The 56,981-nt window shown below is 67.7% G+C and carries 49 protein-coding genes and 1 tRNA gene (1 of these 50 running past the window's edge); 22 read left to right on the top strand and 28 right to left on the bottom strand.

From position 1 onward, the window contains the following. Together ACE5C1_RS03385 and ACE5C1_RS03380 are read left to right on the top strand one after the other, a co-directional pair. Nucleotides 1–2,584 carry the 3' portion of a M1 family metallopeptidase gene (locus ACE5C1_RS03385; protein WP_374942654.1) on the top strand. Its footprint begins 53 nt before the window's first position, so the window shows 2,584 of its 2,637 coding nt (coding positions 54–2,637); its start codon lies beyond the left edge, outside the window; the stop codon is at nt 2,582–2,584. A 149-nt stretch (nt 2,585–2,733) separates the two neighbouring features. Next, the gene (locus ACE5C1_RS03380; RefSeq protein WP_374942653.1) at nt 2,734–5,076 is read left to right on the top strand and encodes a TonB-dependent receptor; all 2,343 of its coding nucleotides are present in this window, start codon (nt 2,734–2,736) and stop codon (nt 5,074–5,076) included. 34 nt (nt 5,077–5,110) lie between these two features. On the opposite strand, the gene ACE5C1_RS03375 is transcribed toward ACE5C1_RS03380, so the two are convergent. The 5 genes from ACE5C1_RS03375 to ligA all read right to left on the bottom strand — a co-directional run bounded on the left by ACE5C1_RS03375 (nt 5,111) and on the right by ligA (nt 13,096). Next, entirely contained in the window at nt 5,111–5,386 is a 276-nt protein-coding gene (locus ACE5C1_RS03375) for a hypothetical protein (RefSeq protein ID WP_374942652.1), read from the bottom strand. 59 nt (nt 5,387–5,445) lie between these two features. Beyond that, on the bottom strand, nt 5,446–6,249 hold the full coding sequence (locus ACE5C1_RS03370; protein ID WP_374942651.1) for a LytR/AlgR family response regulator transcription factor: 804 nt from the start codon (nt 6,247–6,249) through the stop codon (nt 5,446–5,448). Beyond that, a complete protein-coding gene (locus tag ACE5C1_RS03365) occupies nt 6,246–7,388 on the bottom strand; it encodes a sensor histidine kinase (protein WP_374942650.1) in 1,143 nt (380 codons plus the stop codon). The genes ACE5C1_RS03370 and ACE5C1_RS03365 overlap by 4 nt, the downstream gene beginning before the upstream one ends. Nucleotides 7,389–7,482: 94 nt before the next feature. Further along, entirely contained in the window at nt 7,483–10,845 is a 3,363-nt protein-coding gene (locus ACE5C1_RS03360) for a carboxypeptidase regulatory-like domain-containing protein (protein ID WP_374942649.1), read from the bottom strand. A gap of 178 nt (nt 10,846–11,023) precedes the next feature. Further along, nucleotides 11,024–13,096, bottom strand: a complete 2,073-nt coding sequence (gene ligA, locus ACE5C1_RS03355; protein ID WP_374942648.1) for an NAD-dependent DNA ligase LigA — start codon at nt 13,094–13,096, stop codon at nt 11,024–11,026. Between the two features lie 124 nt (nt 13,097–13,220). Here ligA and ACE5C1_RS03350 point away from each other — a divergent pair, with 124 nt between their 5' ends. Together ACE5C1_RS03350 and ACE5C1_RS03345 are read left to right on the top strand one after the other, a co-directional pair. Then, nucleotides 13,221–14,249, top strand: a complete 1,029-nt coding sequence (locus ACE5C1_RS03350) for an SDR family oxidoreductase (protein WP_374942647.1) — start codon at nt 13,221–13,223, stop codon at nt 14,247–14,249. A gap of 156 nt (nt 14,250–14,405) precedes the next feature. Further along, nucleotides 14,406–14,822 carry a hypothetical protein gene (locus tag ACE5C1_RS03345; protein WP_374942646.1) on the top strand — a complete coding sequence of 139 codons (417 nt, stop codon included), beginning with the start codon at nt 14,406–14,408 and terminating at the stop codon, nt 14,820–14,822. A gap of 11 nt (nt 14,823–14,833) precedes the next feature. On the opposite strand, the gene recN is transcribed toward ACE5C1_RS03345, so the two are convergent. After that, nucleotides 14,834–16,489 carry a DNA repair protein RecN gene (gene recN, locus ACE5C1_RS03340; RefSeq protein ID WP_374942645.1) on the bottom strand — a complete coding sequence of 552 codons (1,656 nt, stop codon included), beginning with the start codon at nt 16,487–16,489 and terminating at the stop codon, nt 14,834–14,836. A 130-nt stretch (nt 16,490–16,619) separates the two neighbouring features. On the opposite strand from recN, the gene ACE5C1_RS03335 reads away from it, so the two are divergent. Next, on the top strand, nt 16,620–17,063 hold the full coding sequence (locus ACE5C1_RS03335) for a hypothetical protein (RefSeq protein ID WP_374942644.1): 444 nt from the start codon (nt 16,620–16,622) through the stop codon (nt 17,061–17,063). Between the two features lie 52 nt (nt 17,064–17,115). Here ACE5C1_RS03335 and ACE5C1_RS03330 read toward each other — a convergent pair whose 3' ends face one another. After that, nucleotides 17,116–18,081 carry an outer membrane protein assembly factor BamD gene (locus ACE5C1_RS03330; protein WP_374942643.1) on the bottom strand — a complete coding sequence of 322 codons (966 nt, stop codon included), beginning with the start codon at nt 18,079–18,081 and terminating at the stop codon, nt 17,116–17,118. Nucleotides 18,082–18,174: 93 nt separating this feature from the next. Here ACE5C1_RS03330 and ACE5C1_RS03325 point away from each other — a divergent pair, with 93 nt between their 5' ends. Beyond that, on the top strand, nt 18,175–18,999 hold the full coding sequence (locus tag ACE5C1_RS03325) for a phosphoheptose isomerase (protein WP_374942642.1): 825 nt from the start codon (nt 18,175–18,177) through the stop codon (nt 18,997–18,999). A gap of 128 nt (nt 19,000–19,127) precedes the next feature. Here the strand turns inward: ACE5C1_RS03325 and ACE5C1_RS03320 are convergent, their stop codons facing one another. From ACE5C1_RS03320 to yajC, 5 genes are all read right to left on the bottom strand, one after another. Beyond that, on the bottom strand, nt 19,128–19,982 hold the full coding sequence (locus tag ACE5C1_RS03320; protein ID WP_374942641.1) for an MBL fold metallo-hydrolase: 855 nt from the start codon (nt 19,980–19,982) through the stop codon (nt 19,128–19,130). 116 nt (nt 19,983–20,098) lie between these two features. Continuing rightward, nucleotides 20,099–20,464 carry an MTH938/NDUFAF3 family protein gene (locus tag ACE5C1_RS03315; RefSeq protein WP_374942640.1) on the bottom strand — a complete coding sequence of 122 codons (366 nt, stop codon included), beginning with the start codon at nt 20,462–20,464 and terminating at the stop codon, nt 20,099–20,101. A 2-nt stretch (nt 20,465–20,466) separates the two neighbouring features. Beyond that, on the bottom strand, nt 20,467–21,435 hold the full coding sequence (gene secF / locus ACE5C1_RS03310) for a protein translocase subunit SecF (RefSeq protein ID WP_374942639.1): 969 nt from the start codon (nt 21,433–21,435) through the stop codon (nt 20,467–20,469). Nucleotides 21,436–21,574: 139 nt separating this feature from the next. Next, on the bottom strand, nt 21,575–23,173 hold the full coding sequence (secD, locus tag ACE5C1_RS03305; RefSeq protein WP_374942638.1) for a protein translocase subunit SecD: 1,599 nt from the start codon (nt 23,171–23,173) through the stop codon (nt 21,575–21,577). Between the two features lie 4 nt (nt 23,174–23,177). Next, a complete protein-coding gene (yajC, locus tag ACE5C1_RS03300) occupies nt 23,178–23,519 on the bottom strand; it encodes a preprotein translocase subunit YajC (RefSeq protein ID WP_374942637.1) in 342 nt (113 codons plus the stop codon). Nucleotides 23,520–23,635: 116 nt separating this feature from the next. Here yajC and ACE5C1_RS03295 point away from each other — a divergent pair, with 116 nt between their 5' ends. Together ACE5C1_RS03295 and ACE5C1_RS03290 are read left to right on the top strand one after the other, a co-directional pair. Next, nucleotides 23,636–23,944 carry a putative quinol monooxygenase gene (locus ACE5C1_RS03295; protein ID WP_374942636.1) on the top strand — a complete coding sequence of 103 codons (309 nt, stop codon included), beginning with the start codon at nt 23,636–23,638 and terminating at the stop codon, nt 23,942–23,944. A 46-nt stretch (nt 23,945–23,990) separates the two neighbouring features. Further along, nucleotides 23,991–24,067: transfer RNA gene (locus tag ACE5C1_RS03290), tRNA-Pro, on the top strand. Nucleotides 24,068–24,127: 60 nt separating this feature from the next. Here the strand turns inward: ACE5C1_RS03290 and ACE5C1_RS03285 are convergent. Further along, nucleotides 24,128–25,114: a response regulator gene (locus tag ACE5C1_RS03285; RefSeq protein ID WP_374942635.1), complete on the bottom strand. Its 987-nt coding sequence runs from the start codon at nt 25,112–25,114 to the stop codon at nt 24,128–24,130. Nucleotides 25,115–25,370: 256 nt separating this feature from the next. Here ACE5C1_RS03285 and ACE5C1_RS03280 point away from each other — a divergent pair, with 256 nt between their 5' ends. The 5 genes from ACE5C1_RS03280 (at nt 25,371) to hslU (ending at nt 29,158) form a co-directional block, all read left to right on the top strand. Beyond that, nucleotides 25,371–25,913: a glycoside hydrolase family 108 protein gene (locus ACE5C1_RS03280; RefSeq protein ID WP_374942634.1), complete on the top strand. Its 543-nt coding sequence runs from the start codon at nt 25,371–25,373 to the stop codon at nt 25,911–25,913. Further along, nucleotides 25,910–26,203 (top strand): 3TM-type holin, encoded by a 294-nt coding sequence (locus ACE5C1_RS03275; protein WP_374942633.1) that lies wholly within the window; start codon nt 25,910–25,912, stop codon nt 26,201–26,203. Before ACE5C1_RS03280 ends, ACE5C1_RS03275 begins: the two co-directional genes overlap by 4 nt. 33 nt (nt 26,204–26,236) lie before the next feature. After that, the gene (locus ACE5C1_RS03270) at nt 26,237–27,100 is read left to right on the top strand and encodes an alpha/beta hydrolase (protein WP_374942632.1); all 864 of its coding nucleotides are present in this window, start codon (nt 26,237–26,239) and stop codon (nt 27,098–27,100) included. Nucleotides 27,101–27,155: 55 nt separating this feature from the next. Then, entirely contained in the window at nt 27,156–27,698 is a 543-nt protein-coding gene (gene hslV, locus ACE5C1_RS03265) for an ATP-dependent protease subunit HslV (RefSeq protein ID WP_374942725.1), read from the top strand. 161 nt (nt 27,699–27,859) lie between these two features. Next, the gene (gene hslU / locus ACE5C1_RS03260) at nt 27,860–29,158 is read left to right on the top strand and encodes an ATP-dependent protease ATPase subunit HslU (protein WP_374942631.1); all 1,299 of its coding nucleotides are present in this window, start codon (nt 27,860–27,862) and stop codon (nt 29,156–29,158) included. Here the strand turns inward: hslU and ACE5C1_RS03255 are convergent. The 8 genes from ACE5C1_RS03255 to ACE5C1_RS03220 form a co-directional block, all read right to left on the bottom strand. Continuing rightward, entirely contained in the window at nt 29,155–29,526 is a 372-nt protein-coding gene (locus ACE5C1_RS03255; RefSeq protein WP_374942630.1) for a hypothetical protein, read from the bottom strand. The genes hslU and ACE5C1_RS03255 overlap by 4 nt on opposite strands. Beyond that, a complete protein-coding gene (locus ACE5C1_RS03250) occupies nt 29,523–29,948 on the bottom strand; it encodes a hypothetical protein (RefSeq protein ID WP_374942629.1) in 426 nt (141 codons plus the stop codon). Before ACE5C1_RS03250 ends, ACE5C1_RS03255 begins: the two co-directional genes overlap by 4 nt. A gap of 44 nt (nt 29,949–29,992) precedes the next feature. After that, complete coding sequence (gloB, locus tag ACE5C1_RS03245; protein WP_374942628.1) at nt 29,993–30,751, bottom strand: hydroxyacylglutathione hydrolase; 759 nt, start codon at nt 30,749–30,751, stop codon at nt 29,993–29,995. Beyond that, a complete protein-coding gene (locus ACE5C1_RS03240; protein ID WP_374942627.1) occupies nt 30,718–31,152 on the bottom strand; it encodes a VOC family protein in 435 nt (144 codons plus the stop codon). Before ACE5C1_RS03240 ends, gloB begins: the two co-directional genes overlap by 34 nt. An 80-nt stretch (nt 31,153–31,232) precedes the next feature. Then, on the bottom strand, nt 31,233–31,955 hold the full coding sequence (locus ACE5C1_RS03235; protein WP_374942626.1) for a hypothetical protein: 723 nt from the start codon (nt 31,953–31,955) through the stop codon (nt 31,233–31,235). After that, nucleotides 31,952–32,671, bottom strand: a complete 720-nt coding sequence (locus ACE5C1_RS03230; RefSeq protein WP_374942625.1) for an alpha/beta hydrolase — start codon at nt 32,669–32,671, stop codon at nt 31,952–31,954. The genes ACE5C1_RS03235 and ACE5C1_RS03230 overlap by 4 nt, the downstream gene beginning before the upstream one ends. A 45-nt stretch (nt 32,672–32,716) precedes the next feature. Further along, on the bottom strand, nt 32,717–32,971 hold the full coding sequence (locus tag ACE5C1_RS03225) for a DUF6356 family protein (protein WP_374942624.1): 255 nt from the start codon (nt 32,969–32,971) through the stop codon (nt 32,717–32,719). 32 nt (nt 32,972–33,003) lie between these two features. Beyond that, nucleotides 33,004–34,413 (bottom strand): glutamate ligase domain-containing protein, encoded by a 1,410-nt coding sequence (locus ACE5C1_RS03220; RefSeq protein ID WP_374942623.1) that lies wholly within the window; start codon nt 34,411–34,413, stop codon nt 33,004–33,006. A gap of 49 nt (nt 34,414–34,462) precedes the next feature. On the opposite strand from ACE5C1_RS03220, the gene ACE5C1_RS03215 reads away from it, so the two are divergent. From ACE5C1_RS03215 to ACE5C1_RS03205, 3 genes are read left to right on the top strand one after another with little or no spacing between them, the layout of a single operon-like run. Further along, nucleotides 34,463–35,278, top strand: a complete 816-nt coding sequence (locus ACE5C1_RS03215) for an LD-carboxypeptidase (protein ID WP_374942724.1) — start codon at nt 34,463–34,465, stop codon at nt 35,276–35,278. Next, nucleotides 35,275–38,802, top strand: a complete 3,528-nt coding sequence (locus tag ACE5C1_RS03210) for a hydantoinase B/oxoprolinase family protein (RefSeq protein WP_374942622.1) — start codon at nt 35,275–35,277, stop codon at nt 38,800–38,802. The genes ACE5C1_RS03215 and ACE5C1_RS03210 overlap by 4 nt, the downstream gene beginning before the upstream one ends. Continuing rightward, nucleotides 38,799–39,770 carry a DUF2891 domain-containing protein gene (locus tag ACE5C1_RS03205; RefSeq protein ID WP_374942621.1) on the top strand — a complete coding sequence of 324 codons (972 nt, stop codon included), beginning with the start codon at nt 38,799–38,801 and terminating at the stop codon, nt 39,768–39,770. Before ACE5C1_RS03210 ends, ACE5C1_RS03205 begins: the two co-directional genes overlap by 4 nt. On the opposite strand, the gene kynU is transcribed toward ACE5C1_RS03205, so the two are convergent. After that, on the bottom strand, nt 39,763–40,986 hold the full coding sequence (gene kynU, locus ACE5C1_RS03200) for a kynureninase (RefSeq protein WP_374942620.1): 1,224 nt from the start codon (nt 40,984–40,986) through the stop codon (nt 39,763–39,765). The genes ACE5C1_RS03205 and kynU overlap by 8 nt on opposite strands. Continuing rightward, the gene (locus ACE5C1_RS03195) at nt 40,983–41,603 is read right to left on the bottom strand and encodes a TIGR02281 family clan AA aspartic protease (protein ID WP_374942619.1); all 621 of its coding nucleotides are present in this window, start codon (nt 41,601–41,603) and stop codon (nt 40,983–40,985) included. The genes kynU and ACE5C1_RS03195 overlap by 4 nt, the downstream gene beginning before the upstream one ends. A gap of 61 nt (nt 41,604–41,664) precedes the next feature. Here ACE5C1_RS03195 and ACE5C1_RS03190 point away from each other — a divergent pair, with 61 nt between their 5' ends. Continuing rightward, nucleotides 41,665–43,044: an L-serine ammonia-lyase gene (locus ACE5C1_RS03190; protein WP_374942618.1), complete on the top strand. Its 1,380-nt coding sequence runs from the start codon at nt 41,665–41,667 to the stop codon at nt 43,042–43,044. A 6-nt stretch (nt 43,045–43,050) separates the two neighbouring features. Here ACE5C1_RS03190 and ACE5C1_RS03185 read toward each other — a convergent pair whose 3' ends face one another. Then, nucleotides 43,051–43,770, bottom strand: a complete 720-nt coding sequence (locus ACE5C1_RS03185) for a ZIP family metal transporter (RefSeq protein ID WP_374942617.1) — start codon at nt 43,768–43,770, stop codon at nt 43,051–43,053. A 90-nt stretch (nt 43,771–43,860) separates the two neighbouring features. Between ACE5C1_RS03185 and ACE5C1_RS03180 the strand changes: the two genes are divergently transcribed. Continuing rightward, the gene (locus tag ACE5C1_RS03180; RefSeq protein WP_374942616.1) at nt 43,861–44,787 is read left to right on the top strand and encodes a cell wall hydrolase; all 927 of its coding nucleotides are present in this window, start codon (nt 43,861–43,863) and stop codon (nt 44,785–44,787) included. Nucleotides 44,788–44,828: 41 nt separating this feature from the next. Here the strand turns inward: ACE5C1_RS03180 and ACE5C1_RS03175 are convergent, their stop codons facing one another. From ACE5C1_RS03175 to ACE5C1_RS03165, 3 genes are all read right to left on the bottom strand, one after another. Continuing rightward, the gene (locus tag ACE5C1_RS03175) at nt 44,829–46,955 is read right to left on the bottom strand and encodes a TonB-dependent receptor (RefSeq protein WP_374942615.1); all 2,127 of its coding nucleotides are present in this window, start codon (nt 46,953–46,955) and stop codon (nt 44,829–44,831) included. A gap of 83 nt (nt 46,956–47,038) precedes the next feature. Then, entirely contained in the window at nt 47,039–47,512 is a 474-nt protein-coding gene (locus tag ACE5C1_RS03170; RefSeq protein ID WP_374942614.1) for a Fur family transcriptional regulator, read from the bottom strand. A 71-nt stretch (nt 47,513–47,583) separates the two neighbouring features. Further along, nucleotides 47,584–48,471 carry an alpha/beta fold hydrolase gene (locus tag ACE5C1_RS03165; protein WP_374942613.1) on the bottom strand — a complete coding sequence of 296 codons (888 nt, stop codon included), beginning with the start codon at nt 48,469–48,471 and terminating at the stop codon, nt 47,584–47,586. A 165-nt stretch (nt 48,472–48,636) separates the two neighbouring features. On the opposite strand from ACE5C1_RS03165, the gene ACE5C1_RS03160 reads away from it, so the two are divergent. Together ACE5C1_RS03160 and ACE5C1_RS03155 are read left to right on the top strand one after the other, a co-directional pair. After that, complete coding sequence (locus ACE5C1_RS03160; protein WP_374942612.1) at nt 48,637–51,072, top strand: TonB-dependent receptor; 2,436 nt, start codon at nt 48,637–48,639, stop codon at nt 51,070–51,072. A gap of 46 nt (nt 51,073–51,118) precedes the next feature. Next, the gene (locus ACE5C1_RS03155; protein WP_374942611.1) at nt 51,119–52,273 is read left to right on the top strand and encodes a CaiB/BaiF CoA transferase family protein; all 1,155 of its coding nucleotides are present in this window, start codon (nt 51,119–51,121) and stop codon (nt 52,271–52,273) included. 409 nt (nt 52,274–52,682) lie between these two features. On the opposite strand, the gene ACE5C1_RS03150 is transcribed toward ACE5C1_RS03155, so the two are convergent. Next, nucleotides 52,683–54,116 (bottom strand): NAD-dependent succinate-semialdehyde dehydrogenase, encoded by a 1,434-nt coding sequence (locus ACE5C1_RS03150; RefSeq protein ID WP_374942610.1) that lies wholly within the window; start codon nt 54,114–54,116, stop codon nt 52,683–52,685. A 148-nt stretch (nt 54,117–54,264) separates the two neighbouring features. Between ACE5C1_RS03150 and thrS the strand changes: the two genes are divergently transcribed. Together thrS and infC are read left to right on the top strand one after the other, a co-directional pair. Further along, nucleotides 54,265–56,256, top strand: a complete 1,992-nt coding sequence (gene thrS / locus ACE5C1_RS03145; protein WP_374942609.1) for a threonine--tRNA ligase — start codon at nt 54,265–54,267, stop codon at nt 56,254–56,256. A gap of 94 nt (nt 56,257–56,350) precedes the next feature. Further along, nucleotides 56,351–56,881 carry a translation initiation factor IF-3 gene (infC, locus tag ACE5C1_RS03140; protein WP_374942608.1) on the top strand — a complete coding sequence of 177 codons (531 nt, stop codon included), beginning with the start codon at nt 56,351–56,353 and terminating at the stop codon, nt 56,879–56,881. The last annotated feature ends 100 nt before the right edge of the window (nt 56,882–56,981 follow it).

Genomic DNA, 56,981 nt, shown 5'->3' with positions numbered 1-56,981 from the left:
GGCGCAAGCCGCTCCCGCCACCGATCCGCGCGCGCCGCTCGGCAAGCTGTCGGATGCGGCACGGCCGACCGCATACCGGATCGACATGACGATCGACCCCGATCAACCGCGCTTCAGTGGGCATGACGAGATCGATGCGGTGATGAAGGGGCCGACCCGCAGCCTGTATATCCACGGCCGCGACCTGACCGTCACCCGCGCGACCGCCACCGTCGCAGGCAAGCCGGTCAAGGCGACATGGACGCAAGTCGACCCGACCGGCGTCGTCCGGCTCGACTTTGCCTCGATCGTGCCAGCGGGCGCGGTGACGCTGACCTTCGATTACTCGGGCGCGTTCGGCGACAGTCCGGCGGGGCTCTACCGGATCAAGGTCGGCGACGCCTGGTACAGCTGGACACAATTCGAATCGATCGATGCGCGTGCCGCCTTCCCGTCGTTCGACGAGCCCGGGTTCAAGACGCCGTTCACGGTCTCCATCACCACCAAACTCGGCTTCAAGGCGGTCAGCAACGCGCGTGAAACCGGCGTGACCAAGGCGGGCTCGATGGAGCGGCACACGTTCGAGGCGACCAAGCCGTTGCCGACCTATCTGGTCGCGATGATGACCGGCCCGTTCGTCGCCGCGACCGCCCAGGTGCCACCGACGCCGCAGCGCACCACGCCGCTGCCGCTCGGCGTTTTTGCGACCCGCGAGCAGGCGGACAAGCTGGTGTACGTCAACAAGGAAACGCCGCGCATCGTTTCGCTGCTCGAATCCTATTTCGGCCAGCCGTTCCCGTTTCCCAAGCTCGACCAGATCGCCTCGCCCGTCATGCCCGGCGCGATGGAGAATGCGGGCGCGGACACCTATGCCGACGACATCATCCTGCTCGACGATGGCGCCACGACGGGCCAGCGCCAGAATTTCGGCATGATCGTCGCGCACGAGCTGTCGCACCAGTGGTTCGGCGATCTGGTGACTCCGGCGTGGTGGGACGACATCTGGCTGAACGAGAGCTTCGCCAACTGGATGGGCTACCGCATCGGCAACGAATGGCGGCCTGAGCTCAACATCGGCGTCGGCGCGCTCGCCGAAGGGTTCCGCGCGATGGACACCGACGCGCTGGAGGTCGGCCGCGCCATCCACCAACCGATCGCCACCAATGGCGAGATCGACAGCGCCTTCGACGGGATCACTTACGGCAAGGGTGGCCAGGTGGTGGCGATGATCGCGGCCTATCTGGGCGACGACAAGTTCAGGTCAGGCGTGCGGCTCCACATGCAGCGGCACGCTTACGGCAACGCGACGTCGGAGCAGTTCTTCGCCAGCCTGGCCGATGCCGCCAAGGACCCGCGCGTGCTGGCGGCGTTGAAAAGCTTCGTCGACCAGCAGGGGGTGCCGGTGGTCGACGTTGCACGACGCGGCAATCAGCTGGTGCTCACCCAGTCGCGCTACGCGTTTCTCGGCAGCAACCCCAAGCCTGAGAGTTGGACCATTCCGGTCTGCATCGGCGGGAACGGGGGCAAGCGGACCTGCACGCTGATGGACGGCGCGACCGCGACCGTCGCGGCGCCGGGTGCGGGCGCGTTCATGCCCAACGCCGGTGGCACCGGTTACTACCGCTTCAACCTGGCGCCAGCCGATTGGCAGGCGCTGATCGCGACGGGTGCGACGATGCCTGCGGGCGAGGCGATCGCGACGACCGACAGCCTTTGGGCGGCGTTCCGCGCGGGCAAGGCGCAGGCGAGCTGGCTTGTCGATGCCGCCAAGGCGATGGCGGCCAATCCGGATTCGACCGCGGGGGTGACCAATGGCCAGCGGCTGGCGGGCTTGCGCGGGCGCGGGTTGATCGACGATGCCACCTTGCCCGCCTACCGTGCGCTGATGGACCGGATCTACGCGCCCCGGCTCGCCGCGCTGGGCTTCGATCCCGCGCTTGGCGCGCATGCCGCAGACACGCCCGACCGGCAGGCGCTGCGCCAGGAGCTGGTCGGGCTGGTCGGCGAGGAGGCGCGCGATGCGGGCGTTCGCGCCAAGCTGATCGCGGCGGGCAAGGCGTATCTGGCGGGCAACACCCGCGCGCTCGACCAGGCGTTTCTCGGCGATGCGCTGGTGATGGTGGTCGAGGACGGCGGCCTGCCAGCTGCCAGGATGCTGGTCGAAAGGGCGCTGTCGAGCCAGGACGCGGTGTTCCGCCGTTCGGCGCTGGGGGCTGCGGCGGCGAGCGGCCGGCCCGAGGTTGCGCGCTGGCTGCTCGATTTCCAGGACCAGCGGCTGCGCTCGATCGAGCGGTTCGGCGGTATCGGGATCCTTGCCCGAACCGGCGGCACAGCGGACCTCGCGGGCGACTGGATCCTCGCCAATTACGCGACGTTGGCAGCCGGCGCGAACGGCATCTTCGCCACCAGCCGCCTGCCGCAGGCGCTCAACGGCCAGTGCAGCGTCGCCAAGGCGCAGCGCATCGAGGCCTTGCTGGGGCCGAAGGTGCGTGCGGCGAACGCGGGCGTACTCGACTTCGAACGCGCCGTTGAGACGATCCGGCATTGCGGCGACCTTAAGGACGCAAAATCGGCGGAGGTCGCGGCGGCGATCCGGGCGGGGTGAATGGGGCGGAAGGCGGTCCGGCAGCCGCCTTCCCGCCGTCACAATCCCCGGCTAACGGCCTCTAAATCGACCCTGCAGAATCCGACCGTGCCACCAAGGCCGCGGCGGATGGGAGCGGCGGGGCCGTCGATCCAGATGGGGGACTATTCGTGACCAAGACCGCCGCCTTTCGGGCGATGCTGCTGCTGACCGGCGCTTGTGCCGCAGCGCCCGCCTTCGCGCAGGACGTACCCGCGAGCCCGACGACCACCGCCGATGCAGGCCAGAACGGGGGCCAGAACGGGGGCGACACGCTGGGCGACATCGTCGTCACTGCGGAACGCCGATCGGAGAACACGCTGAAGGTGCCGGTGTCGGTCGGCGTCGTTTCGGGCGAGAGCTTGCGCGATTTCACCGCGGGTGGCGACGACACGTTGCTGTCGCTGTCGGGCCGGGTGCCCGGGCTGTACGTCGAGTCGACGACCGGCCGCATCTTCCCGCGCTTCTACATCCGCGGCCTCGGCAACATCGACTTCTATCTCGGCGCGTCGCAGCCGGTGTCGATCATCCAGGACGACGTGGTGCTGGAGCATGTCGTGCTGAAATCGAATCCGGTGTTCGATGTCGCGCAGGTCGAGGTGCTGCGGGGGGCGCAGGGTTCGCTGTTCGGCCGCAACACGACCGCGGGCATCATCAAGTTCGACACGATCAAGCCCACGCAGACCTTCCAGAGCCGCGCCAGCGCCTCGGTCGGCAGCCTGTATTCGACCAATATCGACGCCGGTGTCGGCGGTCCGCTGATCAAGGACCTGCTGGCGTTCCGGCTGTCGACGCTGATCCAGCATCGCCAGAATTGGATCGACAACACCTTTGCGGGCACCAGCGCCGACAGCACGTCGACCCCGCGGAAGAATGCGCTAGGCGGCTTCGACGATCGCAACGTCCGCCTGCAACTGCTCATCACGCCGGGCGATCGCCTCTCGGTCGACGTGTCGGGGCATGCGCGTTGGTACGACGGCACCTCGACGATCTTCCACCGCGGTGCGCTCAAGAAGGGCTCGAACGACGTCTCCGCCGAACCGCGCGGGCGGATCGCGCTCGACGAAGGCAACGACAACCCGCAGTCGTACGACACCTATGGCACGTCGGTGCGCGCATCCTACGATTTCGGCGCGGCGACGCTGACCTCGATCACCGCCTACGAGAGCACGTCGGGCTATAGCCGCGGCGACACCGACGGGGGCGCAGCGGCGAACTTTCCGATGAACGGCGCGCCCAACGGCTTCGGCGAGAGCCAGGGCAACATCCGCGACCTCGATCAATGGACCGAGGAACTGCGCCTCGCCAGCCCCGGCGGCGGCCGGTTCAAGTGGCAGATCGGCGGCATGTATTTCGATAACCGCGATATCACCGAATTCTACCAGCGTGCGTTCTTCCTGACCACGCCGGCGCGCAACCCGAACAATTTCGTGCGCCTCCATGACGTCAACACATCCTACTCCGGCTTCGGCCAGATCAGCTACGCGCTGACGCCGAAGCTGACTGCGACGCTGGGCGGGCGGGTGACCGAGGACAAGAAGCGCACGCAGCTGCTCCAGACCGCCAACACTGTCACGGGTGCCTCGACCTATAATGGGCGGCGTAACGTGACGTTGAAGGACACCCAGCCGAGCTTCGACGCGGCGATCCTGTATCAGGCGTCGCCCGACTTCAGCCTGTATTCGCGGTTCGCGCGGGGTTTCCGCGGGCCGACGATCCAGGGCCGCTCGGCGGTGTTCAACTCGGACTTCACCACCGCCAATTCCGAGACGATCCTGTCTTGGGAGACCGGGTTCAAGAGCAACCTGCTCGGCAACACGCTGCGGCTGAACGCGACGGTGTTCGGCTACCGGGTCAAGGACATCCAGCTCAACGGCAACGATTCCAACGGCAACGGCGTGCTCTTCAACGCGAACAAGGCCGAGGCGTACGGGTTCGAAGGCGATGCGACGTGGCGGCCGGTGCCGAACCTGACGCTCGGCGCGGGGCTCAGCCTGCTGCACTCGGCGATCCGCGACAAGCGGGTGTATGCGCAGGTGTGTGCCCTCAACGGCGTCGTCGTCTGCACCGTGCAGGACCCGACGATCACCCGGCCGGTGTTCGGGAGCCCGGCGGTGTTCGCGCAGATCGACGGCGAGCCGCTGCCGAATGCGCCCGAATACAACGTCGACCTGACCGCGCGCTATGACCAGCCGCTGTCGAACGGCGGGCGGGCATTCATTGCGGGCGACTTTAACATCCAGGGCTATACCCAGTTCGTCCTGTACCGGGCGAAGGAGTTCACCGCGAACGGCAACTTCGAAGGCGGGTTGAAGCTGGGCTATGCCGCGCCCGACGATGCGTACGAAGTCTCGGTGTTCGCGCGCAACATCACGGGCGAGAAGAACCTGAAGGGCGTGATCGAGAACTACATGGCCGCGGTGTTCAACGAACCGCGGATCGTGGGCGTCCAGCTGAGCGGGCGGTTCCGGTAACGTCAATCCTCCCCGTGCCGGGAGAACCAGACGCTCACTCCATATCGCTCTCGCTGATAACGATCAGCTCCTGGTCGGGGTCGCGGGCCAGCGCGGCGGCAGCGAAGGTGGCGATGTCGTCGCCGTGGCGGACGACCAGTTGCACCGCCTCGTCGTCCTCGGGCACGTCGCCCGACAGCGCCTCCAGCACGTCGTATTGCACCGCGAAGCGATACGTCTCGCCACTCGCCTCGCCGTCGAACTCCACCACTTGCGCGTCGACGTCGTTCAGCAGCGTCGTCTCGTCGATCGTCACCCGGTCTTCGGCCATGAAATGCTCCTGTGCGTGTTCAGAGCGCCCAAGCGCCGGAGCGGCCCCGCGGTTCCGCCTCAATGGACGAAGCGCGCCACCACGTCGCGGTAGCTGCGCGAGACCTTCACGCTCGATCCCGAGTTCAGCACCAGGAAGCACTCGCCGTTGGTGTGCGGCTTCACCTGCTTGACCAGGTCGAGGTTGACGATCGTCGAGCGGTGGATGCGCTGGAAGCGGCGCGGATCGAGCCGTTTTTCCAGGTCCTTCATCGTCTCGCGCAGGATCAGCGTGTTGTCCGCGGTCTTGATGACCATGTAATCGCCCGCCGCCTCGATCAGCTCGATCGTGTCGACGTCGACGCGGAAGATCTGGCCCTGGTCCTTGATGTTGATCAGTTTCTCGAACCGGTTCGCCTGGACGTCGCCGCCGTCGCCCGCCGCCATGTCCGCGACCGCATCGGGTGCGACCTCGGCCAGCACCTCCTTCAGCCGATCGACTTCCTCCACTCCGCGTTTCTCGACCAGCCGCTGGCGCACCCGGTCGAGCGTGTCGGCCAGCCGCGATTCCTCGACCGGCTTCATCAGGTAATCGACGGCCTGCGCCTCGAACGCGCGCAGCGCGTGGTCGCCGTAGGCGGTGACGAACACGAACAGCGGCGGCTCGACCTCCATCAGCCCCTGCACCACCGAAAAGCCGTCGAAGCCGGGCATCTGGATGTCGAGGAAGACGAGGTCGGGCTTGTGGGTCTTGATGCTGCGGATCGCCTCGCGGCCGTTCTGGCATTTGTCGATGATCTCGACGTCCTCATGCGCGGCCAGGCGAAGCTCCAGTCCCTGGATCGCGAGCGGCTCGTCATCGACGAGGATGGTACGAATGGTCATGGGATCTCTCTGTTCACATCTTCGAGCTGGAACGGAATCTCGATCTCGACCGAAAAGCCGCCCGTTGGCGTGGTACGCGTGTCGAACCGGTGGTCGGGACCGTAGGCCTGCGCCAGCCGTTCCCTGATATTGGCGAGCCCTACGCTGGTTGAAAGACTTGGGGCCGAAAAGCTCGGGCGAATCTGCGCGTCGTGCAACCCCGGCCCGGTGTCGGATACGGCGATCTGCACCCGTTCGCCGCTGAGCCGCACCGCGACGTCGATATCGGCGCCTTCCTCCTGCGGGGTGACCGCGTATTTGATCGCATTCTCGACCAGTGGTTGGAGCAGCAGCGAGGGCAGGCGGGCGCGTTCGGCACGCGGATCGATGTCGAACGACGGGCGCAGGCGGTCCTCGAACCGCATCTTCTCGATCTCGAGATAGAGTTTCAGCGTCTCGACCTCCTGCTGGACCGTCACGTGCGCGGTCGGTTCGTTGGCCAGCGTGTAGCGCAGGAACGACGACAGGCGGCTGAGCATCGCGTTGGCGCGCTCGGTCTGTTTCAGCAGCACCAGCGTGGAGATGGAATTCAGCGTGTTGAACAGGAAATGCGGATTGAGCTGATAGCGCAGCATCGCCAGCTGCGCCGAGGACGCCTGCATCTCCAGCACCTGCATCTGATCGATCTGTTCCTCGACGATCAGGTAGAAATTGATGCCGAAATACAGCGCCGACCAGCCGAACAGCACGGTGAAGGTGACGTAGACCGATCCCAGCAGGCGGGTTAGCGTCACCCCCGGCGTCTGGGTGGTGATGAAACTGAAGGTGAAGGCGTCGATCACCGCATAGAGGAAGGTTGCCGCCGCCAGCGTCGCCAGCGTGAGGAACAGGCTGAGCGCGAGCGGCAGAATTCGGTAATAGCCGTAGAGCGCCGACAGCAGCAATGTCAGGCAATAGCCGACGATCGCCTCGATGATGACGGGGATCACCGCGTCGAGCGACAGCCCGTTGGAGACCGACGACACCCCGCGCAGCAGCAGATACCCGCCCCAGCCGACCGCCTGCAACGTCCAGAACGCACGCGCCTTGTTCTCGAAGAACGGCCGTGCGGACAGGCGGGGACGTGGCTTCTGATTGGGGGGGGGCGGGAGGGAGGCCATCGCCCGCGCGCTTACACGCTGCGGCGCACGCGCAAAAGGGCCGCCGGTCCCGGGTGGGAGCAACGGCCCTAAGCTACAAGGTTTAAGGGCGTCCTCAGAAGGTGAAGCGCGCGCCGATGCGGATCGCGTAGAGCGAGCCGGTCACGTTCGTCACCTTGTCGTTGGGCGTGGCAAACCCGGAGTAGCGATATTGCGCGCAGGGCTGCGTCGAAGTGGTTGCGGCTGCCGCGAATGTGCCGCCAGCCGGGTTCACCGCTCCCGCAGCGGTGCCCGTGGGAACCGCACCCTGTAGGCACTGCACCTGCACGACCGCCGCGTTGTAGGAGAAATTGTACTGCTTCAGCGCACCCCAGTCGCTGTCGATCAGGTTCAGCAAATTGTTGACGTCCGCAAATACCGACACCTTCGAGCCGCCGACGAAGGTCGGCAGCTCCTGCTCGACGTGCAAATCGATACGGGTGAACGACTTGCTCCGAGCGATGTTCTTGGGCGCGATCTGCCCACGGTACTTGTTCAGCGCCGTGCCATTTATGAACGTGTCGAACGCCGTTGCCGTCGCCGTGCTATCGTAGCTGACGATCGGATCGCTCGTGCTCGTTGGCACATAGGGCAGCAGGAACGCGCTGTTCAGGATCGTGCCGCTGACCGGCGAGCGATTGCTGCCCACGTTATTCTGCATGACGTAGCTGTACGGGCGGCCTGCACGTGTCTCGCCGAACAGTTGCAGCTTGGTACGGTAATCGCCGAAGAAGGCGTGATCGTAACCGAGGCTGTACTTGAACTGCCACTTGATCTGGTCGCTCGACGTGCCGAGCGCCGGACGGTTGGGGTCGGCGAAGAACTGGTTCTGATAGTTCGAGTTAATCGTCGACGACGTGGCCGGTGACACGTCGCGGACGTCCTGCAGCGAATAGCTGCCGCCCACCTGGAGGCCCCAGTCGAATTGTTTGTCGAAGCGGACCACCCCGATGTGGGTGCGGCCCTTCCCGGTATTGGTGGTAAGGATGTCGTAGTTAACGTCGGCAAAACCGGTCGGTGCCAGCGAATTGTAGCGGGGCCGCCCGTCGGGCAGCGTTCCGATCACGACCGACCGCGCATCGGTGAAAATGACCTGGTTCTTGGCCGCCGAGAAGTAATAATCGGCGCCAAAGGTGATCCCGAACAGGTCGTAGTCGGCGGACAACGTCCCCTTGTACGCCGACGGTAGCTTGAAGTTGGGATCGAGCGCGCCGGTGTTGGTCAGCGCGTTGGTCGAGCCGCCGCGGACGTAATCGCTGACCGCCTGCGGGATCTGGCCGGTGACGCCGTTGAGCGCCGCGTTGCAGACCGCGGCCGGCACGTTGCCGGTGCAGGTCGCACCGGCGATCTGTGCGGGCAACGCCGCCGAGGCAGCACGTGTGAACGTCACCGCATTGGTCGTGACGGTGTTGGAATAGCTGTTGGACAGATAAATGTCGGGCGAGCCGCCGCCGAAGATGCCGCCGCCGCCGCGAATGGTCAACTGCGACACCGGCTTCCAGTTGAAGCTGGCGCGCGGCTGGAAGATTTCCAGCCCCTTATACGTCTTGGTGTTGCGGAAACCCTCACGTGCCAGGAAGCTGGGATTGGCGACCGGCGCGCCGCGCATGCCATACAGGTCCCAGCGGAAGCCGTAGCTGAATTGCAGCGTGTCGGTGACCTGCCAATCGTCCTGCACGCCGAACGTCCACTGATCGTAGTGGAAGTCGGCGGCGGCGCCGTTGGGATCGCCGCTGATCGGCACAGCGACCGCCAACGTGTTGGCCCGGCCCGCCTGATAGTCCGCCAGCGAGTCGAAGTAATAATTGCCCAAGCTGTTCGGCACGAAGTTGTTGAAGGTGCTGTTCTCGTTGAATTCGGCCAGCATTTTCAGCTCGTGGTTGTTCAGTCGGAGCCGGCTGAGCACCGAACCGCCGTACGTTTTGGTGTTCAGCTCGTTGGTCTGGCGATTGTTGTCCGGGCCGAACGCGATCACCGGCGAGCCGGTCGTGACCGTTGGGCTCGTCGCGCCGGTGGTGCAGGCGGTCAGGCTGCCCAGGGTGGCTGCGTCGGTGCAAACGCGAAACTGCGCGAAGCCGCGGCCGAGCAGCGGTTCCTGTCCGCGCTTATAGGACTTGTACAGGCCGCGAACTTCGGTCGAGAAGTTGTCGGTCCAATCGGAATTCAACTGGACGATGCCGGCACGCAGCAATTCGGTCAGCGAATAGGCATTCGACTGAAGCCCGTAGGACGGACTGGTGCCGGTGCTGGTGTTGTTCTGACTGTCCAGCGCGTCATAGGCGTTGATGTACGACACCGACAGGCGCTGGCCGTCCGTGACGTTCCAGTCGATTCGCCCGACGATCTTTTCGTCCTTGCGGTTATTGATCGTCAGCACGCCTCCGGGGTTGTACTTGTAGGCGGTGTTGGCGGTGCCGACGACGCTGGCGATTGCGGCAGACGTCAGGCCCGGAACCTGGCTCGCCTGTGTTGCGAACGGCCGCGGATCGGTGTTGCGCTCGGCCGAGACCATGAAGAACAACGTGTCCTTGACCAGCGGCCCGCGCAGCGTCGCGCCATAGGTCTCCGATTTGAAGTTCGGGATGACGAAGTTGGTGCCGTCGCTCTTGTCGCCCTGCAGTTCATCGCGGTTCTGCGAATAGAAGCCGGTGCCGTGGAATTCGTTAGTGCCCGAAAGCAGCACGGTGTCGATCGCACCGCCCTGGTAATTGCCTTGGCGGAAATCGAAGTTCGCCGCGGCCACGGAGACCTGCGCCAGCGCGTCGAACGGCACCGGGCCGCGCCCCGTTGGGCTCGAATCCTGGTTCAGCCCGAAACTGTCGCCGACCTGGACGCCGTTGATGGTGAAGCGGTTGAAGCGTGGGTTGACGCCGGCGATCGAGACGGCACCGCCGCGCTCACCATTGTTCGACAGATCGAGCGTGGCGAAAGGATCGCGGCGGACGATATCGCGCACGTCGCGGTTGACCGAGGCGACCTTCTGGATATCGGCCTGGGTCAGGACGGTCTGCGGGCCATTCGAGCGCACCCCGGCCCCAACGATCGACGATGCGGTCACGACGATGTCTTCACCCGCGCCTGCGGCATCGGCCGCATTCGCAGCGTCGGTGGTTGCAGCCAGATCGATCGGGAGTGTGAACGGCTGCTGCACGACCGTAAAGATGTCGGTGACGGTCTTGTTGCCGACTGCGCTGGTGACTTCGACCGAGTACGGGCCACCGGGGCGGAGGCCCGCAACGGTAAAGCCGCCATCCGCGCCACTGGTGGTTTGCGAGCGAGTTCCCGAGGCAACGTCGGTCGTGACGACGGTAGCGCCCGCGACCGGCGCACCGGCATTGGTCACGGTGCCGCGAATCTGCGCGGTCGTTTCCTGCGCGAATGCGCCAGCGGGAACCATCAGCGCAACCGCAGCCACGCCCAGGAAGAGGTTGTTACGCATCGAATCTTGTCCCTTTTGTCGCCGTGCTGTTCGCCAGCACGCCCGGCGTTCTCGCCGTCGCTGCTGCCCATGTGCCTGGAGTATTGCGCTTCCATGACATTGGCGAGTCGCGCGTCGCAGCATTCACAAGTCGTTCATGGTGCGTTGCAAAAAAGCACCACTTGGACCCGGTGAGGATTTACTCGGCCGCCGCGACGATGGCCGCCCAGCCCGCCTCGTCGATGACGGGCACGCCCAGGTCGGCCGCTTTCTTCAGCTTCGATCCCGCCGCCGCGCCCGCCACGACCAGCCCGGTCTTCGCCGATACCGATCCTGCAACGCGTGCGCCGAGCGCCTCTGCCTGATGCTTGGCCTCATCGCGGCTCATCGTCTCCAGCGTGCCGGTGAAGACCACGGTCTTGCCCGACACTTGCGACCCGCGGGTCTCGTGGACGTAGACAGGCGGCGCGACTTCGGCGAGCAGGTCGTCCCACAGCGTCACATTGTGCGGCTCGTGGAAGAAGTCGCCGAGCGCGCGCACCACGATCGGCCCGACACCCTCGATCAGCGCGAAGTCGCCGAGCGAGTCGGCATCGCCCGTGCGTGCCGCCTCGGCGGCGGCGCGTAGGGCGGGGAGGGTGCCGAACCGCCGCATGAGGTCGCGCGCGGTGACCTGCCCGACGTGGCGGATGCCCAGCCCGAACAGCAGGCGGGCGGCGTCGGGCGTGCGCTTGACCTCGATGGCGGCGAGCAGGGCGTCGACCGATTTGGCCTGCCATCCCTCGCGCGCGACGAGCGCGTCGCGGTGCCGGGCCAGCCGGAAGATGTCGGCGGGCTCGGCGATCCAGCCGAGCGCGAGCAGCTCGACCAGCGTCTTCTCGCCCAGCCCGTCGATGTCGAGCGCGCCCCGCGAAACGAAATGGCGCAACCGTTCGAGCCGCTGCGCGGGGCACACCAGCCCGCCGGTGCACCGCACGTCGACCTCGCCCGCCTCCGCTACCGCCTCGCTTCCGCACTCGGGGCAATGGTCGGGAAAGGCATAGGCGGCGCGCTCCTCGTCCAAGGTCAGCACCTCGACGATCTGCGGGATGACGTCGCCCGCCCGCTGGACGACGACGCGGTCGCCCGGGCGGGCGCCCAGCCGTGCGATCTCGTCGCGGTTGTGGAGCGTCGCATTGGTGACGACGACGCCGCCGACCGTCACCGGCTCGAGCCGCGCGACGGGGGTCAGCTTGCCGGTGCGCCCGACCTGGATGTTGATCGCGGCGAGCGTAGTCTGCGCGCGCTCTGCCGGAAATTTGTGCGCGATCGCCCAACGGGGCGCGCGCCCGATTATGCCGAGCCGGGCCTGCCAGTCCAAACGGTTCACCTTGTAGACGACGCCGTCGATGTCGAACGGCAGGTCGGCGCGCACTGCTTCTATCGTGCGGTACACGGCCAGCGCCGCCTCGACCGTCTCGGTCAGCGCAAAGCCGACTGCCACGGGAAAGCCCCAGCCGCGCATCGCCTCGACGACCTGTGCCTGGGTGTCGCCGGGAACCGCGCTGGCCTCGCCCCAGCCATGGGTCAGGAAGCGCAGCGGACGAGTCGCGGTGACGCTCGCGTCCTTCTGGCGCAGCGATCCTGCGGCGGCGTTGCGCGGATTGGCGAATTGCCGCGCCCTGGCGGGGTCCGCTGCTTCGGCGAGCAGCCGGGCGTTGAGCGCGGCGAAATCGGCCTTGGCCATATACACTTCGCCGCGCACCTCGAATACCTGCGGAGCGCCCTCGGGCAGCGTTTGGGGGATGTCGCCGATGGTGCGGACGTTGGCGGTGACGTCCTCGCCGACCTGCCCGTCGCCGCGGGTCAGCGCCTGGACGAGGCGTTGGTCCTGGTAGCGCAGCGAGCACGACAGCCCGTCGATCTTGGGCTCCGCGGTCAGCGCCACCACCGCGTCTTCATCAAGCTTGAGGAAACGGCGAACGCGCGCCACGAACTCCGCCACCTCGGCGTCGCCGAAGGCATTGTCGAGGCTGGTCATCGGCCTGGCATGCGCGACCTTGGCGAGATGCGCGGCAGGCGCCGCGCCGACCTGCACGCTCGGCGAATCGGCACGGACGAGCTGCGGAAACGCCGTCTCCAGCGCGGCATTGCGTCGTAGCAGCGCATCATACTCGGCGTCGCTGATCTCGGGCGCGTCGTCGCTGTGGTACAGCCGGTTGTGCCGCGCGATCTCGGCAGCGAGCGATGCCAGCTCGGCGGCGGCTTTGGCGTCGGTCGTCGGCATGGTCATCCCGAAAGGGTAAGGGAGGGCGGCCGCCGCTCGCAAGCGAAAGTCTGCATGATCCAGGTAAGATGCGGAAACCAAGACCTTCTCTCACGCGCTTTGCGAAGCGAGCCGTTGAGAGGACCGCACGATGACCGACGACACGACCCGCCGAGACGTGATGAAGGCCGCCGCCGCCACTGGCGCGCTCGCCGCAGCGGCACCCGCCTTTGCGCAAGGCGCGATGCCCCCGGTCGATCCGCAGACCAAATACACCAGCACGCCATTCCCCGAACAGAAGCAGAAATGGCCCGCGCTCCAGCGCGAGATGAAGCCGGTCCCCGATTGCGGCGAGGCGAGCTACCGCGGCTCCGGGCGGCTGACCGGGCGCAAGGCGCTGGTCACCGGCGGCGATTCGGGCATCGGCCGCGCCGCGGTGATCGCGTTCGCGCGCGAGGGCGCCGACGTCGCGATCAACTATTTCCCGACCGAGGAGCCCGACGCGCAGGACGTCGCACGGCTGCTGCGGGGCGAGGGGCGCAAGGTCGTCCTGATTCCCGGCGACCTGACCGACGCCGCTTTCTGCCGCGATCTGATCGCGCGCGCGAACCGCGAATTGGGCGGGCTCGACATCCTCGTCAACAACGCCGCTTATCAGCAATCCAAGGAGTCGATCGCCGAGATCACCGACGAGCAGTTCGACCGGACGATGAAGACCAATCTCTATGCCATGTTCCGCCTCACCAAGGCGGCGCTGCCGCTGATGAAGCCCGGCGCGGCGATCATCAACACCGCCTCGGTCAATTCGGTAAACCCCGGCGAGGAACTGCTCGACTATGCCACGACCAAGGCGGGCATCGCGATCTTCACCAAGGCGCTGGCCAAGCAGGTCGCCAAGCAGGGTATCCGCGTCAACGCGGTCGCGCCGGGGCCGATCTGGACGCCGTTGCAGGTCGCAGGGGGGCAATTGCCGGGCAAGATGGCGGAATTCGGGCAGGACACGCCACTCGGCCGCGCGGGCCAGCCCGCCGAATTGGCCGGGCTGTACGTCAGCCTCGCCGACCCGGGCAACAGCTTCACCAGCGGCAGCATCTTCGGCGCGAACGGCGGCACCGCCTCGAAACTCGCTCCTTCGCGAATTTTCAAACAGATTTTGAACGCGCCTCAACCCTTGGGATAAGGGGAGATACATCCAAGTTGGAGCCAACTGCGCCTATGCCGATCGCTTCCAGCGGCTACCTCAGGGCTAGGAATTAGCCGCTGAGGGGGTCGAGTGGCGAAAACGGCGCGGGATGCCTTGATCGGCGAATTTCAACGGCGCCTGGTGGATCTGGGGGTGCAACAGGACGTTCGCCACGCGGTGATGGCGCTTGTCGAGACGGGGTTCGAGGCGCGCGAGGACACGCCCGATTCGTCGGCGGCGCGATTCCAGGTCCGTGTCGCGCGAACCTTCTACAAGACGTCGCTGCGCGCCACGGAGGCGCTCGGCACCTCGTCGATGGGCATGCTCATCATGCTGCTCGACTTGTTCGTGGCGCATGAGCAGGGGCATTCGGTGTCGGTGTCGAGCCTGTGCATCGCCAGCGGTGGCGCACCGACGACGGCGCTGCGCCAGATCGGCCAGTTGGAGGCGCGCGGCTTCGTCACTCGCCGCGGGGACGAGCGCGACCGGCGGCGCTGCTGGATCCATCCGACGCCGCCCGCGATCGATCTCGTCCGCAGCCTGGTCGAGGAATGGGCGACGGCGTTGTAGGCGCGGTGCTCTCAGGCGGTCTCCAGCAGCCGCTCGGCCTGCGCGCGTGCTTCGGCCGTGATCGTCGCGCCCGACAGCATGCGCGCGATCTCCTCGCGGCGTTCGTCCTCGTCGAGCGCGCGGACGCCGGTGCGCGTGACGGTGCCGTCGTGACTCTTGGCGATCAACAGATGCTGCTGCCCGCGTGCGGCGACCTGGGGCGAGTGAGTCACCACCAGCAACTGGGTGCGCTCCGCCAGCCGCGCTAATCGCTCGCCGATCGCGCTGGCAACGGCACCGCCGACGCCGCGATCGATCTCGTCGAACACCATCGTCGCCGCCGCGCCTTCCTCCGCGAGCGCGACCTTGAGCGCCAGGATGAAGCGCGACAATTCGCCGCCGCTGGCGATCTTGATGAGTGGCGCGAACGGCGCGCCGGGGTTGGTCGAAATGGCGAACTCGACCCGGTCGCGGCCGAGCGCGGACCAGCCGTCTTCGCCGATCGGCGCGACCTCCGTGCGAAAGCGCGCGGCATCGAGCTTCAACGGCGCGAGCTCGCCGGTAACGGCTGCGTCGAGCCGCGCGGCGGCGGCGGTGCGCTCGGCGGTAACGGCCGCGGCGGCCGAGTCATAGACGGCGCGCGCAAGCGTGACCTTGACCTCCAGATCGACGATTCCGCTCTCGCCGGCGTCGAGTCGCTCGAGCCGGTGGCGCAGCTCGTCGGACAGCGCTCCCAGATCGTCGGGCTGGACCCGGTGCTTCCTCGCCATCGCACGCAGCTCGAACAACCGTGCTTCGTCGTCCTCGAGCTTGCGCGGATCGTGCGACAGGTCGACGCGCGCCTCGCGCAACCGCTCCTCGGCGACCGCGCCCTCGATCACCGCGCGGTCGACCGCGGCCAGCGCCTCGGCGAGTGCGTCGTGGTCGCCCGCAATGCGTTCGAGCACCCGCGCGGCCTGGCGCAGCTTCGACAGGCCGCCGTCCGACCCTTCCAGATGCGCGTCGACCGCGGCGAGATCGTCGACGATCTTTTCCGCGCGCTGCATCGTGCGACGGCGATCGGCGAGCGTTTGCTCCTCCTCGGGCTCAGGGTCGAGCGCGGTCAGCTCGGCGACCGCATGCTCCAGCCAGTCGCGGTCGCGCGCCGCGGCATCGATCTCCGCGCGCGCGGCGGCGAGCGCACCTTCGGCGTCGCGCAACGCGGTCCACGCGCGCGCGGTCGTGCTCGTGTCGACGCGGCCGAAAGCGTCGAGCAGCGCGCGGTGCCCGGCGGGGGAGAGCAGCCCGCGGTCGTCGTGCTGGCCGTGGATCTCGACCAGATGCGGGGCGATGTCGCGGAGCAGCCCGGCGGACGCCGGCTGGTCGTTGACGAAGCCGCGGCTGCCGCCGTCGCGCTTGACAATGCGGCGGACGACCAGCGGCTCGCCGGGCTCGGTCGCGAAGCCATTGTCGTCGAGGAGGGTAAGGACAAGCGCGGGCGCGTCGAACGACGCGGTGACCACCGCCTGCGCCGCGCCGTGGCGCACGAGCCCGCTGTCGCCGCGCCCGCCCAGCGCGAGCCCCAGCGCGTCGAGCAGGATCGACTTGCCCGCGCCGGTCTCACCGGTGAGGACGCCGAGGCCCTCGTGGAACTCCAGGTCGAGCGCCTCGATCAGCACCACGTCGCGGATGGATAGCCCGGTCAGCATGCGCGTGCCCCTACACGGCTTTGCGCGGGGGAGCGATGCCTGAATGTTCCACACACGGCACCACGATATTGATTTCGCTTGCCGGCACCTTCTAAGAAGGCCCGGTGGCCCACCCGGTGCGAGGAAGAGTATGCGGAATTATGTCATTGCGGCGCTGCTGGCCGCGATACCTGCAGCGGCAATTGCTGGCGACAAGATGTATGCATGGAAGGCCAACGTGACCGCCGCCGAGCTAGAGGGCGACCAGATCGCCTGTTTCAAATATGCGAACGACGTCGCCAACGGCAAGCGGGTTGCCAACCCTTATAACCCTGTGACCCAATCGACGACCGCCGGGGCGATGGGCAGCGCCTTCGGCGCAGGTATCGCGGCGGGGATCATGAAGGCCAAGGCGCGCAACGCCGCCTACTACGGGTGCATGCACGACGCAGGCTATTCGCAGCGTCGGCTGCCTGCCACCGAATACAGGGCGTTCAAGGCGCTGAAGGGAGATGCTCGAAAGGCCCGGTTGATGGAACTGGCGAGCGCCCCGACTGCATTACACCCCGAAATGCCTGCCGACGAATACGATTGAGCGGCGCGGCACCGGAGCCGGAAACCGCCGGCTCCGGTGCCGCGCTCTTCGCTCACGTCGTCGGCGTCTCGGTGGTCGGCGTACCCGTGCCCGTGGTGCCACCGCTCGGCGCCACCGGAGTCGGGGTGCCCGGCGCTTCGGCCTTGGGAGTCGCGCCGCTTTCGCCGGGCAGGCTCGGCCGTGCGCCGGGCGTCCCCGGCGGCACCACCTGCGCGCCCGCGGCCACCGGCGGCAGCGGTTCGGCGGGGTGGTCCTTCATCAATTTGTACGCGCGCTCGTACCAGTCGGTGCCCGGATAATTGGCGCCGAGCACCGCCGCCGACTTCTGCGCCTCCAGCGGCGTGCCGAGCGCCAGATACGTCTCGGTCAGCCGCATCAGCGCTTCGGGCGCGTGGGTCGTCTGCTGATATTGTTCGATCACCCGGCGAAAGCGCAAGGTCGCCGCCAGCCACTGCCCGCGCGTCTCGTAGAAGCGGCCGATCTCCATCTCCTTGCCCGCAAGATGGTCGTTGACCAGGTCGATCTTGAGGCGCGCGTCGGCGGCATAGCGGGTGTTGGGATAGCGCCGGGTCAGCTCGCCCAACGCGTCGAGCGCCTGGCGGGTGATCTTCTGGTCGCGGGTGACGTCGCCGACCTGCTCGTAATAGCCGAGCGCGATCAGGTAATAGGCATAAGGTGCATCGCGGTTGCCGGGGTGGACCGACAGGAAGCGCTGCGACGACTGGATCGATTCGGTATAGTCGCGGTTGAGGTAGTAGCTGAACGCGCTCATCAGCTGCGCCCGGCGCGCCCAGACCGAATAGGGATGCTGGCGCTCGACCTCGTCGAACAGCACCGCCGCTTCCTTGTAGCGGCGCTGGTCGAGCCGCTTCTTGGCGGTCAGGTACAAGGTGCCGACATCGCGGGCGATATACGGCGTGTCGGTCTTGGCCTTGTTCGCGGCGCAGCCAGCGACGCCGAGAGCGGGGAGAGCGATCGCGATAGCGAGCGCGGTGGTACGGAACTGAGGGATACGCATCGTCGCCCCCATAGCGCAGGGGAACGGGGGCGAACAATAGCGCGCGTCGCTCGTTACGCGTACGATACCCTTTCATAATGTACGAGGTTCCCGATGCCCGCGACGCTGCTCCAGACCCACCGTGTCGAAAAGCCGTGGGGCCGCCACGATCTCGGCTTCGGCTTTCCCGATCCGCCGAAGGACGGCGATCCGGTCGGCGAGATCTGGTTCCAGGAGCCGGGCGACACCAAGCCCGACATGCTGATCAAATATCTGTTCCCCGGCGAGCGGCTGTCGGTGCAGGTCCACCCCAACGACGAACAGGCGCACGCCCGCGGTCTGCCGCGCGGCAAGGACGAGTGCTGGACGGTCCTCAAGGCCGATCCAGGCGCGACGATCGCGCTCGGTCCCAAGGCGCCGATGACCCCCGACCAGCTCCGCGCCGCCGCGCAGGACGGGGCGATCGTCGACGACCTCGACTGGGTGCCGGTGAAGGCGGGCGATTTCCTCTACTGCCCCTCCGGCACGATCCACGCGATCGGCGGCGGGCTGACCGTGATCGAGGTGCAGCAGAATTCGGAAACGACCTATCGCCTCTACGATTACGGCAGCGACCGCGAATTGCACCTGAAGGACGGCGTCGACGTCGCCGACCTGCAACCGTACCGCGGCGTGGTGTCGCCGGGGGCCGCTGGCGAGGGGCGGACGATCCTGGTCGAGGGGCCCAAGTTCGTGCTCGAACGGCTCAAGGGCGGCGAGCATGCGGTCGCGCTCCCCGAAGGCAAGACCGCGTGGCTAGTCCCGATCACGGGATCGGGGAGCGTGGCAGGGGTCGACTGGAAGGCGGGCGAGTGCGTCACGCTGACCGAGACCGAAACGGTTCGCGCGAGTGACGATGCCGACATGCTGCTGGCCTATTCGGGGACGCGGCGGATGTGAGCATGGCTTTACTATGCAAGAAGATGGGCATGACGGCCGAGCGCCTGGAGTGACATCGGATCGGATCGGATTCGCAGCGCCGACCCCGTGCGCAAACTCACGATCAGCCGGGGGCGTTCGCCGCTGCGCTATAGCGGGTGCCCCGCTTGACACCGTTCGAGCTCGACCGGGTCGTGGGTGCACGTTACCGTCACTTCTCCCCTGCGTTGGACCGACAGCGCGCGCAGGCGTTCCTGGTTGGCCATGCGGCTGGTCGCATCGACTTCCATGAGGCGCTGATAGGCGCGCAAGCCGGGGGTACACTTCCGCCGGGCGCCGCGCATCTCGCCGCGATAGAAATAAGCGTCACCGGCGTGGAGCAGCCAGCGGCCATCTGCCCGCCGGATCGCGACGCCGGCGTGACCCCAGGTGTGGCCGGGGAGGGGAACCATCAGTATTTCGGGCGGCAAGCCGTCGAGTTCGCGGACCGCATCGAAGCCGAACCACGGCTCGCCACGCGCGCCGTATCTGCGCCACGCCTGAACGTCGTTCAGCTGCGACGGGCGCCAGCGGTTGTTCGCGACGACGCCTGCGCGCGCGCCGGTCGCGTCGTCGTATTCGCGCGCCATGACGTGGACGGTGGCGTTCGGAAAATCCTCAAGGCCCCCCGCGTGATCGAAATCGAGGTGGGTTGCGATGATGTGCCGCACGTCGTTCGCGCGATAGCCCAGCGCCTCGACCTGGCGGATTGCGGTCTCGCGCTCGTGCAGGCGGATGTTGAGCATCAGCCGCCAGGGAATCGGTATGCGCACGCCCGGACGCTTGTGCGGGTGATCGATGTCCTTCAGCCCATAACCGGTGTCGACCAGAACCAGACCCTGGGCGTCGGTCTCGATCAACAGGCAATGGCAGACGACCTTGCCGAGCGGCCCCAGGCTCCTGCCGTCGAACAATGCGCCGCCGACCGGACAATCGGTGCCGCAATTCAGGTGGTGGATCTTCATGCCGGCGCTCCCGCTTCGCGGCGGGGGAACGCACCGGCGCCCGATCGTTGCTTAACCTGTGCAATGACGCGAGAAAAAAGGGGACGCGAGAGAAGGGAAAAAAGCGGCGGATCGTTCTACGCGTCGAGGGGGTACAGTGCCGCCACGATCGCACGCCCTTCGGCGCGAAGCACGCCCCACGCGCGCGCGGCGGCGCGGCTGTCCATCGGCTCGATACCCACGTCGCGCGCCTCCAGCGCTTTCACCAGCGCCCCCGGCGGGCGGACCAGCGCGCGACCGGTGCCGAGCACGACGAACTCGGGCGAGCCTTGCAGGATCGGCGCCAACGCCGCTTCGTCCAGATCCGCCAGCGGCGGCGGCGACCAGCGCGCCACCGCCTCGTGCGTCATCAGCACCGCCGGATACAGCGCCTCGCCCAGCCGGAAGCCGGTGCCGACCAGCCCCGTGACGATCGGCCCTCCCGGCGTCGGGACGGCCTCCATCTTCATGGTTTGGCCCGCGGCCCGACCCGCTCGGCCTGGTCCATCGCGCCTGCCTTGCGCTCGGTCGGCTCGGCGCGGAGGCCAAGCGCGATCAGCAGCGACGACGACACGTAGATCGACGAATAGGTGCCGACGATGATGCCCAGGATCATCGCCGCGGTGAACCCGCGCAAGACGTGCCCGCCCAGGATCAGCATCGCGGTCAGCGCGAGCAGGATCGTTACCGATGTCATCACCGTCCGGGGAAGGGTCTCGTTGACCGACAGGTTGACGATCTCGCGCATGTCCATCTTGCGGTATCGGCGCATGTTCTCGCGGATGCGGTCGTCGATCACGATCTTGTCGTTGATCGAATAGCTGACGATGGTCAGCACCGCCGCGACGATGTTGAGGTCGAATTCCAGCTGGGTCAGCGCGAAGAAGCCGAGCGTCATCAGCAGGTCGTGGACGATCGCGACGACCGTCGACACGCCGAACTGCCATTCGAAACGGAACACCGCGAACAGGCCGATGCCGAGGATCGCGAGGCCCACCGCCATCCCGCCGCGCCACAGCAGTTCGTTCGACACCTTGCCACTGACCGCATCCTGCTTCGACAGTGTGGCGCCCGGGAAGGCCTGGGTCAGCGCGCTCTGGACCTTCTTGACCACCGCGTTGGTTGCGCCTTCGTCGGTGCTCGCGGGGGTCGGCAGGCGGATCGACACGGTGTTGGGATCGCCGAATTGCTGGAGCGTCGCTTGGCCCACCCCCAGCGAATCGACGAGCGTGCGGACGCGATCGACATCGGGGGTAGAGGCGAACTTCTCCTCGATCATCAGCCCGCCGACGAAATCGACGCCCAGGTTCAGCCGGTTGACGACCACGAGCGCCAGCGCCGCGAGGCTGAGCGCGAGCGTCAACCCGAACGCCCAGACGCGCAGGCGCACGAAATCGATGTTGGTGTCGTCGGGAACGAGTTTGAGCAATCTCATAGCTGTTCTCTTGCCGCCCAACTCCCGTTCGCCCTGAGCGCAGTCGAAGGGCATGCCGCAGGCGAAAGGCCCGCGTCATGTGCTTCGACTTCGCTCAGCACGAACGGACATGAGGGATGCGCGTCGATCGGGCGCTGGGTCATATGTTGATCGACTTGGGCTTGGTGCGGCGCAGCCACAGCGCCACCATCATCCGGGTGAAGGTCACCGCGGTGAACACGCTCGTCACGATGCCGATCAGCAGCACGACCGCGAAGCCCTTGACCGGGCCGGACCCGAGGATCAGCATGATGATGACGGTGATGCCGTGCGTCATGTTCGCCTCGAAGATCGTCCGGCTCGCTTCCTTGTAGCCGAGCTCCACCGCTTGCACCACGCCCCGCCCGCGCCGGCGCTCCTCGCGGATGCGCTCGTTGATCAGCACGTTGGCGTCCACCGCGGTGCCGATCGTCAGCACGAACCCGGCGATGCCCGGCAGCGTCAGGGTGGCGTTCAGCATCGCCATCACCGCCAGGATCACCAGGATGTTGATGATGACCGCCAGGTTCGCATACAGCCCGAAGCGCCCATAGGTGACGAACATGAACACGATCACCGCCGCAGCGGCGACGATCGACGCGAGCACGCCCGCGCGGATCGAATCGGCGCCGAGATCGGGGCCGACGGTGCGCTCCTCGATCACCTTGAGCGCGACGGGCAGCTTGCCCGACCGGAGCGCGATCGCCAGCTCGTTGGCGCTCTGCACCGTGAAGCTGCCAGAGATCGACGCGCGGCCGCCCAGGATCGCGCTTTCGATGTTGGGCGCCGAGATCACCTGGTTGTCGAGGATGATCGCGAACGGCTTGTTGACGTTCTCGGTCGTCACCTTGGCGAAGCGCCGGCCGCCGGGGCCCTCGAAGGTGATCGCGACGTTGGGGGCGTTGGTCTGCTGGTCGAAGGTCTGGCTGGCTTCGCTGATCTGGTCGCCGGTGATCATCGCCGACCGCTTGACCGCGATGAACGGGATGCCGGCCGGGTTGGTCGGATAGCGCAGCACCTGGCTGCCCGCGGGCGCACGGCCGGCGGCGAGATCGGCGGGGTTGGCGCTCTGGTCGACCAGCTTGAATTCGAGCTTGGCGGTCTTGCCGAGCAGATCCTTCAGTGCCTGCGGGTTCTGCAATCCCGGCACCTGAACGACGATCCGGCTGGCGCCCTGGCGGATGATCGTCGGTTCCTTGGTGCCGAGCGCGTCGATGCGGCGGCGCACGACCTCGGTCGCGTCGCCCAGCGCGGTCTCGATCGCCTGGGTCAGCCCGGCCTGCGTCGGCTTGATAACGAAGCGGCTGGTGTCGACCACGCCGATGTCCCACACCCGCTGCCCGGTCATCCCCGCGCCACCGCCGGTAATCGTCAGCAGGCGTTCTCGGGCCGCATCGACCTGGCCTGCGTCGCGCACGAAGAACGATAGCTGGCCGTCGCGGGTCGAGATGTCGCCGATCGCGATCGGTGGCGCGCCGCGGCGCATCTCGGTCTGCACCTGGTCGCGCATCGCCTCGAGCCGCGACGCGGCAAGGTCGGCGGTGTCGGCCTCCAGCAGCAGATAGCTGCCGCCCGCCAGATCGAGCCCCAGGTTGATCCGCGGGTGCACCGGCAGTTGTGCGCTATAGCGTTCGGGCAGGAAGCTGGGGATGGCCAGCGCGCAGAGGATGCCGAGCAGGCCGACGATCCACGCGACCTTCCAGCGGGGGAAATCGAGCATCGTCTCAGTCGTTCGCCGGCTTGGCCATCGGATTGACGACCTCGGTCAGCGTCGCCTTCACCACCCGCACGCGGACGTTCGGCGCGATCTCGACCTCGACGAACGCATCCTCCAGCTTGCTGACCTTGCCGACGATGCCACCGGCGGTCACGACCTGATCGCCCTTCTTGACCGCCGCGACCGCGGTCTGCAACGCCCGGACCCGGCGCTGCTGCGGGCGGATCATCAGGAAATAGAACACGACAAAGACGAGGAGCAACGGCGCGAGGCCGAAGAACGAGGCGATGCCGCCGTTGGCAGCGGCGGCGCCGCCGGCGGCCTGGGCATAGGCTGGTGTGATGAACATGCGTCCCGACACGACATTGACGGGGCAGGCGGACGTACCGCGCCCCTGGAAGAGCGCGCCGCTACCATTGCTTGGGCAGCCGTGCAATCGTCCGGCGATCCTGGAGGAGACGGCGCGTGATTCTGGTGATGGGCGAGATCAAGCTGGCGGCCGGCGGCGGCGACAAGGCGCGCGCGCTGCTGGCGGAGCATGCCGCGGCGTGCATGGGCGAGGACGGCTGCGATCTCTACGTCTTCTCGTTCGATGCGGGCGATCCGGATCTGGTGCGGATATCCGAACGCTGGGCGACACCCGAAGCACTTGCGGCGCACGGCGGCGCGCCGCACCAGAAGGCGTTCGGCCGTGCGCTGCGCGATCACCCGATCGAGCGCATCTCGGTCAAGGCGTGGGACGGCCAGTTCTGGCGCACCCTGATCGGCGACTGACGCCCTTGCATCCAGGCGGACGCCCGCGTAATGCGCCGCCTTCGGTCGGGGCGTAGCGCAGCCTGGTAGCGCATCACACTGGGGGTGTGGGGGTCGCAGGTTCGAATCCTGTCGCCCCGACCAAGAGTTCCATCATTCAGCCGGCGACGCGAACTTGCTGCCCGTCGGAGGCGCGAGCCGGCTTCACGCCGCCAATGTCGGTCGAAGGTCGATCATCTCGCCCAGGATATCGGACATGCCAGCCAGATGGCGGAGCACCGCGTTAGAGGGCGCGCGGTATCGGGTATCCACAACGCACAGGGCTCCGATCCGTGTGCCGTCACCGATGGTGATGGGATGACCCATGTACGCGTGGATGTGCGGGGCGCCGGTCACCAGCGGGTTGTTGGCGAACCGCTCGTCGCTCGCGGCGTTGGACACCACGAACGAGCCGCCCTGCGAAATCGTGTAGTTGCAGAACGCCTGTCCGCGCGGCATACTGTCCTCGCCGAACCCGTAAGCGGACTTGATCCACTGCGTATCGCGATCGATGAAGGTGGGGAGGCAGACCGGAAAACCCGTTGCTTCCGCCACATGCTTGGTCACCAAATCGAACTGCCGTTCCCGCACCGCATTCGCCAGTTGCTTGCGGCGCAACGTTTCCAGGCGAAGCTTTTCGTCCATCGGCACCGGAAAGCCGAAGGATGCGTTGCCTGTCCGGCCGCATTCCGGCTTCGCGCCGATTTGCGCAGACTTGCGGTTGATCCCCAAGCGGTCTCTCCGCTTGGCCTGCGCGGCATCGCAGGCGGACGTGATCTTGGCGAAGAAGGCGTCGGGATTGCTCGCCAGCTCAGTCTTGCTGAGGCACAGCGATGCGCCTGCGGCCTCGAGCTTGGCCGTCAGCAACAGATTGTTTGTGGACTGGTCGGACACCACGATCTTGCAGACCCCTCTCAGATCGGCAATCAAGTCCAGCAACGCAGCCCCGTCGATATACGGCATACAAAGGTCGATGGTGACGATGTCGGGCATCAGCCGGCGGATCATCTCGACCGCCGACTGCGCGTCGCTTGAAAAACCGACCACGCTAAAGCCGCTTCTGGCGCTGAACGCATTGTCGAGCAGGGCCTGAATCGTTCGCGAATCGTCGACGATGATGACCCGCCGTCCCGGTCGCGATGGTAATGTCATTACGATCTCCCTGCCGACAAGCCACATTTTCGCTCGGCAAGGCCGGGCTGCAAAGAAGTCGGTCTAGCGACCAAAGCCATAGGCAAAGATTAACGTGGTTCATTGATTCCGTATAACAAACAGCAACTTGCTGCGCCTTGGAGACGACGGACATGGATGGCGCACGTCATTGTCCGCTTGCACCCAAGCGAAAATAATCCTGTCCTACACAGAACCGATATGGTTCGTGGCTTGCCATTCAACAGGAGGGCAGGACATGAATGTGGAATCCTTGATCGACGACGTGATCGACCGCGAGGGCGGCTATTCCAACCACGCCGCAGACCGCGGCGGGGCGACGTGCTGGGGCGTGAGCGAGGCGGTGGCGCGCGCCGACGGCTATTCGGGCGAGATGCGCGCGCTGCCCCGCACCCGTGCGGTGGCCATCTACCGGCGGCTGTACTGGACCGCCCCGGGCTTCGACCGAGTCGCCACGCGTGCGCCGACGATCGCCGCGGAACTGTTCGATACCGGCGTGAACATGGGAGTCGCGGTCGCCGCCGCGTTCCTCCAGCGCGCGCTCAATGCGCTGAACCGGGGCGCGTTGCACTATCCCGATCTGGCGCTCGATGGGCGGGTCGGCGTGGGCACGCTGGCTGCGCTCGACGCCTTCCTCGCGCACCGCGGTGTCGGCGGCGAGACGGTGCTGCTGAAGGCGCTCGAAGCCTTGCAAGGCGAACGCTACGTCGCGCTGGCCGAGCGGCGACCGGCGAACGAGGCGTTTCTTTATGGCTGGCTCGCGAACCGGATCGGTGCATGAGCGAGAGCGAAACTTCGCGGGAACCACGTGACCTTCGTTACCTTCGGCGCGATCCGTGGGTGACGAGAGCGCGCCCGGCGTTCCTCTACGTCATGTATGCGCTGCTGCTCTGGTCGCTGCCGATGGGACTGATCGCGGCGATCCAGCCCGCGATCGCGGCGTCGATGACCCGCGGGATGGCGGCGTATTTCGCGGCAATCCCCGAACCGCTCTACGCGCTCTTCGGCACCGGTTACCTCGGCTACACCGTCGCGCGGACATGGGGCAAGGCGAACGGGGTGGAACGATAGCGACGGGCGGCGCGCGAGCGGCTAGGGCGGGGCATGCCGAACCGCCTTACGCTCTGCGCCGCGTTGCTCCTGGGCGCCTGCTCGCCGCCCGCGCTGCTCAATCGCCTCAACACCGTGACCCCCGGCGACAGCGACGCGCGCCGCGTGGCCGGGGGCGTCGCCTACGGATCCGACGCGCGCCAGAAGCTCGACGTCTGGGCGCCGCGCTCGACCGGCGCCGCGCCGCGCCCCGTCGTCGTCTTTTTCTACGGCGGCGCCTGGGTGTCGGGGGCGCGCGGCGAGTACGGCTTTGCAGGGCGCGCCTATGCGGCGAAAGGCTTCGTCGCGATCGTCGCCGATTACCGGCTGGTGCCGCAGGTCCGCTTTCCCGCCTTCGTCCAAGACGGCGCGCTCGCGGTCCGGTGGGCACGCGACAATGCGGCGCGCTATGGCGGCGACCCCAAACGGATCACGATCGCAGGGCATTCGGCGGGCGCGTACATCGGCGCGATGCTGGCGCTCGACCCGCAGTGGCTGCGCGGGGCCGGGGTCGATCCGAAGACGGTGCGCGCCGCCGCCTTGCTGGCGGGACCGTACGACTTCCTGCCGCTGACCGACCGGCGCGCGCACGACGCGCTCGGCAATTGGCCGCGGCCCGAGGAGACCCAGCCGATCCACTACGCCCGCGCCGATGCGCCGCCGCTATGGCTGGCGGCGGGCACCGCCGACACCGTCGTCAACCCGCACAATAGCGAATCGCTCGCCGCCCGGCTCCAAGCGCTCGGCGCGCCGGTGACCTTGCGCGAATACCCGGGCAAGAGCCACGTCGACCTGGTCAAGGGCCTGTCCAAGCCCTTCCGCGGCAGCGCGCCGACGCTGGCGGAGAGCAGCGCCTTCCTGCTGGCCAACAGCCGCTGACGTTGCACCCGCGCCGCCGCATACTACATCGCGGCGCATGAGCACAGACAACGCCATGCCCGTGTGGCACGGCACCACCATCTGTTCGGTCCGGCGCGGCGGCAAGGTCGTCGTGGCAGGGGACGGGCAGGTCTCGATGGGCCAGACCGTGATGAAGCCCAACGCCCGCAAGGTCCGCCGCCTGGGCGACGGATCGGTGATCGGCGGCTTCGCGGGCGCCACCGCGGACGCCTTCACCCTGTTCGAGCGGCTGGAGCGCAAGCTCGAGCAGCATCAAGGTCAATTGCTGCGCGCGTCGGTCGAGCTGGCGAAGGATTGGCGCACCGACAAATACCTGCGCAACCTGGAGGCGATGATGATCGTCGCCGACAAGGACGTGACGCTGATCCTGACCGGCAACGGCGACGTGCTGGAGCCCGAGGCCGGGATCGCGGCGATCGGCTCGGGCGGCAATTACGCGCTCGCCGCGGCCAAGGCGCTGGTCGACTACGAAGCCGACGCGGAGGTCATCGCGCGCAAGGCGATGGGCATCGCGGCGGAGGTGTGCGTCTACACCAACGACCGGCTGGTGGTGGAGACGATGGACTCGGCGATCTGATGCTTCTTAGCCCTCTGCCGCCTTCGCGGGAGAGTTGGGTGAGGGTCTTCTTCTTCGACCTTCCCGCCCACGGCTCCAAGAAGAAGACCCTCACCTCCCACTCGCTGACGCGAGCGGGCCCCTCCTCTCCCGCGAAGGCGGGAGAGGGCTAAGAAAGAGCGATGAACACACCTCTCACCCCCAAGGCGATCGTCGCCGCATTGGACGCCCACATCATTGGCCAGGCGGATGCCAAGCGCGCGGTTGCGGTTGCACTGCGCAACCGCTGGCGCCGCCAGCAGCTCTCGGCCGACTTGCGCGACGAGGTGACGCCCAAGAACATCCTGATGATCGGGCCCACCGGCTGCGGCAAGACCGAGATCAGCCGCCGCCTGGCCAAGCTGGCCGACGCGCCGTTCGTGAAGGTCGAGGCGACCAAGTTCACCGAGGTCGGCTATGTCGGCCGCGACGTCGAGCAGATCGCCCGCGACCTGGTCGAGGAAGCGATTCGGCTGGAAAAGGAGCGCCGCCGCGCCGCGGTCGCCGACAAGGCCGAGGACGCGGCGATGAAGCGCTTGCTGGACGCGCTGACCGGCAAGGACTCGAGCGCCGCGACCCGCGAGGCGTTCCGCCAGCGCTTCACCGACGGCCACCTCGATGCCACCGAGATCGAGATCGAGGTCGAGCAGGCGCCGTCGATGCCGTTCGAGGTGCCCGGCGGCGCGCCGCAGATGATCAACCTGTCCGAGATGATGAAGTCGTTCGGCGGTGGCGCACAGCTGAAGCGCCGCAAGCTGAGCGTCCGCGCGGCGTGGGAAAAGCTGGTGGAAGAGGAGGCCGACAAGCGCCTCGACCAGGACGACGTCAACCGCGTCGCGCTGGCCGATGCGGAGGCGAACGGCATCGTCTTCCTGGACGAAATCGACAAGATCGCGATGTCCGAACAGCGCGGCGGCGGATCGGTCAGCCGCGAAGGCGTCCAGCGCGACCTGCTGCCGCTGATCGAGGGCACCACCGTTGCGACGAAACACGGGCCGATGAAGACCGACCACATCCTCTTCATCGCCAGCGGCGCCTTCCACGTCGCCAAGCCCAGCGACCTGCTGCCCGAGCTCCAGGGGCGCCTGCCGATCCGCGTCGAGCTGAAGGGGCTGACCGAGGCCGATTTCGTTGCGATCCTGTCCGACACCAAGGCATCGCTTCCCGCGCAATACAAGGCGTTGATCGCAACCGAAGGCGTCGAGGTCAGCTTCACCGACGACGGCATCGCCGCGGTCGCGCGGATCGCCGCGGAGGTGAACGGGCAGGTCGAGAACATCGGCGCGCGAAGGCTGCAGACGGTGATGGAGAAACTGCTCGAGGAGGTCAGCTTCAACGCCGAGGACCGCGCCGGTTCGTCACTCGTCGTCGACGCCGCCTATGTCGACAGCCAGCTCGCCAGCATCGCGCGCAACACCGACCTCAGCCGGTTCGTGCTCTAGGAGCGCGTCTTGGGGATCTTGGTGTAGGGTACGAAGTCGCCGAAGAAGCAATAGCCCGACGCGATGGTCTGCGGCGGCTCGATCAACCGGAATCGATCGTGGCGGCACAGGCTCGTGCCGAAGCGCTCGACGATCAGCGTCGCGAACGGGCGAAGCGCCGGACAATGGTCGATCGTCGTGCGATAGATCCGAGCGCCGTCACGATAGAGGATCGTGTGCGCATCGACGATCTCCGGACCGACGTTGCTGGACGGATTGATGCAGGTCTGCGGCTTGCCCGCGATCCGGCCCTCCAGCGGATCGGTCGAGGCCGCAACCAGGGGCAACAGCGCCAGCGCCCCGGCCAACCGAACGATGGGCCGGATCATGGCTTGCGGTAAGGCGTGAACCGGCCCAGCGCGCAGCTCCCCGTCTGGAACCGCGATGTGCTGTCCACGGTCGTGCCGATGTCGCCCGAGCACAATTGCCCGCCGACCTGCCGCGTGACGAGCACGTCGCCACGCGCGATCCCCTCGCAACCGCCGCCATTGGTATCGTTGCGATAGACCAGCCCGCGGCTGAACTTGTAAAGGATTGTCGGGCCATAGCCCTCGGTCTGATATTGCGAGCTGTTGCTGAGCGGCAGGCACGAAGTCGGCTTGCCCGGCACCAGCCCGGCAAGCGCCGCGTCGAGCTTGGTCTGCGCGGTCGCGGCGCGCGTGTCGATCCGCCCCTGTTGGGCGGCGCTGGGGGTGCAGCCCGCGAGCACTGCCGAACACAAAAGAGCTGCGGGAAGGACGATGGTGCGCATGGATTGTCTCCTGTCGAACTGAACGCACGACCAGGCGTTTCGTTCTAGCCCTTGAACGCGTCCTTGCCGGCGCGCAGCCGGGCGAAATCCTCCACCGATGCGGCACGCAGAAAAGGGTTGGTCGCGCGCTCGGCGCCGATCGTCGTCGGCACCGTCGCCTCGCCACGCGCGCGCTGTGCCGCCACCTGCGCCAGCCGCTCGGCAACGGCGGCATTGTCCGGCTCCGCGACCGCGGCGTAGCGCGCGTTGGACAATGTGTATTCGTGCCCGCAATAGACCCGCGTCGCGTCGGGGATCGCGGCATAGCGCGCCATGTTGGCGAACATGTCACCAGGCGTGCCCTCGAACAATCGTCCGCAGCCCATCGCGAAGAGCGTATCACCGGTGAAGACGATGCCGTCCTCCGCGAAGTGGAACGCGACATGTCCCTGCGTATGGCCGGGCACCTCCATCACCGTCGCGGCGTGGCGGCCCAGCATGAGCGTGTCGCCTTCCGCGACACCGCGGTCGAGCGTCGGGATCTTCGCCGCCTCGGCCGCTGGCGCGACGATTTCCGCTCCCGCTGCCTTCAGCGCCTGATTGCCGCCGGTGTGGTCGGGATGCCAGTGGGTTGTCCAAACCGCGTCGATCCGCCAGCCGCGCTCGGCGGCGGCGGCCTGCACCGGTGCCGCTTCGCCCGGATCGACGACGATGGTCTCGCCGCTGTCGGCGTCGTGCACCAACCAGGCGTAATTGTCCGACAGGACGGGGACGCGAACGACATCCAGCATCACCACGTACCCGTATTGGGCATCGACGCCCATGGCTCGGCGGGTTCGAGCACGCCATCCTGGAGCAGTTCGATCGAGATGCCGTCGGGAGTCTTCACGAACGCCATATGCCCATCGCGCGGCGGCCGGTTGATCGTGACGCCACCGTCCATTAGCCGCCGGCACGTGTCATAGATGTTCTCGACGCGGTAGGCGAGGTGGCCGAAATTGCGTCCGCCGGAGTAAGTCTCGGATTCCCAATTGTACGTCAGCTCTACCTCGGCGTCCGCGCGTTCGCCGGGAGCGTTCATGTCCTCGGGCGTGGCAAGAAAGATGAGCGTGAAGCGGCCCTTCTCGCTCTCCATCCGCCGCACCTCCTTCAGCCCGAGCAGTTCGAAGAAGCGGATCGTCGCGTCGGGATCGGTGACGCGGATCATGGTGTGCAGGTATCTCATGCAGGCGGGCTCCAAATTCTGGCAGACGATAGGGCTTCGAGCGCACTGAGCAAATCCTCGCCGAGCGAGCTGGGGGGGGATCAAGACGGATCGAACTGCTTCAGCGCCGCCACCGCACTCCGCCCAGCGTCGGCGTTGGGCGCCAGCCGCGCCGCCTCGCCCCAGGCCCGCCGCGCGCCTGCTTCGTCGTGCCCGAGCGCCGCGATATTGCCCGCCTCCAGTTGCACCGATGCGTCATCCGCCGAACGGCGCAAAGCCTCGGCAATGTCCTTCCTTGCCCGCGGCAAATCGTCCATTCGTCGCGCCAGCGTCGCCGACAGCAGCCACACGAGCGGATCGTCGCTCGCGGTCGTCAGGGCTAGGTCGATGTCGGTGCGCGCGGTGTCCAACGCGCCGGTCGCGACCAGCGCGCGCGCATGGTCGAGCTGCGCTTCCCCCAGTTGCAGCCCGGTCAGCGTTCCCGCGATCAGCGCGGCATCCAGCGCCGCACGCGCCTTGGCGCCATCGCCCGCCGCCAGCCAGGCATTGCCCGCCTGGGCCCAATATTGCGCCGCATGCTCGTCCTTGCCGGTCTCCGCTGCGCGCGCCGCCGCCTCGAACTCGCCTGCCGCCGCCGCCCAGTCGGATTCTTGCGCATAGGCCAGCCCAGCGCATTGCCGCGCGAACCACCCGCCGCCCGCGATCCGCCAGCGCGTGGCCTCCTCGCGCGCCGCCACAGGGTCGGTCCGCGCCAGCTCGACGCAAGCGTCGTAGCGCGCCTCGTCGGGCAATTGGAGCGCAGCGGCGAGCAGCAACAGGATCATGCGGCGATCACATCCTCCACCGCACGGATCAGCAGCACGAGATGGGTGTCGCGCGACAGGCGGTGATCGCCGTCCTTGACCAGCCACGTCTGGACATCGGCTGAACGGATCAGCCGCGCCAGCTCGACCGTGCGGTTCCACGGCACGTCCGCGTCCGCCTGCCCCTGCAACAGCCGGACCGGCCCGTCGAAGGCGATCTGTCCGAACATCAGCCGGTTGGCCTCACCCGACGACCAGAAGGCGCGGGTATAGAGCGTCGGCTCCGAACCATAAGGGTTGGCGCGTTCCAGCCGGCCGTCCGAGAGCAGCGCCAGCTTCTCCTCGGTCGTGAACCCCCAGTCGGTGAAGTCGGGCGCGGGCGCAATGCCGACCAGCGCGTCGACCCGGTCGGGCCGGTCGCGCGCCACCAGCAGCGCGATCCACCCGCCCATCGACGACCCGACCAGCACCACCGGTCCGGCGACGACGGTATCGATCATCGCGATCGCATCGTCGCGCCAGTCGGCCAGCGTCTGGTCGGCGAACGCTCCCTCGCTCTGCCCGCATCCGCCATAATCGAAGCGCAGGAACGCGCGGCCGGCAGCTTTCGCCCAGGCTTCGAGCGCCAGCGCCTTGGTGCCGTTCATGTCCGAGGCGTAACCGGGCAGGAACACCACCGCGGGCCGTGCGCCGTCGGTGAAGTGGTAGGCGAGGCGGGGGCGGGCTGGGTCGGACATGGCCTGCGCCTATCGTGTCCGTCGCGCAGCGCCAAGCCGCGCGGGTCAGATGATATAGTCGACCGTCTTCAGCTGACTCTGCGCCGCCCGCGCCGCGCCCCGCTTGGCCACCATCTGCGCGTATAGCCGGCCCACGGTGCCGCTTCCTGCGGTCGGGAAGGCCGCGGGCAGGATCGCGTGGATCGTGCAGGCGATGCCCCCCGCCACCATCGCCAGCCCGAAGCGCCCCGCCGCGACGAGGTGCTCGGCATAGCTTTCGCCAACAGATTCTGGATGATCGAGAAACAGACGGCGGATCATGGACGGTCCCTTGCTGCGTTGCGAAGACAATATCATGGCGCCACCGCGGCGCCAGCCCTTGCGGCCAGCCCCGCGAGCATCTCCGCCGCGAGCACCGACAGCGTGTCGTCGCGCGCGCCCATCACGACGATGCGGTCGCCGGGTCTTGCTTCGGCGACGAGCAGGGCTGCCGCGTCCGCGCGAGCGGCGACATAGCGCGCGTCGCAACCCGCGGCGCGGAGCGAATCGACGATCGCCTCGCTACCGACCTCGCGCACCACGGTGCCGCCCTGGTAGACGGGATCGGGCAGGACCAGCAGGTCGCGCACGGCTAGCTTGCTCGCGAACATCGCCAGCAGCTCCTCGCGCATCGTCTTGAGCGGGCCGTAGCCGTGCGGCTGGAACAGCAACAGCAGGCGGCCGGGAAAGGCGTGGAGGGTGTCGAGCGTCGCGGCGATCTTGTCGGGGTTGTGTCCGAAATCGTCGATCACCGCGACGCCGCCTGCTTCGCCAATCAGCTCGAAGCGGCGTTTCAGCCCGGAGAAGCCTTCGATCGCGCTGGCGGCTTCGGCAAGCGGCACGCCCGCGGCGACCGCAGCACCAATGGCGGCGAGCGCGTTCGACACGTTGTGCAGCCCCGGCACCGCGAGCCGCACCGGCAAGGTGGCGTCCTCGGTCATCAGATCGAACCGCATCGCGAACCGCTCCGGCACCAGGTTGCGCGCGGACAGGTCGGCGTCCGCCTCCACCGCGAACGTCGTCACCGACGGCAATCCGCCGAGCAGCGCCAGCGTCTCCGCATCGCCGGCATTGGCGACGACCTGCCGCGCGCGGCCCGCGAAGTCGCCGAACAGCGCGCGCAGCTCGTCCAGCGGCATATGATCGAGGCTGACGTTGTTGAGCACCGCGACCGCGGGATGGTACAGCCGGATCGACCGATCGCTCTCGTCGACCTCGGCGACGAACGCGTCACCGCCGCCGACGAGCGCGCTGGCGAACGGTGCGTCGGCGCTCGCGAAATTCTTCATCACCGCGCCGTTCATCACCGTCGGGTCGCGGCCGCAGGCATGCAGGATCCAGGCGATCATGCCAGTGACGGTCGATTTGCCGCTCGTCCCCGCCACCCCGATCGGCAAGGCGGCGTCGTTGAACAAGGCCACCAGCGCCTCGGCCCGCGTCGCGCGTTCGCAGCCGAGCGCCGTCGCCGCGACGATGTCGGGCACCGTCTCCTCGACCGCCGCCGAGGCGATCACCCGCATGTCGGCGCGCACGCCGCTGCCGTCCTGTGCGAACAGCGCGATCCCTGCCGCGCGCAACGCATCGAACTTGGCCGGCACCCGCCCCTGATCGAGCCCCCGGTCCGATCCCGAGACCGCGTGCCCGCGCGCGCGCAGGATCATCGCAAGCGGCATCATGCCCGAACCGCCGATGCCGACCAGAAAACAAGGTTTGGCCAATGTCATGCCACCGCGCTATCGGCGGCGGCGCGGTTGGGCAAGATGGAGACGGACGATCAGGATCGGAGTGCTGGCCGCATCGAGCCGGGCCAATCCGGATTCAATCCCTCGGGTGACCGCTTATGCCGCGGCAGCCCTTCCGGAGGTCGAACTCGTCTTCCACCCGCAATGCACGGAAACCGACGGCCATTTCGCCGGGTCCGACATGCGCCGGGCCGAGGCGTTCCTCCAATATGCCAACGATCCCGCCTTCGACGCGATCTGGTTCCTGCGCGGCGGCTATGGCGCCAACCGCATCCTCGACATGGTCATGCCGCATCTGGCGCGCGCGGCGCGGGCGAAGACGTATCTGGGCTATTCCGATGTCGGCTTCCTGCTGTCCGCGCTCTACGCACGCCGGATCGGCCACGCGGTCCATGGTCCGATGGCGAGCGATATCGGGCGGCATGACGGCGAGGCGACGGTGGCCAGATCGCTCGGCTGGCTGGCACGGCGGGATCCGGCGGGGCTCGAACCCGGGCTCGACGGTCAACCCTCGGTCGCGTTCAACCTGTCGATCCTGGGCAGCCTGATCGGCACGCCGTGGCTGCCTGACCTGACCGACCATGTCGTGATCGTCGAGGAGGTGTCGGAGGCGATGTACAATATCGACCGCTTGCTCTTCAAGGTCGCGCACGCCACCCAGTTGAAGGGGATCGCGGGGCTGCGGCTCGGCGCGGTCACCGCTGTCCAGGCGAACACCCCCGCCTGGGGCGAGACGCTCGACTACATGATGGTCCGCTGGTCGCGCGACATGGGGGTGCCGTATCTCGGCCGCGCGGAGATCGGGCACACGCAGGGCAACCGCGTGGTGCCGTTCGGGATCGCATGACCGGCGGCTGGGACTTCTGGATCGACCGCGGCGGGACCTTCACCGACGTCGTCGCGCGGCGGCCCGACGGCAGCGTGGCGATCGCGAAATTGCTGTCCGAAGACCCGGCGCATTATGCCGATGCCGCGGTGGAGGCGATCCGCCGGCTGACCGGGGGCGCGGCGGTGCCGCTGTCGCTGCGCATCGGCACGACGGTGGCCACCAACGCGCTGCTCGAGCGCAAGGGCAAGCCGACCTGCCTCGCGATCACCCGCGGCTTCGGCGACGCGCTGGCGATCGGCTATCAGGAGCGCCCCGACATCTTCGCGCGCGAGATCGTCCGTCCGCCACCGGTGTACGGCCATGTCGTCGAGATCGACGAGCGGGTCGACGCCGAGGGCAACGTCCTTCGCCCGCTCGACCGCGACGCCGCACGCGCCGGGTTGCAGGCGGCGTACGAGGCAGGGTTCGGCGCGCTCGCGATCGTGTTGATGCATGGTTACCGTTTCACGGATCACGAGAGGACGCTGGCACAGATCGCGCAGGAAATCGGTTTCGCCCAGGTCTCGGTCAGCCACCGCGTCGCGCCGCTGATCAAGCTGATCGGTCGCGGCGACACGACCGTCGTCGATGCGTATTTGTCACCGGTCGTGGATCGCTACGTCGCCGGGCTCCGCGACGCTCTTGGCGAAGGCGCGCTGTTCATGCAATCGTCCGGCGGGCTCGTCGCGGGCGAAGCGTTCCGCGGCAAGGACGCGATCCTTTCCGGCCCCGCGGGCGGCATCGTCGGCATGGCCGCGACCGCCAGGGCGGCTGGGTTCGACCATGTCATCGGTTTCGACATGGGCGGCACCTCCACCGACGTGTCGCATCATGCGGGCACCTTCGAGCGCGATACCGAAACGGTCGTCGGCGGCGCGCGCATCCGTGCCCCCATGCTGCGCATCCACACCGTCGCTGCGGGCGGCGGATCGATCTGCCGCTACGATGGCGCGGCGTTGATCGTCGGCCCGCAGTCGGCAGGCGCGACGCCCGGTCCCGCCTGTTACCGCCGCGGCGGGCCGTTGACCGTCACCGACTGCAACGTCCTGCTCGGCAAGCTGCGGCCCGAGCATTTCCCTGCGCTGTTCGGCCCGAACGGCGACCAGCCCCTCGATCGCCAAGCAGTGGCGGCGCGCTTCGCCGATCTCCCGCTTGTCCCGCACGAGGCAGCCGAAGGCTTCGTGGCGGTGGCGGTCGCCAACATGGCGGGTGCCATCCGCGCGATCTCGGTCGCGCGCGGGCACGATGTCACCCGCTACACGCTGGCGTGCTTCGGCGGGGCGGGGGGGCAGCATGCGTGCCTGGTCGCCGACGCCCTGGCGATGGAGCGGGTGATGATCCACCCGCTCGCGGGCGTGCTGTCGGCCTATGGCATGGGGCTGGCCGACCGCCGCGTCCTGCGTGAGGCGACGCTCGGCGTGGCGTACGACGATCCCGCGGTCGCGAGCGCGCTAGCCGTACTGGCCGAACAGGCAAGCGAGGCGCTGGTCGAACAGGGCGTCGATCCGGCGACCGTCACCGTCGAACGCCGCGTCCACCTACGCCGCGGCCAGACCGACCATACCATCGAGGCTGCCTTCGCCGACGCCGAGACGATGGCCGCCGCCTTCGATGCCGCGCACGTCGCGCAATTCGGCTTTGCCAGCACCGCGCCCCTGGTCGCCGACCGCATCGTCGCCGAAGCCGTCGCCGCCAGCGCCGCGATCGACCTGCCGGTGACTCTGCCGCAAGACCCCGCACCGCCACTGGAGAGCGTGGCCGTGTACCTGGCGGGCGCCTGGCACGACACGCCGGTCCTGGCGCGCGAAGGGCTCCCCGCCGGACACGGCATCGCAGGCCCGGCGCTCGTCATTGACGCCTCCTCGACGACCGTCGTCGAGCCGGGCTGGCGCGCCCGCGTCGACACCCTCGGCAACCTGATCCTGGAGCGTATCGCCCCACGCGCCATCGCCGCCGCGGGGGTGCACGCCGATCCGGTACGCCTCGCGATCTTCGCCGGGCTGTTCATAGGGATCGCCGAGGAGATGGGCGCCGCGCTCCAGCGTTCCGCCGCCTCGGTCAACATCCGCGAGCGGCTCGATTTCAGCTGCGCGCTGTTCGACGCGCACGGCAACCTCGTCGCCAATGCGCCGCACATCCCCGTCCACCTCGGCTCGATGGGCGAGAGCATCCGCACGATCATCGAGAGCAGGGGAGACTTGCCGCGCGGCATCCGCCGGGGCGACGCCTATGCGCTCAACGCGCCCTATCGCGGCGGCACGCACCTGCCCGACATCACCGTGATCGTGCCGGTTTTCGCCGACGGCGATGCCCCCGCCTATTTCGTCGCGGCGCGCGGCCACCACGCCGATGTCGGCGGCATCGCTCCCGGATCGATGCCGCCCGAAAGCACGACCGTCGAAGAGGAGGGCGTGCTTCTCGACGACGTGCTGGTCGTCGACGAAGGCCGCTTCCGTGAAGCCGAGCTGCGTGCGCTGTTCGCCGGTGGCGCCTACCCGGCGCGCAACATCGACCAGAACATCGCCGATCTCTCCGCACAGCTCGCCGCCTGCGCTCGCGGCGCGGCGGGCCTGGCGCGGCTCGCGGAAAATTATGGTGCCGAGGTCGTCGGCGCGTATATGGAGCACCTCCAGCGCCATTCCGAAGCCGCGGTCCGCAGCTGGATCGCGCGCCTCGACGATGGCGACTTCGCCTATGAGATGGACGACGGCGCGGTCGTACGGGTCGCGATCCGTGTCGACCGCGAAGCACGCACGATGCGGGTCGATTTCGCCGGCACCAGCGCGCAGCGCCCGAACAACTTCAACGCTCCCGTATCGATCGTCCGCGCCGCCGTCCTCTACGTCGTCCGCACCCTGATCGACGAGGCCGTGCCGCTCAACGACGGCTGCCTGCGCGGGGTCGAGATCGTCGTGCCGGAGGGTTCGATGCTGCGCCCGCGCTATCCCGCCGCGGTGGTCGCGGGCAATGTCGAGACCAGCCAGGTGGTCACCGACGCCTTGTTCGGCGCGCTCGGCGCGATGGCGGCCGCCCAAGGCACGATGAACAACTTCACCTTCGGGGACGACACCCGTCAATATTACGAGACAATCGGCGGCGGCGCGGGCGCAGGGCCGGGGTTCGACGGCGCGAGCGTGGTCCAGACCCACATGACCAACAGCCGCCTGACCGATCCCGAAATTTTGGAAAGCCGCTTCCCCGTGCTGCTCAAGGAATTTTCGATCCGCAAGGGCTCGGGCGGGGAGGGCGCCCACCGCGGCGGGGACGGTGCCACTCGCCGCATCCGCTTTCTCGAATCGATGACCGCGTGCATCCTCGCCAATCGTCGCCGAGTGCCGCCGTTCGGCTTGAGCGGCGGCAGCGTTGGCGCTTGCGGATCGGCCAGCGTCGAGCGCAAGGACGGCAGCACCGAACCGCTCGGCTCGACCGCCCGGGTCGCGGTGACGCCGGGCGACGTGTTCGTCATCGAGACACCCGGCGGTGGCGGGTACGGCGCGCCATGATCGACGAAACCACCGCTGCGCGCTTCTCCGCGCTCACCCTTGGGCATCTGACTCGGGAATGGCCGTACAAGCTCGATCTTGTCCTGACCGGACCGGACGACCTGATCCGCCCGTCCGTCCTTCACCCGATCTTTCACGGCAGCTTCGACTGGCACAGCTGCGTCCACGGCTGGTGGCAGGTGATGCGCCTCGCACGCCTGTTTCCGGCGATCGGCGGACAGGCCGAAGGCCTCGCCAACCGCATGCTGGTGCCCGAGCGGGTGGCCGGAGAGCGCGCGTTCCTCGATCGCGCGCTGACCGGCGGCTTCGAGCGGCCGTACGGCTGGGGCTGGCTGCTCGCGCTCCACGATGAGCTGGCGTCACGCCCCGATCGCGCCTGGGCCGCTACGCTGGAGCCGCTCGCCCGCGCCTTTGCCGCCCGCTTCGCCGCGTATCTGCCGCGGCTGATCTATCCCGTGCGCAGCGGCAAGCACGACAATACCGCCTTTGCGCTGATCCACGCGCTGCGCTGGGCCCGCACCCACGACCAAGCCCTTGCGACGCTGATCGAGGGTCGCGCGCGCCTCTGGTTCGGCAACGACCGCGATGCACGCCCGTGGGAGCCGAGCGGCGAGGACTTCCTCTCCGCCACGCTCACCGAAGCGCTGCTGATGCGCGAGGTGCTGGCCGATGGGTTCGGCGAATGGTTCTTCGCGTTCCTGCCCGACCCGTACGGCGAAGCGGCCAGAGCCTTGCGCGAACCCGCGATCGTCAGCGATCGGCACGACGGTCGCCTGGCGCATCTCGACGGCCTCAATCTCGCGCGCGCCTGGTGCTGGTCCGCGATCGCCGACGCCACGCCCGATCCGGCGCGAACCCGCGCGATCGCCGACGTGCATCTCGCCGCTGCCCTTCCGCATCTTGCCGACGATTACATGGGTGAACACTGGCTCGCGACCTTCGCGCTGCTTGCGCTCTCGGTCAGGTAACGGCGGCCCGGAACCGGTAAGCGGGATCGTTCCACGCCCGCTCGCGCATCACCGCCGCCAGCGTATCGACCGCACACCACACATCCTCGAACCCGGTGTAGAGCGGCGCGAACCCCATCCGCAGCACGTCGGGCGCCCGGAAATCGCCGACGACGCGCCGCGCGATCAACGCCTGGCAGATCGCGTAAGCGTGCGGATGCGCGAACGACACATGGCTGCCGCGATGCGCGCCGTCGCGGGGCGACGCCAGAACGAAGCCCGTGCAGCGCTCCTCGACCAGGGCGACGTACAGGTCACACAACGCTTGTCCCTTGGCGAACAGCGCGGCCAGATCGACCCCGTCGAACTGCGCGACTCCCTCCTCCAGCGCGGCGATCCCCAGGATCGGCGGCGTCCCGCACTGGAACCGGGCGATGCCGGGTGCGGGGGCATAGTCGTCGTGGAAGTCGAACGGTGCGGCATGCCCCATCCATCCCGATAGCGGCGATCGCAGCGTCTCCTGCAATCCGCGCGCGACATACAGGAACGCGGGCGCGCCGGGCCCACCGTTCAGGTATTTGTACCCGCACCCCACCGCTAGATCGACGTCGCACCCGTTCAGGTCGACCGCAACGGCGCCGGCGCTATGGCTCAAGTCCCACAGGACGAGAGCCCCGCGAGCATGCGCGGCGGCGGTGATCGCGGCTATGTCGCGCTTGTGCCCGGACTTGTAGTGGACATGCGTCAGCAGCACGACCGCGACGTCGTCGTCGATTGCCGCGACCAGGTCATCGAACGCAACCGTCTTCACTCGCCGCCCCGCCAGCATCCCGGCGACGCCTTGCGCCATATACAAGTCGGTCGGAAAGTTTTCCGGCTCGGACAGGATCGTCCCGCGCTCCGGACGCGCCATGCAGGCGGCGGCGAGCAGCTTGAACAGGTTCACCGAGGTCGAATCCGCGACCAGCACCTCGTCCGCTTGCGCGCCGATCAGCGGTGCGATCGCACCACCCGCCCGCACCGCCGCGCCGATCCAGCCATGCGCGTTCCACCCGGCGATCAGGTCGCGCCCCCATTGCTCCGTGACCACGTCCGTCAATCGCGCAGGCGTGGTCTTCGGCAACGCTCCCAGCGAATTGCCGTCGAGGTAGATCACCCCGTCGGGCAAAGCGAATCGGTCGCGTAATCCTCGCAGCGGATCGGCCGCATCGCGCGCACGCGCCTCGTCGCGCGTCACTTCGCTGTGGCCTGCGGATGATGCGGCACCAGGATCAGCGTCCGCCCCTCGACCCGCCACGATTTCAGCCGCGACAGCAGGTTCATCCCGATCACGTCGGTGTCGCCCATCCCCGGCGACACCACCACATCGACATCGCGCGCGACGATATTGCCCAGCGCGAACCGCTCGACGCTGGCGGTCTGCGCGCGGATCGATCCGTTGGCGGTGCGCAGGATCAGCGGCACGATCGGCTCGCGCACCTCCAGCCCCGCTGCCGCCGCGGTCTCGGGCGACAAGGCGGTCACGGTCGCCCCGCTGTCGATCAGCATCCGCCGCTTCACTCCGCCCAGATCGGCGCGTGCCCAGAAATGCCCGTCCGGCGCCATCCGGATGCGCACCTCCTGGCCGACCACCTGCTGCCCGTCGAGGCTCAGGGCACTCGCGATTCGCGACAGGTACGGATCGAACCGCTGCCGCTCGCCGAACACGAACGCCAGCGTACCCAGCAGCGCGATCCACGTCACCACGGACACCAACCGGCCGAGCACCGGCACGCGCCGCACCAGCGCCCCGACGATCAGCAGCGCGGGCAGCACCAGGTAGAGCGGCGGGATGGCGGAGAGATCGAACGGCATGGCACACCATATAGTCACGCGCCGCTGTACCGCATCTGTATCAGGCGATACGATCGCACCCATGGCGACACGGGCAAGCGAAGGTACAGGCGAGCAGGTCAGCGTCGTCGACCTGTTCACGATCGGTATCGGCCCGTCGAGCTCGCACACCGTCGGCCCGATGCGCGCCGCCCACCGCTTCGCGACCATGCTCGTGGAGGACGGCATCCGCCCCGGGCGGATCACCTGCGACCTCTACGGCTCGCTGTCGTTGACGGGCAGGGGGCACGCGACCGATCGCGCGATTGTCCTCGGCCTGGCCGGCAACACCCCCGAAGGCGTCGATCCCGACCGGGTCGACGCGATCCTGTCCGCTATCCGCGCAGCCGGTGCCCTGCCGCTTGGCGGCGGCGACGCGGTCCGTTTCGACGAGGCGGTCGATCTGGTCTTTCACAAGAGCTTTCTGCCCGGCCATCCCAATGCGCTCGCTTTCGCCGCGATCCTCGCCGACGGCAGCCGCATCGTCCGCCGCTTCTATTCGGTCGGCGGCGGCGCGATCCGCATGGAGGGCGAACAGCGGGCGCGCGCCAATATCGTGCTCGCGCACCCTTATGCCTCGGGCGACGAGCTCCTCGCCGTCGCGCGCGACACCGGGCTGTCGATCGCCGGCATCGTCCGCGCCAACGAGGCGGCATGGCGCGCCGAAGCGGAGACCGACGCCTTCCTCGACCGTGTCCGCGCCGCGATGGTCGCGAGCATCGACCGCGGGTGTCACAACACCGGCGAACTCCCCGGCGGCCTCCATGTCCAGCGCCGCGCCCGCGCCATCCGCGAGAAGCTGGTCGATCGCGGCCCGCGCTCCGATCCGGGGCTCGTCTTCGAATGGGTCAGTCTCTGGGCGCTGGCGGTGAACGAGGAAAATGCCGCCGGCGGCCGGGTCGTCACCGCGCCGACCAACGGTGCGGCGGGAGTCATCCCCGCGGTGCTGCGCTATTACGAAACCTTCGTCCACGGTGCGACGGGCCAGGGCGCGCGCGACTTCCTCTACGCCGCCTCCGCGATCGGCTTTCTCTACAAGCGCAATGCGTCGATCTCCGCCGCCGAAATGGGGTGCCAGGGTGAGGTCGGGGTCGCCTGCTCGATGGCCGCCGCCGGCCTCGCCGCCGCGCTCGGCGCGACCGCGACCCAGATCGAGAACGCCGCCGAAATCGGCATGGAGCACAATCTCGGCCTGACCTGCGACCCGATCGGCGGGCTCGTCCAGATCCCCTGCATCGAACGCAACACGATGGGCGCGATCAAAGCGATCAACGCCGCCTATCTCGCGCTCCACGGCGACGGCCGCCACATCGTCAGCCTCGATCAGGTGATCGAGACGATGCGCCAGACCGGCGAGGACATGAAGTCGCAATATAAGGAAACCAGCCTTGGCGGGCTTGCGGTCAACGTCGTCGAATGCTGACCCGGTCTATCTGGCGTAAGTCGTGACGAGCGCCATCAGCGCGATTCCACCGACGCTCGCCAGCGTCACCCTGAGCCGCGAATCCGCCGCATGGCTGCGCGGCAGCAACTCGCACGCGCCGACGAACAGGAACACCCCCGCGAACACCGCTAGCAGGGGCGCCAGCAGGGCCGAGGGCACCTGCACGACCATTCCCAGCACGACGCCCGCAAGCGGCGCGAAGCCGTTGACGACCAGCCACCGCGTCGCGGTCGCGCGTCTGGCGGTCAGCAGCGATAGCGTGACGGTGTTGATCCCGTCCGCGATGTCGTGAGTCAGCACCGCCAGCGCCACTGCCCAGCCGATCTCCGGCGACACCTGGAATGCCAGCCCGATGCCCATGCCGTCGAGGAAGCTGTGCAGCGTCAGGCTGGCGGGCCCCAGATGCATCCGCCACGCAGCACCCCCGCGCCCAGCGCTGCCCAGCGCGCGGTAGAGGATCAGATATCCCGCAAATCCAACCGCGACATAGCCGAGCATCGCACGCGCGGATTGCGCCTCGCCACCCAGCGTGAGCGCTTCGGGAATGAGGTCGAAGAACGCGACACCCAGCACGACGCCTGCGGCCAGCCCGAGCACCAGCGTCATCCGCTCGCCGAAACGCAGCGCCAGCCACCCGCCGAGCAACATCGCGGCGCTCGCGGCGATGCCGAAGCCGAGCGGCAGGAGGAAGTCGGGCGCCATCATCGGTTCCGTAGACGGCGGGATACAAGATATCGCAACCCGAAAAGCACCGGTTAACCGAAGCACAACGCCTTGAGCCTATCCCGGCCGGCGATGGAACGGCTCCCGACCCGCAGGTTTCTGGCCGCCGCCACCGCGCTGCCCGCGTTGCTGCTCGCGAGCTCGTGCGTCGCACCCCAACGGACCTACCGGATCACGCAGGACGTGCCCGAACCCGGCGCCCGTGCGCTCCTGCGCCGCCTTGCGCTCGACGTGCCCTTGGGCACGCCGATCTCGCCCGATTCGGCACCCGCAGTCCCGCTCGGTGCCGCGCCGCCCTTTGTCGGGCCGCAAGCCGCCGACGATGCCACGCGCGCCCGCGACTGCCTGACCGCAGCGATCTATTACGAAGCGCGCTCGCAAGGTGCCGATGGCGAGCGCGCGGTGGCGCAAGTCGTCCTCAACCGCGTCCGCGACCGCGCCTTCCCGCACAGCGTCTGCGGCGTGGTGTACCAGGGATCGGAGCGACGGACCGGCTGCCAGTTCAGCTTCGCCTGCGACGGATCGATGAACGCGCGCCGCGATGAGAACGCCTGGGACCGCGCCCGATCGGTCGCCGCCGCCGCGCTGGCGGGCGACGTCTATGCGCCGGTCGGCTCGGCAACGCATTACCATGCCGATTACGTACTGCCGTGGTGGGCCTCCAGCCTGGCGCGGGTGACCCAGGTCGGCGCGCACATCTTCTACCGCTGGCGCGGCGCAATGGAAAACGCGCTCGCCTTTCGCCAGCGATATGCGGGTGTCGAGCCGGGAATAGGGGCGAGCGTCGCATCGGCGGAGCCGAGCGGGGTGACGGTGCACTACGGCAACCGCCCCGCCGACGACGGCACGGAGAGCGCAGTCACCATCCACCGGGGCGAAGACGCTCCGCAGCCGACGATGTCGCGCGCCAGCTTCGTCTCCGGCGTCCGCGTCCACCGGAATGTCATGCACGACTCGACCGACGGCGGCGAAGACGCGACCCTGTCAGACGAAACCTGAGCGCCTTTGTCACCCCGGAACAGGTCCGGGGTGACGAGCCCCTACAGTCCGAACCGGATCGTCGCCCGCAAATCCCGTCCCGCCAGCGGCGCGAAGTCCTTCAGGAAGCTCGCGTGCCGCCGCACATTGACGTCGAAGATGTTGTTGGCGCTGAGCAGCAAGGAGGTCTTGCTGTCCCGGCCGAACGGCGACAGGCTGACGCTCGCGTTGACGATCGTGTAGTCGGATGTCGGCGTCTCGAACGCGGCGATGCGGTTCTGGTTGAACAGGTGCTCGACCTCCGCTCGTGCGGTGAACCGGTCTCCCTGCGCCTCGACCCCGCCGAGGACGCGTGCCGGCGGGATGCGCGGGATGGGGCCCAGGTCGACGATGTTCGCATGGACGTAGTCGCCCAGCACGTCCGCGTTGATCCGGGTCGAGCCGACCTCGAACAGATGCGCGGTCAGGTCGGCCTCGAAACCGTAATAGCGCGCGTCGGCCTGCTGATACTGGAAGCAGGGCAGGTCGACCTCGCGCGGCGCGGCAGCGGTCTCGCAGATCGACTGGTCGACCTGGTTCTCGGAAATATAGTTCTTGAACCAATTATAATAAGCCGATGCGTCGAAATCGAACCGCTCGGTATGCGCGTGCAGCGTCGCCTCCAGCCCCCAGCTCTTTTCCAGCCTGAAGTCGGCGCTGCCGAGTTCATAAGCCTGCGTGCCCGCATGCCCGCCGTTGGCGAACAGCTCCTCGGCCGACGGCGCACGCTCGGTGCGCGATCCGTTCAGGCCGATGCGGATGGCGTCGCTGATGCCATACGACCCGCCCAGCGATCCCGAAACCGAGTGGAACGTGCGCCGCCCGGTGAAGAACCGGTTCTGCTCGTCGGGCTTGGCGGTCAGGTCGCTCCATTCGTAGCGGACTCCGCCCGCCGCCTTGAACGCGCCGCCGTCATATTGTTGCAAGGTGAAGAGACCGGTCTGGTTGGTCTCGTTGCGCGGCAAAAAGGCCTCGTCGCCGACGACGTTGAACAACCGGTTGAAATACTGGACGCCCGACGCGCCCTGCCAGCCGCCGCGATTGGCCTGGACCAGTTCCAATCGGCCTTCGGTGCCGTTGTTGTAGAAGGCGGTGCCGATTTCGCCAGACGGCTCCAGCTCGAAATGGCGATAGGTCGCGTGACCGGCGCGGACCCGGATCCTGTCCAGGAACCCGCCGCCGGTCTCAACCTCGCCGCGCAGGTCGACGCGGTTCTGGACCACGTCGAGACGCGGGGCCTCCTGCTCCTGCCCGACCTGCGTCGCATAGCGGATCGGCACGCCGTAGAAGCTGTCGTAGTGGCTGTACGACACGCCCAACTGGCCGGTGTCGGTGATGATCGACGCGCCCGCGCCCGCGGTCCACGTCTTGCTGAACGAATTGGGCAGCCTGTTCTTGATACCGGCCGATGCGGCGAAGTCGATCGGTTCATCCGTGTCCTGCGGCAGGCCGACCTGGCTCAACACCGCAGCCCGCGCCGATCGCGACAGCGCATAGCCGCCGATTTCCAGATTGTCCGACTTCAGGTACGAACCGTCCGCATGGAGCACCAGATGCTGCCCGACGGCGAGGTCGCCCGCGCCCAGCACCGATCGCTCGTTGGCGGCCGATCCGTAATTGGCGATGCCGTTCGCGCGGTAGCCGTTCTCGGGCAGCGTGCGCGGGATGCGGGTGTCGATCACGTTGACGACCCCGCCGACCGCCGACGACCCGTATAGCAACGCGGCGGGCCCGCGCAGCACCTCGACGCGCTCGGCGAGCAGCGGATTGATGATCACCGCATGGTCCACGCTGGTGTTCGACACGTCGATCGATCCGATGCCGTCGGTCAGCACCCGGATGCGCTCGCCCTGGAATCCGCGCAGGATCGGCCGCGACGCGCTTGGCCCGAACGACGTCGCCGACACGCCGGGCAGCCGCGCCAGCGTCTCGCCGATCGTCGGCCGCAGGTCGCGGGTCAGTTCTTCGCCCTTCAGCACCGACGTGCCCTGCAGCACGTCGGTCTCGCTCTGCTGGATGACCCCGGTGACGATCACTTCCGCGCCGGTGGCGGAAGGTCCGGCGGCGGGGCTGGTGGCAGGCGCGGTCTGCGCACCCGCAGCGGTGACGGCGAACACCGCGAAGAAACTGGTTCCGACAAGATATTTCATGTGACGCTCCGCTGATCCCGGATGCGCCGCCTACGATCGTTGATATAACGTATCAAGGCAAATAACGCGCTGCGCCGCACGCATCAGCGAGGTGTGGCTTCCGAGCAACTGGCGCACGTTCCCCGTACCTCGATCACCGGCCGGTCGGGCTTGAACCCGGTCGCCGCCGCCACCCCGCGAATCGCCTTGGACACGGGATCGTCGTCGACATGCACCGTGCCGCCGCACGCATCGCAGACCAGGAAAATGCAGTCGTGGACGCAATCGGGGTGCGCGTTGGCGATATAGGCGTTGGCGCTCTCGACTCGGTGCGCGAGGTTCTTGTCGACGAAGATGTCGAGGATCCGGTACACGCTGTTCGCCGCCACCCGCTTGCCGCGCGCCTGCGACACCGCCTCGGCGATGTCATAGGCCGACGCCGGATTGGCGAACCCGGCCAGCGCCTGGAATACCGTGCGCCGCATGTCGGTCCACTGCTCCCCCGCGCCCTCCAGCGCCACTCGCGCCGCATCGAGGAGCGCGTCGCCGCGGGGTTCGTGATGGGCGTGTGCGGTCATGGCCGGGAAATAGGCGCGTCGGGGGAGGGGGGCAAGCGCGTCCCGAGGATGCGTGGAAAGCGCCCGTGTAGCTACGCTTGCCGCATATGCCCCGCGATAGTCGTCACCATCTCCGCCACCTTCGACGGCGGCAGATCGTGCGCCATCTCGGGCACGATAACCAGTTTCGCCCCCGGCACCACCGCCGCGATATCCTCGCTGTTGGCCAACGGCACCAGCGGGTCGGCGGCGCCGTGGATCACCAGCGTCGGCGCGCGAATGGTTTTCAGCCGCTCCACCCGGCTGCCGTCCGCCAGGATCGCCAGCAGCTGCCGCCTCACGCCCATCGGATTGTACCCCCGATCGAACGCCGCCGCCGCCATCTCGCGAAACGCATCGGCCCCACGCGCCGGATCGGGAAAGGAGATCAGCGACAGGATATCGACCCCGGCCGCGATCGCCTGCTCGCGCGTCGGCTTGGCCGGCCTTCGCATCAGCAGCCGCTTGCGCAATTGCGGTGTCGGCCCCGGCAGCCCGCGCCGCCCGCTCGACGACATCACCGACGTCAGCGTCAGCACCCGATCGGGCCACCCCGCGGCCACGAGCTGCGCGATCATGCCCCCCATCGACGCGCCCACGACATGCGTGTTCGCAATGCCCAGTGCATCCATCAGCCCCACCGCGTCCGCGGCCATGTCGCTCAGCGAATAGGCCAGCGGAAACTTCAAGCCCAACCGCGCCATCATCACCGCCACGAGCGGGTTGATCGCGGGCGCGCCGTCCATCGTCGTCGACAGGCCGATGTCGCGATTGTCGTAGCGGATCACCCGGTACCCCGCCTCTGCCAGCCCGTCGCAGAACGCCTCGGGCCAGGCGATCATCTGCGTGCCGAGCCCCATGACGAGCAGCACCGCCGGCGCATTCGTGTCGCCGCGTTCGTCGTAGAACAGCTCGACGCCGTTCGCCTTCACCTTGGGCATGCCCGCTCCCCCCTGTCGCGCGCCTCATACCAGCGCATCTACGGCGCACCCTGACGCATCGCGAAGAACTGCGAAAGGCCCGCTTGCAGCCACACAAGCTGTGCTCGCATTGAATGTCTACCTGTTCGATGGGCTTTATGGTGGCACACCAAGGGGACTCGCAACATGCTGACGCTCGCCATCCTGCTCGCCGGCCAGACCGCCACCCCCGCGCCAGCCGCTCCGGTCGGCGCGCAGGTCGACGTCCAGGGCGAGCCCGAGGCCAGGACCGGCCGCCTCGGCACCGCGCAGCAGGGCGGCGGCGACATCGTCGTCACCGCACGCCGCCGCGCCGAGACCGTCCAGAGCGTCCCCATTGCGATATCGGTGATCGGCGGCGCCGCGATCGCGGAGACCGGCGCGTACAACGTCGCGCGCATCACCCAGCTTCAGCCGACCTTGCAATTCTACTCCACCAACCCGCGCAACTCGGCCGCCAATATCCGCGGGCTCGGCGCGCCGTTCGGGCTGACCAACGACGGCATCGAACAGGGCGTCGGCATCTACGTCGACCAGGTCTATTACAGCCGCATCGCGTCCGCGACCTTCGACTTCACCGACACCGAACGGATCGAGATCCTCCGCGGGCCGCAAGGCACGCTCTACGGCAAGAACACCACCGCCGGCGCGATCAACATCACCACGCGCCCGCCCAGCTTCACGCCGGAAGCACGCGTCGAGCTGACCGCGGGCAATTACGGCTTCTTTCAGGGCAAGGCCTCGGTTTCCGGCCCGCTCGTCCCCGACAAGGTCGCGGTCCGCCTGTCGACCTCGACCACCACGCGTCGCGGCACGATCTACAACGTTCGCACCGGCGAGCATCTGAACAGCCAGGACAACCTCGGCTTCCGCAGCCAGTTCCTCTGGCACGCCACCCCCAGCCTCGATCTGACGCTCTACGGCGACTACAACCGCCAGAAACCCGATTGCTGCGTCCAATATTACGTCCGCACCGGCGCGACCCAGCGCCCGCTCAACCGCCAATACGCCGCGCTGGCCGCCGCGCAGGGCTATGCGGTCCCCTCGACCGACGCGTTCGACCGCGTGACCGACGTCGACACGCCGTTGCGCGCCAAGCAGGAGCTGGGCGGCCTGTCGCTGGTTGGCACGCTCGACCTGGGTTCCGCCGAGCTGACCTCGGTCACCGCGTGGCGCTTCTGGCATTGGGACCCATCGAACGACCGCGACTTCATCGGGCTGCCGATTACCACCGTCTCGGCCAACCCGTCGCAGCAGAGCCAGTTCAGCCAGGAACTGCGCATCGGCTCGACCGGCGAGCACCGGCTCGACTACACGCTGGGTGCGTTCTACTTCTACCAGACGATCGACACGCAAGGTTTGCAGGTGCAGGGCCCCGCCGCCAGCGCCTTCCTGCTCAATCCCACGAGCGCGGGCGGGCGCGATCCCGCGACGCTGAACGGCCTAACCGCGCGCAACACGATCGGCTTTACCAACACCAGCGCGGCGCTGTTTGGCAAGCTGACCTGGCATGTCACCGACAAGCTCCAGATCGCGCCGGGCCTGCGCCTCAACTACGATGAGAAGAAGGGCGAATATCTCTCGGTCGTGACCACCGGCGCGCGCGAGCTGGTGACCGCCGATCCCCGCTTCAACGACCAGCGCGGCGTCCTCGCAGCCCAGAGCTACCAGCCGCGCTTCGACAATTGGAACCTGTCGGGCGACATCACCGCCGCCTATACCGTGACCCCCGACGTCCACGCCTATGCCACCTATGCGCGCAGCTATAAGTCGGGAGGCATCAACCTGTCGGGCCTGCCGCTCGACGCGGGCGACAACCCGATCCTCGCCGCCGCGACGGTCAAGCCCGAGAAGGTAAACCATTACGAACTGGGGCTGAAGACCCAGTTCCTCGACCGCCGCGCTACGCTCAACCTCGCGGCGTTCCGCACCGAGATCAGCGACTATCAGGCGACCGTCACCAACGGCCAATTGGGCGTGCTCCGCGGCTATCTGGCCAATGCCGGCAAGGTGCGCACCCAAGGCGTCGAGTTCGATTCCGCCTTTCGTCCCAATGAGCGACTGAACGTCTACGTCAACGGCGCCTACACCGATGCCAAATACGTCAGGTTCGTCGACGCACCGTGCCCGCCCGAGCTCTCCGGCGGCACCACCGCCACCGCCGCCAACCCCGCGACCCCTGCGGGTACCGGCACCGTCAGCCCGGCGTCGTGCGACATCTCGGGCCAGCGGCTGCCCGGCGTGTCGAAATGGGCCTTCTCCTACGGCGCCGAGTACGATCTGCCCGCACGCATCGGCGGGCTCGATGGCCAATTCTACGTCGGCTACGACGGCAGCTACCGTTCGACCTTCTCGTCCAACCCGTCGCCATCGGCGTACACCCAGATCAAGGGCTATGCGCTCAGCAACGTCCGCGCCGGGTTCAAGGCGCGCGACAGCTGGAACGTCTTCGGCTGGCTGAGGAATGCGTTCGATCACGATTACTACGAGGTGCTGGCGCTGCAATCGGGCAGCACCGGCTTGGTCGTCGGCCAACCCGGCGACCCGCGGACCTATGGGGTGACGGTAAGCCGGTCCTTCTGATCTTCTTGTCCTCCCCGTTCCGGGGAGGTACTGGTAGAGAGGGTGCATGACCGCTCCCCTAACCTTGCGCGTTCTCGAACTCGCCCGCATCCTCGCCGGCCCCTGGGCAGGCCAGCTCCTCGCCGACTTGGGCGCCGACGTCATCAAGGTCGAGCGTCCCGGCGAGGGCGACGACACCCGCCACTGGGGCCCGCCGTTCCTCACCGGCAGCGACGGCACGAACCTCGGCGCCGCCTATTTCCACAGCTGCAACCGCGGCAAACGCTCGGTCGCGATCGACATCGCCACCCCCGAGGGTCAAGCGCAGGTTCGCGCCCTCGCACGCGAAGCCGACGTGGTGATCGAGAACTACAAGGTCGGCGGCCTCGCCAGATACGGCCTCGACGCCGCCAGCCTGCGCGCCGAAAACCCCCGCTTGGTCTATTGCTCGATCACCGGCTTCGGCCAGACCGGCCCCTATGCGCAGCGCGCGGGCTACGACTTCATCATCCAGGGCATGGGCGGCGCGATGTCGATCACCGGCGAGCCCGACGGCCCGCCGCAGAAGAGCGGGGTCGCCTATGCCGACGTCTTCACCGGCGTTTACGCCACCGTCGCGATCCTCGCGGCGATCGAGCGGCGACATACGACGGGGGAGGGCGCGACGATCGACATGGCGCTGCTCGACACCCAGGTCGGCGTGCTCGGCAACCAGGCGCTCAACTGGATGGCCAGCGGCAAGGTTCCGCAGCGGATGGGCAACGGCCACGCCAACCTCGCGCCGTACCAGAGCTTCCCGTGCCTTGACGGCGACCTGATCGTCGCAGTCGGCAACGACCGCCAGTTCGCACGGCTCTGCGCGGTGCTCGGCGAACCCGAGCTCGCCGAGGACGCGCGCTTCGCCACCAACCCCGCCCGTGTCGCCAACCGCGTCGACCTGATCCCGAAGGTCACCGCGCTGACGCTGCGCCGCCGATGCGCCGAATTGCAATCCGCGCTTGAAGCCGCGGGCGTCCCCGTCGGCCCGGTCAACCGCATCGACCAGGTCTTCGCCGATCCGCAGGTGGTCGCCCGCGGCATGCGCCTCGCGGTCGAGGATGCGCACGGCGACACGCTGCCGGGCCTCGCGGCACCGATCGTTATGGATGGGGTCAGGGCGGGGATAGGGGTCGCTGCGCCGAGACTGGGCGAGGACGAACCGGCGGAGTGGCGTCCGCGATAGGCTCTAACGCTTGTCGCCCAACCCCGTCGCCCCGGACCCTTCGGCTTCGCTCAGGAGAGCCTTGTTCCGGGGTCAGGGGTTGCACTTGGCGTTGTCCTCGATTGTCAGAGATCATTGCCCGAACCACGCTGGACCCCGGAACAAGGCTCTGCCGAGCTTGTCGAGGCATCCGGGGTGACGGTTGGGGCAAGAGGAAACTCTCCACCTTGCAATGTTGGAAAACCTGCGTCAGCCTCGCCGATCGCTCTTTCTCACCGTCATGCCATCCACGCGCGTGTGCCGATCAACCCTATATGCGCGACCTTTGCGACCTTTCGACCAGCGTGCGCATCGCGATTCACGTTACCTTCGTTACCTTCGGAACCGTAAACAGTGATCTTGGGTTCACCTTAGCCTCACCTTCCGCGCCTCACATCATGTGAACCGTCTTGGTCACCATATGCGCCTGCACCCCCTCGGGCCCATCCTCCGACCCGAAGCCTGAGTCCTTCATCCCCCCGAACGGCGAATCGACCCAGCTGAGGCGCACATTGTTGATCGCGATCATCCCCGCCTCGATAGCGTCGCCGAGCAGATTTTGCCGCCGCCCGTTCTCGGTGAAGCAATAGGCGGCCAGCCCGAACGGCAACCGATTCGCCTCCGCGATCGCTTCGTCGACCGTCCCGAACGGGTGCAGCAACGCGATCGGCCCGAACGGCTCGTCGTTCATCGCCCGCGCCGACAGCGGCACGTCGGCCAGCACCGTGGGGGTAAAGAAGAACCCGCTTCCTTCGCCCACGTCACCCCCTGCCAGCACCCGCGCGCCCTGGTCGCGCGCATCGGCGACCATCGCCGCGATTGCCTCCGGCCGCCGGGCGTTCGCCATCGGGCCCATCTGCGTGTCCTTGAGCATCCCGTCGCCGACCCGCAACCGCTTCGTCCGCTCGGCAAAACCGGCCGCGAACGCCTCGTAGATGCCCTCCTGCACATGGAACCGCGTCGGCGCGATGCACACCTGCCCCGCATTCCTGAACTTGTGCGCGACCAAAGTGTCGAGCGTCTTGTCCAGATCGCAATCGTCGAACACCAGCACCGGCCCGTGCCCGCCCAGTTCCATCGTCGTCTTCATCATCGTGTCGGCTGCGAGCTTGGCCAGATGCTTGCCCACCGGCACCGATCCAGTGAAGCTCAGCTTGCGCGTCACCGGCGACGCCAACAGCTTGCGCGAGACCCGGTCGGGCACCCCGAACACCATCTGCGCGACGTCACCCGGCAGCCCGGCGTCCTGGAAGCAGCGCATCACCTCGACCGCCGACCCCGCGGTCTCCTCGCTGGGCTTGATGATGATCGAGCACCCCGCCGCCAGCGCGGGCGCCAGCTTCCTGACCACGTTCATGATCGGGAAGTTCCACGCGCAGAACGCCGCCACCGGCCCGACCGGCTGCTGCAATACCAGGCTGCGCGTCCCCGCCGGGCGTTGCAGCACCCGGCCATAGATGCGCTGCGCCTCGCCCGCATGGAAATCGAGCAAGGCGGCCGCGAACGCGACCTCGCCCTTCGCCTCGGCCAGGATCTTGCCCTGCTCCAGCGTCGCGACCCGCGCCAGGTGGTCGGCGCGCTCGCGTAGCAGCGCCGCGGTCTTCACCAGCACCGCCGCGCGCGCCTCGGGTGCGGTCGCGCGCCACGCCTTGAATCCACGATCGGCCGCTTCGAGCGCCCGGTCGAGATCGGCCTCGCTCGCCAGCGGCAGCGCGGCATGGCCCTCGCCGGTCGCGGGGTTGAGCACGTCCTGCGTTTCGCGCCCCTCCGCACCCAGCCACTCGCCCGCGATGTAGAGCCCCAGTCTCGCCTGATAATCGGTCATATCGTCCTCCGTGCGTACCCCGTACCGTCAAACCCGGCGATCGCGTAGCATCTCTGTCGGTCCGGGCGGGGAGGACATGCGCGACGGCTTGCCTATATGACGCTCTGCGGCATAAGCCGCGCCGTCCACTCGCGAACGAAAGCCTCCGATGTCCGCCATGTTCCGCATCACGCTGCCCGACGGCTCCGTCCGCGAGGTAGCCCCGGGGACCACGCCGGCGGACGTGGCCGCCGCGATCGGCCCCGGTCTGGCCAAGGCCGCGATCGCCGCGCGCATCGACGGCGAGGTCCGCGACCTCTCGCGCCCGTTCGACGGCGACACCAACCTCGCGCTCGTCACGATGAAGGACGAATGCGACGCGCTGGAGCTCGCCCGCCACGACTTCGCGCATGTGCTCGCCGAAGCGGTCCAGCACCTGTTCCCCGGCACCCAGATCACCTTCGGCCCCGCGACTGAAGACGGCTTCTACTACGACTTCGCGCCCAAAGAGCGCCCGTTTACCGACGAGGACCTGCCCGCGATCGAAGCCGAAATGCGCCGCATCATCGCGCGCAACGAGCCCTTCGTGCGCGAGGTCTGGAGCCGCGAGCAGCTGATCGACACGTGGCAGCGCCAAGGCGAGACCTTCAAGGCCGAGTGGGCGGCCGAACTCCCCGATGGCGAGGAACTGACGATCTACCGCCAGGGTGCGTGGCTCGACATGTGCCGCGGCCCGCACATGCCCACCACCGGTCGGCTCGATCCGGTCGCGTTCAAGCTGACGCGCGTGTCTGGCGCTTATTGGCGCGGCGACCAGAACAACGCGATGCTTAGCCGCATCTACGGTACCGGCTGGCTCAACAAGAAGCAGCTGGACCAGCACCTCTTCCGCTTGGAGGAAGCCGCCAAGCGCGACCACCGCAAGATCGGCCAGGAAATGGACCTGTTCCACCTTCAGAGCGAAGCGCAGGGCTCGGTCTTCTGGCATCCCAAGGGCTTCATCCTGTGGCGGCAGCTTGAGGCGTACATGCGCCGCCGCCTCGACGCGGCTGGCTATGCCGAGGTCAAGACCCCGCAGTTGATGGACGCGCGCCAGTGGGAGCAGTCCGGCCACTGGGGCAAGTACCGCGAGAACATGTTCGTGGTCCCCGACGAGGTGCCCAACGTCGAGGATGAGGGCGCGGTGCTGTCGGGCGAAGGCGACCTGATGGCGCTCAAGCCGATGAACTGCCCGGCGCACGTGCTGATCTTCCGCCAGGGGATCAAGTCGTACCGCGACCTGCCGATCCGCATGGCCGAATTCGGCTGCTGCCACCGCAACGAGCCCCACGGCGCGCTCCACGGCATCATGCGCGTCCGCCAGTTCACCCAGGACGACGCCCACATCTTCGTCCGCGAGGACCAGCTGATCGACGAGGTCCGCGCCTTCTGCGACCTGCTCGACTCGGTCTACAAGGACTTGGGCTTCGACAGCTACGCGATCAAGCTGGCGCTGCGCCCCGACAAGCGGTTCGGCAGCGAAGAAATGTGGGACTGGTCCGAACAGTCGCTCCGCGACGCGGTCAAGGCGACAGGACGCGATACCGCCGAATACGGCTGGGAGGAACTGCCGGGGGAGGGCGCCTTCTATGCGCCCAAGCTCGAATTCCACCTGACCGATGCGATCGGGCGGACGTGGCAGGTCGGTACGATCCAGACCGACACCGTGCTCCCCGAACGCCTCGACGCGTCATACGTCGGCGCAGACGGCGAGCGCCATCGTCCGATCATGCTCCACCGCGCCATTCTGGGGACGTTCGAACGCTTCATCGGCATCCTGATCGAGCATCACGCGGGCCGCTTCCCGCTCTGGCTCAGCCCCGTGCAGGCGGTCGTGGCGACGATCGTCTCCGACGCCGATGATTACGCGAGCCAGGTCGCCGCGGAGCTGGCGAACGCGGGCATCCGCGTCGAAACCGACCTCCGCAATGAGAAGATCAACTACAAGGTCCGCGAACACAGCCTCGCCAAGGTTCCCGTCCTGCTGGTCGTCGGCAAGCGCGAGGCAGACGAGGGCAGCGTCGCGGTCCGACGGCTCGGCAGCCAGGGGCAGGAGGTGCTGTCGCTGGCCGAGGCGATCGAGCGGCTGAAGGCCGAGGCGACCCCGCCGGACCTCCTCTGACGAAGGTTGCGGCTCGAACCTTTCGCTCGACCGCAAAAAACTCTATATAGCGTCTCGAACCACCACAGGAGCAGAACCCATACGTCCTCCCACCATGCGCCGGCCGATGCAGGCGCCGCCGATGAACGGCCCGCGATTCAACGAGTTCATCCAGAGCCAGAAGGTCCGCGTGATCGATCACGAGGGCGAGAATCTGGGCGTGATGTACACCCGCGAGGCAATGGCGCAGGCGCAGGAGCTGGGTCTCGACCTGGTCGAAGTGTCGCCCAACGCCGATCCGCCGGTCGCCAAGTTCCTGGACGTGGGCAAGTTCAAGTACGAGGCGCAGAAAAAGGCGAACCTCGCGCGCAAGTCGCAGAAGACGCAGGAGATCAAGGAGATCAAGATGCGTCCGAACATCGACGACCACGACTACGACACCAAGATGAAGAAGGTGAACGACTTCATTGGCGAGGGCGACAAGGTGAAGATCACCCTGCGCTTCCGCGGTCGCGAATTGTCGCACGGCCAGCTCGGCATGATCCTGCTGCAACGCGTCCAGGCCGATGTCGCCGAGACCGCGAAGGTCGAGGCCTATCCGCGCATGGAAGGCCGCCAGATGCTGATGGTGCTGTCGCCAAAGTGAAGCTCGCCGCAGTGAAATAGCGTTGCTATCTCATGCCTAGGCGGCGAGCCCGGCCAGCGGGTTTAAGCCCCGACTGCCGGCGCGGATTCTACCCGCGCCG

This window comes from Sphingomonas sp. (assembly GCF_964263785.1).
GTDB lineage: Bacteria > Pseudomonadota > Alphaproteobacteria > Sphingomonadales > Sphingomonadaceae > Sphingomonas.
The sequence above is the reverse complement of the archived record's forward strand: the minus strand, read 5'-3'. Positions and strand labels throughout refer to the sequence as shown.

Coding starts and splice junctions, on each gene's coding strand:
- ACE5C1_RS03160 (WP_374942612.1), top strand. CDS start 48,637: ATGCTGACGCTCGCCATCCTGCTCGCCGGCCAGACCGCCACCCCCGCG.
- gloB (WP_374942628.1), bottom strand. CDS start 30,751: ATGGGCGTCGATGCCCAATACGGGTACGTGGTGATGCTGGATGTCGTT.
- ACE5C1_RS03235 (WP_374942626.1), bottom strand. CDS start 31,955: ATGATCCTGTTGCTGCTCGCCGCTGCGCTCCAATTGCCCGACGAGGCG.
- ACE5C1_RS03205 (WP_374942621.1), top strand. CDS start 38,799: ATGATCGACGAAACCACCGCTGCGCGCTTCTCCGCGCTCACCCTTGGG.
- ACE5C1_RS03155 (WP_374942611.1), top strand. CDS start 51,119: ATGACCGCTCCCCTAACCTTGCGCGTTCTCGAACTCGCCCGCATCCTC.
- ACE5C1_RS03350 (WP_374942647.1), top strand. CDS start 13,221: ATGACCGACGACACGACCCGCCGAGACGTGATGAAGGCCGCCGCCGCC.
- secD (WP_374942638.1), bottom strand. CDS start 23,173: ATGCTCGATTTCCCCCGCTGGAAGGTCGCGTGGATCGTCGGCCTGCTC.
- ACE5C1_RS03320 (WP_374942641.1), bottom strand. CDS start 19,982: ATGAAGATCCACCACCTGAATTGCGGCACCGATTGTCCGGTCGGCGGC.
- ACE5C1_RS03165 (WP_374942613.1), bottom strand. CDS start 48,471: ATGCCCAAGGTGAAGGCGAACGGCGTCGAGCTGTTCTACGACGAACGC.
- ACE5C1_RS03190 (WP_374942618.1), top strand. CDS start 41,665: ATGGCGACACGGGCAAGCGAAGGTACAGGCGAGCAGGTCAGCGTCGTC.
- hslU (WP_374942631.1), top strand. CDS start 27,860: ATGAACACACCTCTCACCCCCAAGGCGATCGTCGCCGCATTGGACGCC.
- infC (WP_374942608.1), top strand. CDS start 56,351: ATGCGCCGGCCGATGCAGGCGCCGCCGATGAACGGCCCGCGATTCAAC.
- thrS (WP_374942609.1), top strand. CDS start 54,265: ATGTCCGCCATGTTCCGCATCACGCTGCCCGACGGCTCCGTCCGCGAG.
- hslV (WP_374942725.1), top strand. CDS start 27,156: ATGCCCGTGTGGCACGGCACCACCATCTGTTCGGTCCGGCGCGGCGGC.
- ACE5C1_RS03220 (WP_374942623.1), bottom strand. CDS start 34,413: ATGACATTGGCCAAACCTTGTTTTCTGGTCGGCATCGGCGGTTCGGGC.
- ACE5C1_RS03275 (WP_374942633.1), top strand. CDS start 25,910: ATGAGCGAGAGCGAAACTTCGCGGGAACCACGTGACCTTCGTTACCTT.
- ACE5C1_RS03230 (WP_374942625.1), bottom strand. CDS start 32,671: ATGTCCGACCCAGCCCGCCCCCGCCTCGCCTACCACTTCACCGACGGC.
- ACE5C1_RS03270 (WP_374942632.1), top strand. CDS start 26,237: ATGCCGAACCGCCTTACGCTCTGCGCCGCGTTGCTCCTGGGCGCCTGC.
- ACE5C1_RS03365 (WP_374942650.1), bottom strand. CDS start 7,388: ATGGCCTCCCTCCCGCCCCCCCCCAATCAGAAGCCACGTCCCCGCCTG.
- ACE5C1_RS03315 (WP_374942640.1), bottom strand. CDS start 20,464: ATGGAGGCCGTCCCGACGCCGGGAGGGCCGATCGTCACGGGGCTGGTC.
- ACE5C1_RS03180 (WP_374942616.1), top strand. CDS start 43,861: ATGGAACGGCTCCCGACCCGCAGGTTTCTGGCCGCCGCCACCGCGCTG.
- ACE5C1_RS03285 (WP_374942635.1), bottom strand. CDS start 25,114: ATGACATTACCATCGCGACCGGGACGGCGGGTCATCATCGTCGACGAT.
- ACE5C1_RS03280 (WP_374942634.1), top strand. CDS start 25,371: ATGAATGTGGAATCCTTGATCGACGACGTGATCGACCGCGAGGGCGGC.
- ACE5C1_RS03225 (WP_374942624.1), bottom strand. CDS start 32,971: ATGATCCGCCGTCTGTTTCTCGATCATCCAGAATCTGTTGGCGAAAGC.
- ACE5C1_RS03360 (WP_374942649.1), bottom strand. CDS start 10,845: ATGCGTAACAACCTCTTCCTGGGCGTGGCTGCGGTTGCGCTGATGGTT.
- ACE5C1_RS03170 (WP_374942614.1), bottom strand. CDS start 47,512: ATGACCGCACACGCCCATCACGAACCCCGCGGCGACGCGCTCCTCGAT.
- ACE5C1_RS03325 (WP_374942642.1), top strand. CDS start 18,175: ATGCCCGCGACGCTGCTCCAGACCCACCGTGTCGAAAAGCCGTGGGGC.
- ACE5C1_RS03335 (WP_374942644.1), top strand. CDS start 16,620: ATGCGGAATTATGTCATTGCGGCGCTGCTGGCCGCGATACCTGCAGCG.
- ACE5C1_RS03255 (WP_374942630.1), bottom strand. CDS start 29,526: ATGATCCGGCCCATCGTTCGGTTGGCCGGGGCGCTGGCGCTGTTGCCC.
- yajC (WP_374942637.1), bottom strand. CDS start 23,519: ATGTTCATCACACCAGCCTATGCCCAGGCCGCCGGCGGCGCCGCCGCT.
- ligA (WP_374942648.1), bottom strand. CDS start 13,096: ATGACCATGCCGACGACCGACGCCAAAGCCGCCGCCGAGCTGGCATCG.
- secF (WP_374942639.1), bottom strand. CDS start 21,435: ATGAGATTGCTCAAACTCGTTCCCGACGACACCAACATCGATTTCGTG.
- ACE5C1_RS03330 (WP_374942643.1), bottom strand. CDS start 18,081: ATGCGTATCCCTCAGTTCCGTACCACCGCGCTCGCTATCGCGATCGCT.
- ACE5C1_RS03250 (WP_374942629.1), bottom strand. CDS start 29,948: ATGCGCACCATCGTCCTTCCCGCAGCTCTTTTGTGTTCGGCAGTGCTC.
- ACE5C1_RS03210 (WP_374942622.1), top strand. CDS start 35,275: ATGACCGGCGGCTGGGACTTCTGGATCGACCGCGGCGGGACCTTCACC.
- ACE5C1_RS03375 (WP_374942652.1), bottom strand. CDS start 5,386: ATGGCCGAAGACCGGGTGACGATCGACGAGACGACGCTGCTGAACGAC.
- ACE5C1_RS03185 (WP_374942617.1), bottom strand. CDS start 43,770: ATGATGGCGCCCGACTTCCTCCTGCCGCTCGGCTTCGGCATCGCCGCG.
- ACE5C1_RS03175 (WP_374942615.1), bottom strand. CDS start 46,955: ATGAAATATCTTGTCGGAACCAGTTTCTTCGCGGTGTTCGCCGTCACC.
- ACE5C1_RS03240 (WP_374942627.1), bottom strand. CDS start 31,152: ATGAGATACCTGCACACCATGATCCGCGTCACCGATCCCGACGCGACG.
- ACE5C1_RS03195 (WP_374942619.1), bottom strand. CDS start 41,603: ATGCCGTTCGATCTCTCCGCCATCCCGCCGCTCTACCTGGTGCTGCCC.
- recN (WP_374942645.1), bottom strand. CDS start 16,489: ATGCTGACCGGGCTATCCATCCGCGACGTGGTGCTGATCGAGGCGCTC.
- ACE5C1_RS03370 (WP_374942651.1), bottom strand. CDS start 6,249: ATGACCATTCGTACCATCCTCGTCGATGACGAGCCGCTCGCGATCCAG.
- ACE5C1_RS03150 (WP_374942610.1), bottom strand. CDS start 54,116: ATGACCGATTATCAGGCGAGACTGGGGCTCTACATCGCGGGCGAGTGG.